The organism is Streptomyces sp. NPDC055400, from assembly GCF_053644375.1.
In genome coordinates, this window is sequence record NZ_JBSHLM010000022.1 from 124,018 (window position 1) to 176,512 (window position 52,495).

The 52,495-nt window shown below is 68.8% G+C and carries 48 protein-coding genes and 8 pseudogenes (1 of these 56 cut by a window edge); 29 read left to right on the forward strand and 27 right to left on the reverse strand.

Going from position 1 to position 52,495, the window contains the following annotated elements:
• Positions 1-150 carry the 3' end of a DUF6042 family protein gene (locus tag ACWIGU_RS41910; protein WP_454407107.1) on the forward strand. Its footprint begins 555 nt before the window's first position, so 150 of the gene's 705 nt are visible here — the last part of the coding sequence; its start codon lies beyond the left edge, outside the window; it ends in the stop codon at positions 148-150.
• A 51-nt stretch (positions 151-201) separates the two neighbouring features.
• Here ACWIGU_RS41910 and ACWIGU_RS41915 read toward each other — a convergent pair whose 3' ends face one another.
• The 4 genes from ACWIGU_RS41915 to ACWIGU_RS41930 all read right to left on the reverse strand — a co-directional run bounded on the left by ACWIGU_RS41915 (position 202) and on the right by ACWIGU_RS41930 (position 3,343).
• Entirely contained in the window at positions 202-333 is a 132-nt protein-coding gene (locus ACWIGU_RS41915; protein WP_454407108.1) for a hypothetical protein, read from the reverse strand.
• 492 nt (positions 334-825) lie between these two features.
• On the reverse strand, positions 826-2,319 hold the full coding sequence (locus tag ACWIGU_RS41920) for a SulP family inorganic anion transporter (RefSeq protein WP_454407109.1): 1,494 nt from the start codon (positions 2,317-2,319) through the stop codon (positions 826-828).
• A gap of 8 nt (positions 2,320-2,327) precedes the next feature.
• Positions 2,328-2,909, reverse strand: coding sequence for a carbonic anhydrase (locus ACWIGU_RS41925; protein ID WP_398378166.1), 582 nt, complete (start codon positions 2,907-2,909; stop codon positions 2,328-2,330).
• Positions 2,910-2,995: 86 nt separating this feature from the next.
• Positions 2,996-3,343, reverse strand: coding sequence for a hypothetical protein (locus tag ACWIGU_RS41930; protein WP_454407110.1), 348 nt, complete (start codon positions 3,341-3,343; stop codon positions 2,996-2,998).
• Between the two features lie 320 nt (positions 3,344-3,663).
• Between ACWIGU_RS41930 and ACWIGU_RS41935 the strand changes: the two are divergent.
• Positions 3,664-4,432, forward strand: a pseudogene (locus ACWIGU_RS41935) (transposase family protein).
• On the opposite strand, the gene ACWIGU_RS41940 reads toward ACWIGU_RS41935, so the two are convergent.
• From ACWIGU_RS41940 to ACWIGU_RS41970, 7 genes and pseudogenes are all read right to left on the reverse strand, one after another.
• Entirely contained in the window at positions 4,404-5,237 is an 834-nt protein-coding gene (locus ACWIGU_RS41940) for a FadR/GntR family transcriptional regulator (RefSeq protein WP_454407112.1), read from the reverse strand. The pseudogene ACWIGU_RS41935 and the gene ACWIGU_RS41940 overlap by 29 nt on opposite strands.
• Positions 5,238-5,300: 63 nt before the next feature.
• Positions 5,301-5,852: an acyl-CoA dehydrogenase family protein gene (locus tag ACWIGU_RS41945; RefSeq protein WP_454407113.1), complete on the reverse strand. Its 552-nt coding sequence runs from the start codon at positions 5,850-5,852 to the stop codon at positions 5,301-5,303.
• A gap of 50 nt (positions 5,853-5,902) precedes the next feature.
• Positions 5,903-6,220 (reverse strand): annotated as a pseudogene (locus ACWIGU_RS41950) (acyl-CoA dehydrogenase family protein); the annotation flags it as partial.
• A gap of 418 nt (positions 6,221-6,638) precedes the next feature.
• Positions 6,639-7,445 (reverse strand): SDR family NAD(P)-dependent oxidoreductase, encoded by an 807-nt coding sequence (locus ACWIGU_RS41955; protein WP_454407114.1) that lies wholly within the window; start codon positions 7,443-7,445, stop codon positions 6,639-6,641.
• Positions 7,432-10,119, reverse strand: coding sequence for a family 78 glycoside hydrolase catalytic domain (locus tag ACWIGU_RS41960; RefSeq protein ID WP_454407115.1), 2,688 nt, complete (start codon positions 10,117-10,119; stop codon positions 7,432-7,434). Before ACWIGU_RS41960 ends, ACWIGU_RS41955 begins: the two co-directional genes overlap by 14 nt.
• Positions 10,120-10,167: 48 nt before the next feature.
• Entirely contained in the window at positions 10,168-11,478 is a 1,311-nt protein-coding gene (locus ACWIGU_RS41965) for an MFS transporter (RefSeq protein WP_454407116.1), read from the reverse strand.
• Positions 11,479-11,609: 131 nt separating this feature from the next.
• Positions 11,610-12,800, reverse strand: a complete 1,191-nt coding sequence (locus tag ACWIGU_RS41970) for a family 1 glycosylhydrolase (protein ID WP_454407117.1) — start codon at positions 12,798-12,800, stop codon at positions 11,610-11,612.
• Between the two features lie 189 nt (positions 12,801-12,989).
• Here ACWIGU_RS41970 and ACWIGU_RS41975 point away from each other — a divergent pair, with 189 nt between their 5' ends.
• Positions 12,990-13,607 carry a TetR/AcrR family transcriptional regulator gene (locus ACWIGU_RS41975; RefSeq protein WP_454407118.1) on the forward strand — a complete coding sequence of 206 codons (618 nt, stop codon included), beginning with the start codon at positions 12,990-12,992 and terminating at the stop codon, positions 13,605-13,607.
• Between the two features lie 2 nt (positions 13,608-13,609).
• Here ACWIGU_RS41975 and ACWIGU_RS41980 read toward each other — a convergent pair whose 3' ends face one another.
• The 6 genes and pseudogenes from ACWIGU_RS41980 to ACWIGU_RS42005 form a co-directional block, all read right to left on the reverse strand.
• Positions 13,610-14,236 carry a TetR/AcrR family transcriptional regulator gene (locus tag ACWIGU_RS41980; RefSeq protein WP_454407119.1) on the reverse strand — a complete coding sequence of 209 codons (627 nt, stop codon included), beginning with the start codon at positions 14,234-14,236 and terminating at the stop codon, positions 13,610-13,612.
• A gap of 151 nt (positions 14,237-14,387) precedes the next feature.
• Positions 14,388-14,708 (reverse strand): annotated as a pseudogene (locus ACWIGU_RS41985) (DUF5605 domain-containing protein); the annotation flags it as partial.
• Positions 14,698-14,808 (reverse strand): annotated as a pseudogene (locus tag ACWIGU_RS41990) (hypothetical protein); the annotation flags it as partial. The pseudogenes ACWIGU_RS41990 and ACWIGU_RS41985, both read right to left, overlap by 11 nt.
• A gap of 84 nt (positions 14,809-14,892) precedes the next feature.
• The gene (locus tag ACWIGU_RS41995) at positions 14,893-16,641 is read right to left on the reverse strand and encodes a family 43 glycosylhydrolase (protein ID WP_454407120.1); all 1,749 of its coding nucleotides are present in this window, start codon (positions 16,639-16,641) and stop codon (positions 14,893-14,895) included.
• 52 nt (positions 16,642-16,693) lie between these two features.
• On the reverse strand, positions 16,694-18,760 hold the full coding sequence (locus ACWIGU_RS42000; RefSeq protein ID WP_454407121.1) for a beta-galactosidase: 2,067 nt from the start codon (positions 18,758-18,760) through the stop codon (positions 16,694-16,696).
• 118 nt (positions 18,761-18,878) lie between these two features.
• Positions 18,879-19,907 carry a LacI family DNA-binding transcriptional regulator gene (locus ACWIGU_RS42005; RefSeq protein WP_454407122.1) on the reverse strand — a complete coding sequence of 343 codons (1,029 nt, stop codon included), beginning with the start codon at positions 19,905-19,907 and terminating at the stop codon, positions 18,879-18,881.
• A 278-nt stretch (positions 19,908-20,185) separates the two neighbouring features.
• Between ACWIGU_RS42005 and ACWIGU_RS42010 the strand changes: the two genes are divergently transcribed.
• From ACWIGU_RS42010 to ACWIGU_RS42030, 5 genes are all read left to right on the forward strand, one after another.
• The gene (locus tag ACWIGU_RS42010; protein ID WP_454407123.1) at positions 20,186-21,523 is read left to right on the forward strand and encodes an ABC transporter substrate-binding protein; all 1,338 of its coding nucleotides are present in this window, start codon (positions 20,186-20,188) and stop codon (positions 21,521-21,523) included.
• Complete coding sequence (locus tag ACWIGU_RS42015) at positions 21,523-22,428, forward strand: carbohydrate ABC transporter permease (protein ID WP_454407124.1); 906 nt, start codon at positions 21,523-21,525, stop codon at positions 22,426-22,428. The genes ACWIGU_RS42010 and ACWIGU_RS42015 overlap by 1 nt, the downstream gene beginning before the upstream one ends.
• Positions 22,429-22,430: 2 nt before the next feature.
• Complete coding sequence (locus ACWIGU_RS42020; RefSeq protein WP_454407125.1) at positions 22,431-23,330, forward strand: carbohydrate ABC transporter permease; 900 nt, start codon at positions 22,431-22,433, stop codon at positions 23,328-23,330.
• A gap of 64 nt (positions 23,331-23,394) precedes the next feature.
• The gene (locus tag ACWIGU_RS42025) at positions 23,395-25,254 is read left to right on the forward strand and encodes a hypothetical protein (protein ID WP_454407126.1); all 1,860 of its coding nucleotides are present in this window, start codon (positions 23,395-23,397) and stop codon (positions 25,252-25,254) included.
• Between the two features lie 53 nt (positions 25,255-25,307).
• Positions 25,308-27,965 carry a family 78 glycoside hydrolase catalytic domain gene (locus ACWIGU_RS42030; protein WP_454407127.1) on the forward strand — a complete coding sequence of 886 codons (2,658 nt, stop codon included), beginning with the start codon at positions 25,308-25,310 and terminating at the stop codon, positions 27,963-27,965.
• 56 nt (positions 27,966-28,021) lie between these two features.
• On the opposite strand, the gene ACWIGU_RS42035 is transcribed toward ACWIGU_RS42030, so the two are convergent.
• A complete protein-coding gene (locus tag ACWIGU_RS42035) occupies positions 28,022-28,321 on the reverse strand; it encodes a hypothetical protein (RefSeq protein WP_454407128.1) in 300 nt (99 codons plus the stop codon).
• Here ACWIGU_RS42035 and ACWIGU_RS42040 point away from each other — a divergent pair.
• From ACWIGU_RS42040 to ACWIGU_RS42050, 3 genes and pseudogenes are all read left to right on the forward strand, one after another.
• Positions 28,251-28,730, forward strand: a pseudogene (locus ACWIGU_RS42040) (glycoside hydrolase family 3 N-terminal domain-containing protein); the annotation flags it as partial. The gene ACWIGU_RS42035 and the pseudogene ACWIGU_RS42040 sit on opposite strands and share 71 nt — an antisense overlap.
• Positions 28,731-28,815: 85 nt before the next feature.
• Complete coding sequence (locus tag ACWIGU_RS42045) at positions 28,816-29,130, forward strand: glycoside hydrolase family 3 N-terminal domain-containing protein (RefSeq protein WP_454407129.1); 315 nt, start codon at positions 28,816-28,818, stop codon at positions 29,128-29,130.
• 61 nt (positions 29,131-29,191) lie between these two features.
• Positions 29,192-29,692, forward strand: a complete 501-nt coding sequence (locus tag ACWIGU_RS42050; protein WP_454407130.1) for a hypothetical protein — start codon at positions 29,192-29,194, stop codon at positions 29,690-29,692.
• A gap of 237 nt (positions 29,693-29,929) precedes the next feature.
• Here the strand turns inward: ACWIGU_RS42050 and ACWIGU_RS42055 are convergent.
• Positions 29,930-30,121: pseudogene (locus tag ACWIGU_RS42055) on the reverse strand (hypothetical protein); the annotation flags it as partial.
• A 54-nt stretch (positions 30,122-30,175) separates the two neighbouring features.
• Between ACWIGU_RS42055 and ACWIGU_RS42060 the strand changes: the two are divergent.
• The 5 genes from ACWIGU_RS42060 (at position 30,176) to ACWIGU_RS42080 (ending at position 35,664) form a co-directional block, all read left to right on the forward strand.
• Entirely contained in the window at positions 30,176-31,000 is an 825-nt protein-coding gene (locus ACWIGU_RS42060) for a TnsA-like heteromeric transposase endonuclease subunit (protein ID WP_454407131.1), read from the forward strand.
• A complete protein-coding gene (locus ACWIGU_RS42065) occupies positions 30,997-33,249 on the forward strand; it encodes a transposase (protein ID WP_454407132.1) in 2,253 nt (750 codons plus the stop codon). Before ACWIGU_RS42060 ends, ACWIGU_RS42065 begins: the two co-directional genes overlap by 4 nt.
• Positions 33,246-33,797: a hypothetical protein gene (locus ACWIGU_RS42070; RefSeq protein ID WP_454407133.1), complete on the forward strand. Its 552-nt coding sequence runs from the start codon at positions 33,246-33,248 to the stop codon at positions 33,795-33,797. Before ACWIGU_RS42065 ends, ACWIGU_RS42070 begins: the two co-directional genes overlap by 4 nt.
• Positions 33,798-33,871: 74 nt before the next feature.
• Positions 33,872-34,498, forward strand: coding sequence for a hypothetical protein (locus ACWIGU_RS42075; protein WP_454407134.1), 627 nt, complete (start codon positions 33,872-33,874; stop codon positions 34,496-34,498).
• Positions 34,495-35,664 carry a TniQ family protein gene (locus ACWIGU_RS42080; RefSeq protein ID WP_454407136.1) on the forward strand — a complete coding sequence of 390 codons (1,170 nt, stop codon included), beginning with the start codon at positions 34,495-34,497 and terminating at the stop codon, positions 35,662-35,664. Before ACWIGU_RS42075 ends, ACWIGU_RS42080 begins: the two co-directional genes overlap by 4 nt.
• A gap of 173 nt (positions 35,665-35,837) precedes the next feature.
• Here ACWIGU_RS42080 and trxB read toward each other — a convergent pair whose 3' ends face one another.
• From trxB to ACWIGU_RS42095, 3 genes are read right to left on the reverse strand one after another with little or no spacing between them, the layout of a single operon-like run.
• Entirely contained in the window at positions 35,838-36,827 is a 990-nt protein-coding gene (trxB, locus tag ACWIGU_RS42085) for a thioredoxin-disulfide reductase (RefSeq protein ID WP_454407138.1), read from the reverse strand.
• The gene (locus tag ACWIGU_RS42090; RefSeq protein WP_454407139.1) at positions 36,824-37,243 is read right to left on the reverse strand and encodes an arsenate reductase ArsC; all 420 of its coding nucleotides are present in this window, start codon (positions 37,241-37,243) and stop codon (positions 36,824-36,826) included. The genes trxB and ACWIGU_RS42090 overlap by 4 nt, the downstream gene beginning before the upstream one ends.
• A 57-nt stretch (positions 37,244-37,300) precedes the next feature.
• A complete protein-coding gene (locus tag ACWIGU_RS42095; RefSeq protein WP_454407140.1) occupies positions 37,301-37,936 on the reverse strand; it encodes an arsenate-mycothiol transferase ArsC in 636 nt (211 codons plus the stop codon).
• A 76-nt stretch (positions 37,937-38,012) separates the two neighbouring features.
• On the opposite strand from ACWIGU_RS42095, the gene ACWIGU_RS42100 reads away from it, so the two are divergent.
• From ACWIGU_RS42100 to ACWIGU_RS42115, 4 genes are all read left to right on the forward strand, one after another.
• Positions 38,013-38,321: an ArsR/SmtB family transcription factor gene (locus tag ACWIGU_RS42100; protein WP_454407141.1), complete on the forward strand. Its 309-nt coding sequence runs from the start codon at positions 38,013-38,015 to the stop codon at positions 38,319-38,321.
• Positions 38,318-39,433 (forward strand): ACR3 family arsenite efflux transporter, encoded by a 1,116-nt coding sequence (gene arsB / locus ACWIGU_RS42105; protein WP_454407142.1) that lies wholly within the window; start codon positions 38,318-38,320, stop codon positions 39,431-39,433. The genes ACWIGU_RS42100 and arsB overlap by 4 nt, the downstream gene beginning before the upstream one ends.
• Positions 39,430-40,494 carry an ArsO family NAD(P)H-dependent flavin-containing monooxygenase gene (locus tag ACWIGU_RS42110; RefSeq protein WP_454407144.1) on the forward strand — a complete coding sequence of 355 codons (1,065 nt, stop codon included), beginning with the start codon at positions 39,430-39,432 and terminating at the stop codon, positions 40,492-40,494. Before arsB ends, ACWIGU_RS42110 begins: the two co-directional genes overlap by 4 nt.
• 68 nt (positions 40,495-40,562) lie before the next feature.
• Positions 40,563-41,876, forward strand: coding sequence for a hypothetical protein (locus tag ACWIGU_RS42115; RefSeq protein ID WP_454407145.1), 1,314 nt, complete (start codon positions 40,563-40,565; stop codon positions 41,874-41,876).
• A gap of 3 nt (positions 41,877-41,879) precedes the next feature.
• Here ACWIGU_RS42115 and ACWIGU_RS42120 read toward each other — a convergent pair whose 3' ends face one another.
• Complete coding sequence (locus ACWIGU_RS42120; protein WP_454407146.1) at positions 41,880-42,926, reverse strand: flavin-containing monooxygenase; 1,047 nt, start codon at positions 42,924-42,926, stop codon at positions 41,880-41,882.
• A 101-nt stretch (positions 42,927-43,027) separates the two neighbouring features.
• On the opposite strand from ACWIGU_RS42120, the gene ACWIGU_RS42125 reads away from it, so the two are divergent.
• Positions 43,028-43,321, forward strand: a complete 294-nt coding sequence (locus ACWIGU_RS42125; RefSeq protein ID WP_454407147.1) for an ArsR/SmtB family transcription factor — start codon at positions 43,028-43,030, stop codon at positions 43,319-43,321.
• A 28-nt stretch (positions 43,322-43,349) separates the two neighbouring features.
• Here the strand turns inward: ACWIGU_RS42125 and ACWIGU_RS42130 are convergent, their stop codons facing one another.
• Entirely contained in the window at positions 43,350-43,715 is a 366-nt protein-coding gene (locus ACWIGU_RS42130; RefSeq protein WP_454407149.1) for a metalloregulator ArsR/SmtB family transcription factor, read from the reverse strand.
• Between the two features lie 73 nt (positions 43,716-43,788).
• Between ACWIGU_RS42130 and ACWIGU_RS42135 the strand changes: the two genes are divergently transcribed.
• The 6 genes from ACWIGU_RS42135 (at position 43,789) to ACWIGU_RS42160 (ending at position 48,916) form a co-directional block, all read left to right on the forward strand.
• On the forward strand, positions 43,789-43,959 hold the full coding sequence (locus ACWIGU_RS42135) for a hypothetical protein (RefSeq protein ID WP_454407150.1): 171 nt from the start codon (positions 43,789-43,791) through the stop codon (positions 43,957-43,959).
• A gap of 33 nt (positions 43,960-43,992) precedes the next feature.
• On the forward strand, positions 43,993-45,372 hold the full coding sequence (locus ACWIGU_RS42140; protein ID WP_454407151.1) for an NAD(P)-binding domain-containing protein: 1,380 nt from the start codon (positions 43,993-43,995) through the stop codon (positions 45,370-45,372).
• A 59-nt stretch (positions 45,373-45,431) separates the two neighbouring features.
• Positions 45,432-45,893, forward strand: a complete 462-nt coding sequence (locus tag ACWIGU_RS42145; RefSeq protein WP_454407152.1) for an ArsI/CadI family heavy metal resistance metalloenzyme — start codon at positions 45,432-45,434, stop codon at positions 45,891-45,893.
• On the forward strand, positions 45,890-47,122 hold the full coding sequence (locus ACWIGU_RS42150; protein ID WP_454407153.1) for an MFS transporter: 1,233 nt from the start codon (positions 45,890-45,892) through the stop codon (positions 47,120-47,122). The genes ACWIGU_RS42145 and ACWIGU_RS42150 overlap by 4 nt, the downstream gene beginning before the upstream one ends.
• Positions 47,123-47,242: 120 nt before the next feature.
• Positions 47,243-47,440 carry a hypothetical protein gene (locus tag ACWIGU_RS42155; RefSeq protein WP_454407154.1) on the forward strand — a complete coding sequence of 66 codons (198 nt, stop codon included), beginning with the start codon at positions 47,243-47,245 and terminating at the stop codon, positions 47,438-47,440.
• A 324-nt stretch (positions 47,441-47,764) separates the two neighbouring features.
• Entirely contained in the window at positions 47,765-48,916 is a 1,152-nt protein-coding gene (locus ACWIGU_RS42160) for an SMI1/KNR4 family protein (protein ID WP_454407155.1), read from the forward strand.
• Positions 48,917-49,592: 676 nt separating this feature from the next.
• Here the strand turns inward: ACWIGU_RS42160 and ACWIGU_RS42165 are convergent.
• Positions 49,593-50,201, reverse strand: coding sequence for a hypothetical protein (locus tag ACWIGU_RS42165; protein WP_454407156.1), 609 nt, complete (start codon positions 50,199-50,201; stop codon positions 49,593-49,595).
• Between the two features lie 257 nt (positions 50,202-50,458).
• Between ACWIGU_RS42165 and ACWIGU_RS42170 the strand changes: the two are divergent.
• Together ACWIGU_RS42170 and ACWIGU_RS42175 are read left to right on the forward strand one after the other, a co-directional pair.
• Positions 50,459-50,542: pseudogene (locus ACWIGU_RS42170) on the forward strand (helix-turn-helix domain-containing protein); the annotation flags it as partial.
• Between the two features lie 112 nt (positions 50,543-50,654).
• A complete protein-coding gene (locus ACWIGU_RS42175; RefSeq protein ID WP_454407174.1) occupies positions 50,655-51,356 on the forward strand; it encodes a hypothetical protein in 702 nt (233 codons plus the stop codon).
• 104 nt (positions 51,357-51,460) lie between these two features.
• On the opposite strand, the gene ACWIGU_RS42180 is transcribed toward ACWIGU_RS42175, so the two are convergent.
• Both ACWIGU_RS42180 and ACWIGU_RS42185 read right to left on the reverse strand, forming a co-directional pair.
• Positions 51,461-52,159, reverse strand: coding sequence for a hypothetical protein (locus ACWIGU_RS42180; RefSeq protein ID WP_454407157.1), 699 nt, complete (start codon positions 52,157-52,159; stop codon positions 51,461-51,463).
• A 231-nt stretch (positions 52,160-52,390) separates the two neighbouring features.
• Positions 52,391-52,495, reverse strand: a pseudogene (locus tag ACWIGU_RS42185) (IS5/IS1182 family transposase); the annotation flags it as partial.

Below are 52,495 nucleotides of genomic sequence, written 5' to 3' on the forward strand. Positions count from 1 at the left end.
GCTGGCGACGCCCAGGTGCAGCGAGGGCAGAAGCAGGCCGACGCGGAACGGCTGGAGGCGCATCAGCGCTTCCGCCTGGTCATGGACTGGGATCACTTCCACGAGACCCGGATGCGGCTGAGCGTAGGACCGACGACGGCGCGTAACTGAGATCGTGCCGGCTGGCACGGCGAGGGACGGTGATCTGCGCAGAGCGACCGCTCAAGCGGCATGATCCGCCGGGCGTACCCCTACCTTCACGTCCCACCTCACCTGCTCGATGGTGTCGGCCCGCACCATCCGCACACCCAGGGCCTCGCTGTGCAGTTCCACCCACACGTCCGTGACGGCCATCAGCCCTCCTGACCTCCCGGGGGGCCGGGGCTTCGTGGTGTGCGCTCTCAGTACAAGGGCGGAACCGTCACCCACCGCTTGATCAATACGGCGGGAGGGGCAACAAGCCCGTACGGAGCGATCGCCAGGGAAACGGCCTCCGCCAACTCGTCGATGGAACTCACGAGATGAGCGGGCGGAGTGATCCACACCCGAGGTGCGGCGTCCGGCCCGTCCTGGTTATGGATCAGCTGCGCGTACAGGTGGACCTGCCCGCTCGGGTAGCTTTCGTAGCCCCAGGTGCTGAACTTTTGCCACCTCCACCTGCGCCGAACTCCCCGCCCAGCGCTGACCGTATGGGCGGTTGCGGCGCCGTGCCGCGATGACACCCCACCGCACCTGCCCGAAGGCAAGCCCGCGGTCGCCTACAGGGCGGCATGTCGCCCTGTAGGCATGCGAAAGGCCCCGACTCCCGTGTTGCGCACGGGGTCGGGGCCCGGTGGAGAGCGGCCGTCAGGCCGCGGTGGTGACCTTCACCGGTTCGGTCTGCGCCGTACTATGCCGTTCGGCCCAGTTCTCCAGGGCCGTGCGGCACGCATGGTCCAGGTGGTGGACTCCCGTCAGGTTGAGCTCGACCGGGTGGGTCTGCGGCAGCGCCTCGAGGCTGTCGAGGATCTTCGGCAGCTTCAGGAACGTCGCGTTGCCCGTCAGGTGGGCCTGGATCGGGCCCGCCCCCTTGTCGGTGACCTCCAGCTTGACGTGCGAGGCGTCCCACGCGGTCTTCACGATCGCCAGGGCGAGGCCGATGAGTACGCCCTCGAACATGCTGATCGCCACGATCGACACCGCGGTGACGACGAGGATCAGCGCCTCACCGCGGTGCTCGCGCCACAGCCCCACCAGCGCCCGTGCGGGAACCAGCTTGGCCCCGGCGTGCACCAGGACGCCGGCGAGCGCCGGGATCGGGATGTAGGCGAGCAGCGCCGGCAGCAGCGCCGCGAACAGCAGCAGCCAGACGCCGTGCATGATCCGCGAGGCCTTCGTCTTCGCCCCGGCCTGCACGTTCGCCGAGCTGCGCACGATCACCGCGGTCATCGGCAGCGCGCCGAGCACACCGCAGACCGCGTTGCCCGCGCCCTGCGCGAGCAGTTCCTTGTCGTACTCGGTACGCGGACCGTCGTGCATCCGGTCCACGGCCGCCGCGCTGAACAGCGACTCGGCGGACGCGATCAGCGTGAACGCGATGATCGTGCCGAGCACACCGATGCCGAGCGAGCCGAACGCGTCGAGCGGCGGCGGCTGGATCGAGCCGAGCAGGCCGTTGACCTCGACCATGGCGACCGGTGCGTCGAACACGAACGCCGCGAGCATCGCGAGGCCCACCGCGGCCAGCGGTCCCGGCACGACCCGCACACGCCGCGGCATGTGCTTCCACAGCACCAGGACGGCTATCGTGCCGGCGCCCAGGGCGAGCGAGACCAGCGCACGCGTGCTGCCGAGCGCCTCGAACAGCGCTGCCGGCAGCCCGGCCAACTTGCCGAGCCCCGACTCGGGGGCCTTGGCGTCGACGACCGAGTACATCTGGCCCGCGATCAGGACCAGGCCGATGCCCGCGAGCATGCCCTCGACGACCGAGACCGAGATGGCCCGGAAGTAGCGGCCGACCTTGAGTGCGCCCATCGCGATCTGCAGCACGCCGGTGGCCAGCACGATCACACCGAGCGCCGGCAGGCCGAACTCGCGCACCGCCTCGAAGACGAGCACGGTGAGACCGGCGGCGGGGCCGGACACCTGGAGGCTGCTGCCCCGCATGAAGCCGGTGACGAGGCCGCCGACGATGCCGGTGATCAGGCCGAGTTCGGCCGGCACCCCGGAGGCGACGGCCACGCCGACGCACAGCGGCAGCGCGACGAGGAACACGACGAGCGAAGCGGTGAAGTCCGCCTTGAGGTGCGGGAACCGGGGTGTGGGGGTGGGTATTTCGGAGTGGGGGGTGGAGTCGGTCATGGCGGCGCTCACAGAATCTCGAAGGCGTCGGTGCCGGCACGGTGCTCGCGTACGCCGCCGGTGTGTACCTCGTAGTACCAGCCGCGCAGCGTGAGGCGGCCGTCGGCAAGCCGCTTCTCGACGCACGGGTACGAGCGCAGGCGCAGCAGCTGGGCGAGGACGTGTTGTTGGACCGCGGAGGCGACCGTCACATCGGACGGATCGCACTCGCCGGGCTCGTCGGCCGCGTGCGCGAGCCAGTCCCGCACGGCGGGCACGGCGGCCAGGTCGTCGCCGCGGACCAGGGCGCCGACCGCGCCGCAGTGCGAGTGACCGCACACGACGATGTCCTGGACACCGAGGACTTCCACGGCGTACTCGATGGTGGCCCGTTCCCCGCTGGGGCTGCCGCTGGTGTACGGGGGGACGATGTTGCCCGCGGTGCGGAGCTCGAACAGCTCGCCGGGGCGGGCGCCCGTGATCAGGGCCGGGACGACGCGGGAGTCGGAGCAGGTGATGAACAACACCTGAGGTGACTGACCGGCGGCGTGGCTGGCGAACTCCTCAGGGCGCGAGCCGAACGTTCGGGCGTTGTCGATGAGGGGCTGCATATGTGGTGATTCCTCCTGGCGCGCGGCAGGGCGCGTCGGACGTGCAGGATCGGACGTGCAGGACAGGTGGGAACTTCTGTCCGAACTCAGCAGCGGAAGACCTGAAGTCTCGCCGCCGTCAGCTCGTCGATGGATCTGTCCGGGTGGAGGTACGAGGCGTGACGCAGGGCGGTCGCCGGTGCGGCGGTGTCGGGCGCGGGTGACGCGGCACGGGGGTGGGGCAGCGGGGTCGATCCCGATGTCGTTGGCTGCCGGTTCCGACTGCGTATCGCCTCGAGCTGTCCCTCGGGCCCCGAGCCGTCGCCGTGGCAGGCCTTCGGCTCGACCGACGCCGACGCCACCGCCGCGGTGTGTGCGGGCGCGAACTGATGGGTGGACGCGAGCAGCGGCAGCGCCAGCAGCGCGGCGACCACAAGGGTCACTGCCGCTCGCATCCTGCCACCTCGGGACATGTCTCCACCTCGCGCGCCCTCACCAAGAGCTCGCCATCGTACGGTCAACTGAAGGTCAAGAGCCAGATTAACTATGCAAAGGTGTCCGGCGAGTTAACTCGGCGTTGCCGGGCACACGATGAGTGAAAGGTGCGGGTGATTTGGCCGGAACGCCCCCATGGGGTCGCGATCCGACCTGGCTGCCGCAGCAGTGAGCTCTTTCCAACCTGCCGTGCTGGTCCGGCAGTTGACGTGACAGATAAGTGAAGCCCCTGGTAGACGGGTTCACGACGAAGATCACCCGTTTCAACCAGAGGCTTCACGTGCTTGTCTACCCGTCTGGACTTGACCTGTCCACCTCGCACCTTCGCTTCCTCACCTCCCGCCTACGCGACCGCCGCCGCGCGATTGGGAGCCGATGGCGCCGGCTCAGCGCCGGCCGACAAGCCCTGCTCACCCTCGCTCACCTGCGTAACGGGCACCCCTACGCCCAGCTCGCCGCCGGGTTCGGCATCGGCACAGCCACGGCGTACCGGTACATCACCGAAGCCATCGGCCTACTCGCGGCCTTGGCACCCACCCTCGAACAAGCCGTGCGTGACGCATCGAGGAAGGCATTCGTCCTGCTCGACGGCACGCTCCTGACCATCGACCGCATTGCCGCCGACCGGCCCTTCTACTCAGGCAAACTCAAGAAGCACGGCATGAACGTCCAAGTCCTTGCCGACTCGGCTGGACGCCTGCTCTGGGCCTCACCCGCCTTGCCTGGGGCCGTTCATGACATCCGCGCCGCACGTGAACACGGCATTCTCGACGTACTCACCGCAGCGGACCTCAACTGCTGGGCGGACAAGGGCTACCAGGGCGCCGGTCCGGCTGCCCGCGTCCCCTGCCGAGGCCGCTGGGAGAACCTCTCCGGCGGCCAGCAGGCCGTGAACCGGTCACAGGCCAAGATCCATCCGAGCCCTGGTCGAACCGGCCAACGCCACCCTCAAGACCTGGTGCCTCCTGCGCAAGCTCCGATGCTCGACCACACGCATCACCAGGGTCGTTCAATCCGTCCTCACTCTTCACCTGACCTGCTCAAACTGAGGATGGAAAAGGCTGAGTGGAGCGGCTCGCGCGAATTGTTCCCGAGGTCGAGCAGCTCACGTCGGTCGATGTGCTCCGCGGCCCGTGCGAACGCGCACACATGCCGTTCCATGCGGCGCTTGGCCGCGGCGGAGTCCCGGTCGCGGATGGCACGAGCCACCCGCGCATGGGCGCGGGCCGTGGTCCGGCGGATGTCGTCGTCCAGGAAGCGGTCGATGTCCGTGGCCGTGTAGATCGAGCGTGCGAGAGCGTTCATGAAACCGATCAGCAACTCATTGCCGGAGGCTCGCGCCACCACCGAGTGCCACCGCACATTGGCCCGCAGAAATCGCGGCACGTCGCCCTCGGCTCCCGCCTCCACCAACTCATCTTGAGCAGAGTCCAGTTCGCTCAAGTGGGCATCGGTGCGCCGACTGGCAGCGAGCGAGGCGCAAGCCGGTTCCACGGCCTCCCGCGTCTCGTGCAGTGCGTCGAGCCGGATGTGCTGACCTCGAATCACCAACTGCACGGTGCTGGCGAGTGACTCGTGGTCGGGGCGATGGACAAACGCACCACCGCCCCGACCAGGCCGTATCCTCAGCAACTTCTCCACGGTCAGGATGCGCAACGCCTCGCGCACGGTGGCCCGGCTCAACCCGGTCTGCTCCACCAGTTGTCGCTCCGACGGCAACGCCGAACCCTCGGCCGGCTCTCCGGACAGGATGCGCTCGCGCACGTCCGCCGCCAGGACGTCGGCTGCCTTCGGCACGGACAGCGTGGTGAAACGCGGCCCGTCGGAGGCCATTGCGCTGTCCTTCGCGGCCACGTGGCACGCCTTTCCGTAGAGACGACGACGGATGGCAAAGGTCTGAGTGCCGGCGTCAGTTGGTCAGTAGCTCCTCGGCAGACCCAACGTATGCGAGCCAAGGTAGTTGAGGACCATCTCCTGGCTGATCGGGGCTATCTTGAGCAGCCGTGCTTCCCTGAAGTACCGCGCCACGGCGTATTCCTCGGCGTATCCCATACCGCCATGCGTCTGAAGTGCACGGTCGGCGGCGTCGAACCCGGCGTCCGCGCACAGGTACTTGGCCGTGTTGGCTTCGCGGCCGGCCGGTCGACCGTTGTCGTAGAGCCATGTTGCCTTGCGCAGCACCAGCTCGGCGGCGTCGAGCCGGGCGAGGGAGTCGGCGAGGGGGAACTGCAGGCCTTGGTTCATCCCGATCGGCCGTCCGAACCCCTCGCGCTCATTTCCGTACTTGACCGCGCGCTCCAGGGCGACACGGCCCAGGCCCAGGGCTTCGGCGGCGATCAGCATCCGCTCCGGATTGAGGCCGTCGAGCAGATACCGGAAGCCTTCCCCCTCCTCGCCGACCCGATCGGCGACGGGCACGCGCAGACCGTCGATGAACAACTCGTTGGAGGTGACGGCGTTGCGCCCCATCTTGGCGAGGGACGGACGTCGACGTGCGCGCGGTCCAGGTCGGTGAGGAACAGAGTCATCCCGTCCGTCTTCCTCACCACCTCATCGGCCCTGGTGGTGCGGGTCAGCAGCAGGATCTTCTCCGACTCGACCGCCTTGGAGATCCACACCTTGCGCCCGTCGACGACGTAGTGATCCCCTTCCCGGCGGGCGAACGTCGTGATCCGCGTCGTGTCGAGACCCGCACCCGGCTCGGTGACGCCGAAGCAGACGTGCAAGTCGCCTTTGGCGATGCGGGGCAGCGTGCGCCGCTTGAGTTCCTCGGAGCCGTGCACGACGACCGGGTGCATCCCGAAGATGTTGAGATGGATCGCGCTCGCAGCATTCATCCCGCCGCCTGACCGCGCGACGGCCCCGCCCTCCGACGACCTGCCCGGCTACGCGGAGCGGCTCTTTGACTACCACCGGGGCCCACCCCGAGGCGTTGCGCCTGGTGATGTGGGAGGCGCTGGAGATCGGGGACGGGCCGTCCCCGCCGAGACGGAGCGCACCGCGCCCTACGGCGACAAGGTGCGGGCCGCACAGGCGGGCGACGCCGAGGACGACGCCCGCGTGCGGGTGATCTTCACGCTGGCCCTGACGGGCTGGAGCGTTGCCATGCCGCAGCTTCGGCGCCTGGTCCTCGGCCCCGAGGTCGGCATGGACGAGCTACGTCGAGAAGTCGCTCGTACGGTGGCCTCGTTCCCCAAGCGAGCCTTGGCGGCGGCTTGTCAGGACCGCCGCGACGTGCGGCATCACCCGTCCAGGTCAGGCTGTCGTGCCGCCGTCGGCGAGCAGCGTGCTGCCAGTCATGAACATCGACAGGTCGCTGACGCAGAAGAAGACGACGCGGGCGATGTCGTCGGGTGTGCCGGTGCGGCCGATCGGGCTGGGCATCATCAGGGCCACGTCATCGGCCGTGAGGTCCGGGACGCCGGCTGCCGCGATGGCCAGTTGGTTGCCTTCGGTCGGTACGTAACTGGGCGCGACGGCGAGTACGCGGATGCCTTGCGGCGCGAGCTCCAGGGCGCTCTGCCGGGTGAGGCCGCGCACCGCGTGCTTGGAGCCGACGTAGGCGGCGAGACCGGGCGCGCTGCCGCGGAAACCCGCGGTGGAGCAGACGTTCACGATGACGCCGCCCTCGCTCAAGACCCGGGCGGCCTCGCGGGTACCGGCCAGGGTGCCGCGCGCGTTGACCGCGAACACCTGGTCCCACGTCGCGTCGTCCAGGTCCGCGATCGACACGCTCGGGAAGACGCCCGCGTTGTTGACCCACGCGTCGAGCCCGGACCAGCGCGTCGCGGCGAGATCCGCCGCTTCCCGTACGTCGTCGGAGTCGGTGACGTCCATCTCTACGCCGACGACGTCGGTGCCGTATCGGTCGGCGAGTTCGGCGGCCGTGGCCTTGGCGAGTTCGGCGTCGATGTCGCCGAGGAGCAGGCGGGCGCCGGCCTCGGCGAGCCGGATGGCGATCGCCTTGCCGAGACCACGGCCGCCTCCGGTGACGACGACGCGGCGCTCGCGCAGACTGATCAGCTCTGAGAGGGAAGCGGCGGAGACATCAGGCATGGGCATGAGACACGTCCTTCGAGTCGGTGATGGGGCTGGGGTGTGCGCATTCGGCGTGTACGGAGCCGGGCCCGGCGGTGACGTGTGTGCCGTCCGGCAGGGCCAGCGTCGCGGTCGACCCGGCGGGCACGTCCACGTCGAGATGGAAGATGCCCGCGGAGATGGACCACTTGACCGTGATCAGACCCTGCGGGCTGTCGAACGAACCGGACGCCCAGGTCAGTCCGGCTCCCGGCACGGGCGCCACGACGAACGTCTCCCAGACGACCGACCCCGGCGCCTGCCGCAGGCCGAGCGTGTGGGTGTGCAGGAAGCGGACGACGGCGCCCTTGCTGTAGTGGTTCAGGGAGGCGGTGGCGCTGCCGTCGGCGTCGACGCCGTCCCAGTCCTCCCAGATCGTGGTCGCGCCCCGGTCGAGCATGCCCAGCCAGGACGGCGAGGTGCGCTGTGTCAGGACGGTGTACGCGACATCGGCGTGCCCCGAGTCGGCGAGCACCGGCAGCAGGTCGGCGGTGGACAGGAACCCTGTGCTGAGGTGGTCGTCCGCCGCGTGCACCAGGTCCACCAGATGGGTGGCCGCGGCGTCACGCAACTGCTCCGGCACCAGGCCGAAGCCGAGCGCCCGTACATACGAGGCCTGAGTCCCGGCAACGGTGCGGCCCTCGGCGTCGAAGAACTCCGCACGCCAGGTCTCCCGGATGCGGCGCGCCAACTCGCCGTATTTGCTGGCCGCTTCATTCTTGCCGAGCACCGCGGCGATGGAGGCGATCGTGCGTACGGAGCGGTAGAGGTATGCGGTTCCGACCTCACCCTTGTCGGCCATGAACCACCCCCTGGGGTCGGAAGCGACCGGATCGATGAGCGTGCCGTCCGTCGCGCGTCGCTTCGGCTCGCACCACTCGCCCCAGTGGAACGTGCCGTCCCACACGAACTCCTCGTGCGGGCACGGTACTTGGGAGCGCTCGACACGGGACGGGTGCCGCTTGGTGCGGGCCGCGGCGAGCGCGAACTCCACCCAGCGCACCATTGCATCCCAGTTCTCCGCGAGGACCACGTCATCGCCGTACGTCTCGTGAAGTACCCAGGGCACGTGGACGATCGCGTCTCCCCAGCCGGCGGACCCGGTGATGTGGTCGACCATGGGGTCGGGGTGCATCTTGAGGTGGTTCGGGTCGGGGGAGGAGTTCACGATCCGCCCGTCGGGCAGCTGGTCGTCGCGCACGGAGCGCAGCCACTTGCGGGAGAACCCGTCCACGTCGAAGAGGCGCACGGCGGTCGAGACGAAGACCTGGTAGTCGCCGGTCCAGCCGAGCCGCTCGCGGGTGGGGCAGTCGGTGGGCACGTCGACGGCGTTGGAGCGGAAGCTCCAGTGCGCCGCGTCGTGCAGGCGCGTCAGGTCGGCGTCGCTGCAGGCGAAGGCGCCGGTGGGGCGCAGGTCGGTGTGGACGACCTGCATCGAGATCGCCTGCGCGAGAGTGGCGGCGTCGAGTCCGTCGCGCCAGACTCTGGCGTAGCGGAACCCATGGACGGTGTGCCGTGGTTCGAATGCGGCGCCGATGGAACCGTCGGAGACGACCTCGTCGCGTTGCACGAACGGAACCGGTGGTTCGCCTGGACGGGAGCTGTCGAGGTGGCTGGTCGTCAAGTCAGCCTTTGCGTCTATGTGTTCGCCGTGTTCGATGACGGTGCATGTGCCGGTCGGGCCGAGATTTGTCAGGCGTATGCGGCCCGACGCGTTCTGTCCGAAGTCGACGACGCAGGAGCCGTCCGGCGTCCGGGTCACGCCGACCGGCGCGATGCTCTCGATCCGGCGTACGGGTGGGGCAGGGGACCAGTCGACATGAGGCGCCTCAACGGTCCATAGACTGACCGGAGTTGGAGCACGGGTGGATGGGCGGAAGTCGGTGGTCTGCCCGTCCATCAGATCGGCCCGGACGATCGCGCTCGGCCGTGACACCCATGCGGGCCCGGTGCCGGAAGCCGACCACGCTTCGTCGTCGTACTCGATGTGCACCTCCAGACGGGCGGCTGTCCGCGTGCCCCATCGCGCCGGCCGTCGCCAGGCACCCGACTTGCCCCGGTACCAGCCGTCCGACAGCACGATCTCAAGGGAGTTGGGGCCCGGACGCAGGTCAGCGGCGATGTCCTCGGCCTGGGCGTGGAGCGTCTCGGCGTACGACGTGGTGCCGGGTGCGAGTTCGGTGTCACCGACCCGGCGGCCGTTGAGGAACACCTCGTACACCCCGAGGGCGGTCGCGTACAGCCGGGCCCTGGTCCACGACCGATCCTCGTCGAGGACGACGGAGCCGCTCAGTGTGTGCACGGAACCGGGTTCCGCCTCGGGCGGGGAGATCCAGCGGGACGACGTCCAGTCGGGGGCGAGCAGCCCCACTTCGAAGCAATGGGGCGCCGACCAGGGCGTGACGGTGTCGCCCGCACGCGTACGCACCTGCCAGCTGACCCGGTCCCTGCTGGTGAGCGGGTGCCACGGCCACGGCACGAACAGGTGGCGTGGCGACGTGACGCCGACGAGGAGCAGGGCGATGCCGTTCACGTGCGCCCGGAGTTCGTAGCCGTCCTGCGCCGGCCGGCCCGCGGGCAGTTGCCAGGACAGGCGGGGTTGGGCGTCGCGGACGGCGGGCCCGTCCGTGCTCAGGTTCACCGGAGCATCTGCGTACATGGATTTCGTTCTCTCCGAACCGTTCACAAGGGTGGTGGGGCGTGCGGCTCAGCGGACCGACCGCACGCACGTCACGATCAACAAGCCGCCCACCAGGGCGAAGACGGCGCCCGTCAGATAGAGCGCGGTGTAGTTCTTGGTGTCGCCCGTCGTGCTCAGGGCGATGATGACCGGTGCCACCAGGGGGGCGAGGGCGCTGGGGATCTTCTGCGAGAAGGCGACCATCGCCATGTAGCGGCCCGCCTCGGCGCGGTCCGGCAGGACCGCCATGGCGATCGCCTGGTCGACCGAGGAGAAGACGGCGATGGCCAGCTGCATCAGCACCGAGCCGATGAACAGCATCGGGAAGGAGTACGCGAACGCCTCCACGACCGCGCCGCAGATGAACACCAGCGCGCCGATCATCGTGAACAGTCGTCTGCGGCCCAGCTTGTCGGAGAGGAATCCGCCGCCGACTGCCCCGGCGATGGCGGCGACGATGCCCACTATGCCGACTGTGGCGACCGCCCCGGCGACCTCCTTCACCGGAAGGCCGAGGCGCTGCGAGTAGAAGAAGGTGCTGAAGGTGGTGTTGAAGTACAGCCCCATGAAGAAGACGAACCGGCCGAGCCAGTTCCAGCCGAAGTCGGGGTGCTTGCGCGGATTGAAGACGTAGCTCGCCAGGATCCTCCTGAGCGATACCGGCTCCGCCGCCCTGGCCGTCGTACGGGAGCCGGGCTCAGCGCCGCGCACCGCGAACGTCATCGCGAGGGCCAGACCCAGTGCACCGGGCACGACGAAGACGAGGAGTGTGCCCGGCAGGACCGCGGCGATGCCGATGCCGACGACCGGGCCGATCTGCCCGGTGACCGCGGTCAGCCCGGAGACCTTGCCGCGCTGCTCATCGGGGACGCGGTCGGCCTGGAGGGTGAGGATCGCCTGGGACGCTGTCGCCCAGCCGAGCATCGCGACGATCCAACCGGCCCCGATGAGCAGCAGGTTGGGGGCGAGGGAGATGGCGGTGAGGGCCAGCAGGCCGAGGACGCTGCCGCCGATCAGGAACGGCTGCCGGCGGCCGAAGGGGCTGCGCGTCCGGTCGCTCCAGATGCCGAGCAGCGGGCTCGCGACGAGGTAGACGGCCTGGGCGATGCCGGTGATGTATCCGAGCACCTCCTCCCAGCCCGGCGCGAGCTGATCGATGCGCAGGGCCAGGGTGTACGTCAGGGGCAGGACGTAGGCCATGGAGACGCCGAAGTTGGCGGCGACCATCCAGATCAGGTAGCCACGCCCGACCCGGTGCGGGCCGGTGGCGGGGGTGGGCGGCTCGAGGGCCGTGGCGGGGCCGGTGCGGCTGCCGGACAGGGGTGTCTCGTCCTGCACGGTGACTCCGTTGTCAAAGGGGTACGAGGGTGTGCGATGTGGGAGGTGCGGGAAGTGTGGTGCGTCAAGTGCATGAACTGTGGGGTGCTCACGGGGTGTGGTTCGGGCAGGGGATCGGACAGGGGGAGGTGTCAGGGGCGGCCGCGGCGCGCGACCTCGCCGAGCCATGCCAGGCTCGGCTTCGGGGTGCGCGTGAACGACTCCCGGTCGACGGCGATCAGACCGAACGTCGGCTCCCAGTGCCCCCACTCGTAGTTGTCGAGGGCGCTCCAGTGCAGATAGCCGCGTACCTCGATGCTGTCGTCGGCCGCCGCGAAGAGCTGGCGCAGCGCCTCGCCGGTATAGGCGATGCGGCGCCGGTCATCAGCGGTCGCGATGCCGTTCTCGGTGACGAGGACCGGGACGCCGCCCGTCACGTCCCAGGTGTGGCGCACCGCCATGCCGAGCGCGTCGGGCCGGTAGGCGGTGCCGACCAGGGTGTTGTCGGGGTGCGGCGGGTGCGGCTCGATGCCGTCCTTGCCGACCCACTGACTGGAGTACGACTGGACACCGACGAAGTCGTCACCGCGCGCGGCCTCCAGGTACAGGTCCTCCCAGATGTGCTCCAGCTCCCGCAGTTTCTCCTCGGCGCCGGGGCGCGCGGCGAACGCGCGGTTGGCCACGCTCCAGCCGACCGCCGCGCCGGTGCGGGCCCGCACGATGTCGCGGACGGCGTGGTGGGCCTTGACGAGCGCGGCACCGATCTCCGGGTCCGGCGCGGGCAGGGTGGGGCGTGAGTCGTTGTCCACGGTCGGGCTCTGCCAGCTGTCGGTGGGGTGCTCCCGCATCCGTCGCTCGATGGTGAGCATCATCGCCAGCATGTTGGGCTCGTTCATGGTGACGACGTACGGCACGTCGTCGAGGATGCCGGTGACCTGCTCGACGTACGAGACGAAGTGGTCGACGGCCCGCTCTCCGAGCCACCCGCCCTCCTCGGCGAACCAGCGCGGATTCGTGAAGTGGTGCAGGGTGATCACGGGCGTGAGGCCGAGGCCGAGTGCGGTGTCGATCATGCGGCGGTAGTGGGTGAGCTCGGCGCGGGAGAAGTGTCCCGGAACCGGCTCCACACGCGCCCACTCGATACCGAAGCGGTAGGCGTTGAGTCCGGCGTCCGCGAGCAGGCGCATGTCCTCCTCGTAGCGGTGGTAGCTGTCGACGGCGTCGCCGCTGCGTTCCATGCCGGGCATCTGGCCCTCGCGGGCCCACCAGTCGCTGTTGACGTTGTTGCCCTCGATCTGGTGCGGGGCGGTGGCGGCGCCCCAGAGGAAGGTCGACATGTCCATGAAGTGGTCCTTGAGAAAGGAGGAAGGAGGAGGGCGGGACTGAAGTGCCGAAGTCCCGTGCTGTGCGGGCGCCGATTGGAATGTAACCACCTTGGCTACTTTTCGAGTGAGATTAAACTCCCGGGCAGCGGCAGAGAGCAAGACCCTGGTACGAATCAGTGGTCACGGGGCAACGGCGCAGGAGGCACCATGAGTTCGTCGAGCACCGGCACCCACCGCCGGGGGCAGTACGCCACCACGCCGGCCCGGCGGCTGCAGATCGTCCGGGCGGCCCTGGCGAGCTTCGCCGAGCACGGCTTCGAGCGGGCCTCGCTGCGCGACATCGCCGCCCGCGCCGGGGTCACGCACGCCGCGCTGCTGCGCCATTTCGCGGGCAAGGAGGAACTGCTCCTCGCCGCCCTCACGCAGCGTGAGGCGGACGAGGAGGAGCAGGCCGCCCGGATCATTGCCTTGGGGACAGCCGGTCCCGCGGTGCTCAGCGCGGTCCTCGCCGACGAGTTCGCCGACCCGGACTACCAGCGCAACTGGATGGCGCTGACCGTCGCCGCGACCAGCCCCGACCACCCGGCACACGACTTCTTCTCCAAGCGGCGCGAGCGGATGCGCACCCGGTTCCGCACCAGCAGTCTGCGCACGGCGTACGACAGCCCCGAGGTGACCGCGGACGAGAAGGTGGTGATGGTCCTTGCGATGATGGACGGGTTGCGGATCCAGACCCTGCTCGACCCGTCACAGGACGCGCTGCGCCTGCTGGAGATCTTCATGCGGGCGGTGATCGGGCCCGAGCCCGATGAGAGCGACGCCTGACGTCAGGGAGCGGTGGGTGCCCCGGCCTCCTGCCTGTCCTCCGGAAACACCAGCTGCATGAAGGCCAGCATCGCCCCGACGATGTCGAGGTCCTGGTCGAGCAGCCACTGCAACTGCAGGCCGTTCAGCACGGCTTGGAGCAGGGTGGCCGCGTGATCGGGGTCGAGGCCTTCGTGCAGTGCGCCGTGGTCGGCCTGGCCCCGCATGCCCTGGGTGTAGCTCTCGCGGCTCTTGTCGTAGCGCTGGACGAAGTAGGCGTGTGCCGGATGCTCCGGGCGTGAGGCGGCCGCGGCCAGCTCGATCCACAGGCGCATCAGCTCGGGGGTCTTTTGGTGATGGCGCAACAACGTGCCGAGATAGGACGCGAGTTCATCCATGCCCGAGACGTTCGCCATGCCGAGCTGCCACTCCGCCTCGTCGCGCTCGGCTAGCACGGCCGCGAGCAGCTCGTCCTTGCTGCGGAAGTGGTGCAGCAGCCCGGCATGGGTGATGCCGGCCCGCACGGCGATGTCCCGGAGCGACGCCTTCGTGAACCCGTTCTCGGCGAAGCTGCCGCGCGCCGCCCGGACGATCTCCGCCCGCCGCGCCGCCGACTTCGCGTACGGGCCGCGGGCCTTGGGCTCCGTCACTGTGTGCTACCTCTCCCTGCTCGCCCACCCCGAAAACCTTCCAAGGGTCGGCATTTGGCCGCCTGCGGGGAGTCTGAACGATGGTCATCAAGAGCGCAAGGTACCCGCCTCGGTGTCGTCGGGCAGCCGGGACAGACGGCACCGCCATGTAGGGACGCCCCGGGAGCTTTACGCGGACGCTGGTGCTCTCCGTCACGCCGACGCGGTCGATCGTCATGGCCCAGGTGTCGATCACGTCGATTGCGAAGCGCCCGCCTTCGGGCACGTCGATGTTCCGCAAGCGCGGACGGCCGAAGCCGCAGTAGAGGAGCTCGTACGTGCCCGCGGCTCCACCACGCGGGAGGTCCCAGTCGGAGGGGAGCGGGTCGAGAACGCCGGTGGGGGACTCGCGGATGACGCGGGGGCAGTGCGTGATCCACGGCTTCGTGTGGTCGTAGGCATGAATCGGACCGGTACGCTCCGTCACCGTCATAGAAGCCACCCGCGCGCACCTCGCGCCGCCCGTCGCTGAACACGGCGGCGAGTTCGACATAGGTGAACGCATGGCCACGCGAGGGGCCGTCGAGCTCGATCTCGAACTCGTCTCACTGAGCGCAGTGTTCGTCGTGACGCATAGGAGCCTTTCGGTCGGAGAGCGGTGCGGCGGGCGAGCGCGATCACTTCACGTGCACGGTCTCCCCGGGCGTGATGCCCCCTTCGCCGAAGGCGTCCACCGCCACCCAGTACGTCGCGTCGGCGTTGAGTGAGCGCAGGTCGAGCGACGTCCGCTCGTGCACCTGCCAGCTGTGGTACAGCTTTTGCGGATCGCGGCCGTACCGGACGTTGTACCCGGTGGCCCCGGCGACGGCGTCCCATTCGACCGCGGCGGTGCGGCCGTCGACCCGCCGGGCCCGAACGCTCACCGCGTGCGGAGCCGCGTCGTCGCCCGTGCTGAAGACCCGTACACCGCTCAGCGCGAAGACGCCGCCGAACGGCATGCGACCGCCGGTGACCCGGACGAACCGGGCCCGCAACGGTGTGTCGAGGACGAGGAAGGCGTGCGGGGCATCGGTGTCCATGCCCCGGGAATCGCGCACGACGGTCCACTGTCGACCGTCCTCGGAGACCTCCACCGCAGTCTCGGCCGACTCATGGGTGGGGAAGATGCCGCGCCAGATGTGACGGTTCCAGTCCGCTCCCTCGGGGACCTCGGGGGCGCTGTCGCCCAGCTGGTGATCGGCCAGGTTGACCTGGACCGCGTGCACCGTCTTGCTCTCGCCGAGGTCGAGGGTCAGCGACTCGCCCGGTGCACGCGTCCCGGCCGCCCACCAGGTGCGGATGTCCTCGTTCACGGAATGCTCCGGACCGTGGCCGGGCGCCGAGGACGAGGCGACGGCATCCGCCTTGTACGACAGCAGCATCCAGGGCGGCGGCGTCCACGGGTCGAACGGCGCGTCCGGAACAGCCATCGGGTAGTCGGCGAAGTTCTGGTTGCAGAACAGCACGCCGTCGTCGTCGAAGCCGGCGGGGAAGATCCCGACGCGCCGCTCGAAGTCGTCGTTCACCGAGATCCGCATGGTCGACGTGTGCCACCAGTTGCCGTGCCGGTCCTGGAACGTGCTGCCGTGACCTGCCCCGGTGATGAAGCCGCCCGGCTTCGAGGAGAAGGGGCTGTCGAGGGAGTACGTGAACGGGCCCAGCGGGAACGGCGAGGTGTAGTAGCCGTCGGCGTAGGTGTTGAACTGCGTGGCGGGCGCCGCGTACTGCAGGTAGTAGGTGCCGTCGTGCTTGGTCATCCACGCGCCCTCGATATACGGCTTGCCCTGGAGCCGGACGAGGGCGGCTTCCTGGTCGGGGTGGGCCGGAGTGGAGAGGTAGTCCTCACCGACCTGCTCCCAGCCGTGAGTCGAGACATCGGACAGGAACAGGGGCGTCGGCTCGCCGATCTGCTCGAAGGCCGCCGACAGCCGCACCCCGTAGAGGGGGGTCTTGTTGTCGCACCCCCAGTAGAGGTAGACGTCGCCGTCGTCGTCCTGGAAGAGGTTCGGGTCCCAGAAGGGGAAGGTGCCGGGCGTGACTTCGGTGAAGTCGTCGGCGAGCGGGTCGAGGCTGCGGAAGAAGGGGCAGTTGTCCGTCTTCCTCGACGCGCTGATGTACAGCGCCCCGTCGACCTCCCGGACGTCCGGCGCGTAGTCGAGGGCGGGCAGTTTCGAGGTGGGGCGGTACTCCCACTCCACGAGGTCGGCCGAGTGCCAGAAGCCCGCCGACATCGAGACGAACATGTAGAAGCGGCCCTGGAACAGCACGATGGAGGGGTCCGCTGCTTCCCGGTGTACGGATCGACGCGTGCCGTCGCCCGTGCGAATGTCCTGGTAGCGGTAGGGGAGATCGAGGGGATTGCAGAGCACGCGCTGGGCAGAGCGCATCGAGAGGTCTCCTGCAGTGAGTGACAGTGGACAGTGAGTGCGGCGGGTCGGGTCAGTCGCGGTCGGTGAACACCTTCACGTCCCATTGGCCGAGCTCGACCGACTGGCCGGCCTCGTAGGTGACGTGGGTGAGGGCGTCGTGCGCGCCGTTGGGCAGCGGAACGGACACCGGGTCCCATGACCAGTTGTGCAGGAAGCGGACGCGGCGGCCGTCACGTGCGGTGGCCGAGGACGCCGTGACGCTCGGGTGGGGGCGGCCCTCAATGTCGTCTGGCGCTGCCCAGTTGAACAGGGCCTCGCCGAAGGCGGGGTCGGGCACCGTGCCGACGTACGAGATGCGCCCGGCGCCGTGCTGTCGGGTGGTGGCGGCGGGCCAGCGCCCGAGGTGCGGGTCGTCGTAGGAGGCCAGCACGTCTGCCCCGTCCGGGACGAGGGCATCCGCCCAGTGCAGGGCCCGAGCTCCGGGCGGCAGCGGGAGTTCGGCGCTGCCGTGCACTTCAACTGGCGTGTCCAGATTGGTGAATTCGTCGTACGAGACTCCCGCGGCCCCGGACAGACGGGCCGGCTGGACGTCGGTGCGGGCCCGAGCCTCGGGGTCCGCATAGCCGGTGCGCGGCCCGATCACCAGGTGGCCGCCGGATTCCGCGTAGGCGAGCAGCCGGTCAAGGGTCGCGTCGTCCGCGGCGTAGAAGGCCGGAACGACGAGCAGCGGAGGCAGGTCGACAGTGCCGAGCTGGTCGGGATGGACCAGGCGGGCCTGCAGACCCGCGTCGAACGCGCCGCGGTAGAAGGCGTCGAAGACGGTCTCGTACGAGCGCTGGTCCGGCGAGCCACCCGGCTTGGCCAGTGCGGGCTTGGCCTGCAGCGCCCACTTGCTGGGCAGCGAAAACAGGAACGCGACGTCCGCGTCCGGGGTGAGGGAGGCGACCAGATCGCCAGCCGTCTCCAACTCGGCGCCCAGGGCAGCTAGTTCGCGGTAGATGCGGCCCGGCCGGCCGCTGTGCGGGAGGATGCCGCCCACGTAGGTCTCGGTGCCGAAATGCAGGGTGTGCCAGTGCCAGTACTCGATCATCGAGGCGCCCCGCGCGATCAGGGCCCAGGCGGCTTGGCGCCACTGGCCGTCGTAGGCGGACTGGTTGCGCCAGGAGGGGCCGACGCTCTGGGCGTTGGTCTCGGTGACCAGGAACGGTTCCTGTCGGGAGGCGTAGATGCGGTCGGCGATGCGGTAGAGGGCCCACGTTCCGTCGTTGGACATCGTGGCCTCGTGCGAGGGGCGCGTGTCTGGTAGCGCGAGGGAGTCCTGCATCGCGTAGTACGGGTTGCCTGCGGCGACGTCGAGGCGGCGGGTGAGTGCGTCGTCCTCGATTCCGGGGCGGTCGTAGGCGATGCACGTGGTGACGAACTGCTCGGGGCTCGCGTACTCGCGTACGATCCCGGCCTGCCAGTCGATGAACTCGGTGGTGAGCTGGGCCTGGAAGCGGCGCCAGGCCAGGTCGTACTGCGGCTGGGTGTTGCCGTCGGGCCTCCACAGGTCGGCCCAGGTCGACAGGCGGTGCGACCAATAGGTAAGGCCCCACTCGCGGTTGAGGGTGTCCACGTCGCCGTAGGTGTGGCGCAGATGGTCGACGAAGCGCTGGAAGACGCCGTGGTTGTGGAACAGCTCCAGGCCGGGCTCGTTGTCGACCTGGAAACCGATGACGGCGGGGTGGTCGGTGTACCGGGCGACAACCTTGCGGATGACGCGTTCGGCGTGGAAGCGGAACGCCGGGTGGGTGTAGTCCACTTCCTGCCGCGAGCCCCAGCCGATGCGCTGCCCTGTGCCGCGTTCGCCCGCGATCTCGGGGTACTGGCGGGCGAGCCACGGGGGTATCGCGTAGGTCGGGGTGCCGACGACGACGGCCATGCCGCGTTCGTGCGCGCCGTCCAACACCGGCTCGAGCCAATCGAGTTCGAAGTGTCCGTTGTCGGGCTCCCAGGTCGACCACACCGACTCGCCGACGCGGATGAGGTTGAAGCGGGCCTCGGCCATGAGGTCGAGGTCGTCCTTGAGGCGTTCGTAGGGCTGGTACTCGTGGTAGTAAGCGGCGCCGAACAGGACCCTGTCGGGTGGTTGAAACATGGCTTTCCTTCGCATCGGATGGTGCCCTGGCGTGTAACGGCATGCCACCGAAGCCGCCGGCAGCGGCAGCGGCAGGGGCTTCGACGGGCGGTGGTTGGGGGTCTCGCGGCTGCCTGGATCAGTCGCGCGGGGGGCGGCTGGAGTCTCGTACGACCAACTGCGTGGCCAGTTCCACGTGGTGGGAGTCGATCTTCTCCTCGGCGGCCAGCTGGAGGGCGGTGCGCAGAGCCACGGCGCCCATCTCGCGGACGGGGCCGTGGATCGTGGTCAGCGGCGGGGAGGTCACCTCGGCGAGGGGCGTGTTGTCGAAACCGACGATGCTCAGGTCCTCCGGCACGCGCAGCCCGCGCCGCCGGGCGGCCTCGATGACCCCGGCGGCCAGTTCGTCGGATGCGGCGAACACTGCGGTGGGCGCGGGGTCTTCCGCCAGCAGCCGCCCACCGTGCTCGATGCCCTCGGCGGCGTGGAACGTTCCGGCGTGACGGACCAATTGGGGCGCAACCTGTGCACCTGCCGCCTCCATCGCGCTACGGAAGCCGTGCAGCCGGGCCTGGTTGGAGCCAGCGCGTTCGGTGCCGCCGAGGTAGGCGATACGGCGGTGGCCCAGGGAAAGCAGATGCGCGGCCGCGGTGTGGCCGCCGGAGAAGTTGGTGACGCCGACGCTGACGATCGAGTGGTCGGGCAGCACTTCCGGGTCGAGAAGCACCAGCGGCATCCGGTACCGGGCGAGGGCTTCACGGGCTGGCGTCGGCAAGGAGTTCGCAGTGACGGCGATGACTGCGCGCCGTCCTGCGGCGGCGAGGCCGCGGGCCCAGGCGACGGGATCGGTCGTCGGATCTTGGTCGCCGCGCCGGCCCACCACCACGGCGATGCCCTCACGGGCACCGGCGTCCACCACGCTCTGAATGATCTCGGTGTGGTAGATGCTCAGCCGCTCGAAACCGAAGAACAGCTCCACGGTGGGATGTGAGCGCAGATCGTCCCGGTAGCCGCCGTAGTTGTGGTCCCGCAGGAGGTCCAGGACCTTGTCGCGCGTCTCCTTGGCCACGTCGGGACGGCCGTTGATGACCTTGGAGACGGTGGCGACCGACACGCCGGCGGACTCGGCGACCTGCGCAAGGGTGACGCGTTGGGGCTCGGATGCCATAGCTCTCCCAGGGGCAAGTGGCGGGCCAGCGGCCCGCGTTGCGCAGCACCGTAGCACCGAAAATATTTTCGTTAACCCTCCAGGTCAAGACTGTTGCTGGAGTGGAAAATTAACCATGCGGAAGGGATTGACGGACGGGTGGCACGGCTCTAGCGTTCACCGCCAGCGCGACCGGCAGAAATTTATTTCGAGCACCAAGGTCACTTCTTTTCGGACCTCTGTGGCCGGCGGTTCTTCGCGCGACGTCTTCGCCACTCACTCAAAGGGACAGACCCAAGATGACGCGATTCCACACGGCGGGCCCGACGCGGCCGACCATTTCCACCGGACCTTCCCGGCGCGGCCTCCTGCTGGGGGCGCTCGGTGCCGGTCTCGCCACCACCTCGCTGGCGGCCTGCGGTTCAGGCGACTCGGACGGCTCCGGCGGCGGCAAGGAGATCGTGTTCATGAACCAGTCGCGTGGTCAGGCCGCGACGTTGAAGAAGCTGGCCAAGCAGTACACGAAGCAGACCGGTGTGAAGATCAGGATCGACGATGTCGGTCCCGCCGACTTCCTGACCAAGCTCCAGTCGAGCTCGCAGTCCCGGAACATGCCGGACATGTTCTCGGTGGTCGACGGGCACTCCATGGCGCCCTACTACAAGGCCGGCTGGGCCATGGATCTGACCGACCAGCTGAAGGGCGGTTGGGGCGACAGCTTCCGCCCCGCCACGCTCAAGACGACGACGTTCGGGGCGGACAACCCGCAGGGTGTGAAGCCGGGCGTCTACAGCGCGCACTGGGAGACCCCGGCTCTGGGAGTCTTCGTCAACGCCGCGATGTACAAGGCTGTCGACCTTGACCCGGACCAGGCGCCCGCCTCCATGAGCGAGTTCATCGAGCAGATGCGCAAGATCAAGAAGTCGGGCAAGGGCCCCTTCTGGTTCGCGACGAGCCTGTCCAACCAGGTGATCCAGTCGTACGCGTCCAACTACATGTCCGACGAGGAGTTGAACGCCACCTTCGTCGGCAAGAACAGCTGGAAGAGCGAGGGCTGGCGCAAGACCCTGCAGCTCGTGGCCGACCTGCGGGACGCCGGCGTGATCTACAACGGGTCGATTCCGAGCGGCAACACCGACAACCCCACCGTGGAGAAGGCGTTCTTCAACACCCAGGGCGTCTCCGCGATCTTCGACGGCACCTCGGCCGTCGGCGTGGCCCGTGCCACCGCCCCGGACTTCACCGACTTCCGCTCCTTCCCGCTGCCCAAGGCCGACGACGCCACCCAGACCCCGCGCTTGGTCGGCGGCGCCGCCAAGGGCGCCGCGGTCAACCCGCGCAGCAAGAAGGCCGCCGAGGCACTGAAGTTCCTCAAGTGGCTGACTGCCGCTCAGCAGCAGCAGACCTGGGCCGAGGGGGTGCCGCTGATCCCCTCCGCGCGCGCCGTGTCCAACAAGACCATCCCCGAACAGCTAGCGGGCATCACTGCGAAGATCTCCGACTTCCAGCTCGTCCAGAACCAGATTATGGAGCAGGTGAACACCGCCCTGCAGAAGGGCACTCAGGCACTCGTGCTCAAGGAGCGCTCGGTCGACCAGGTCCTCGGCGACCTCGAAGCCGCGCAGAAGAGCGCGTAATGCGCAGCCGCAATCGGATGCTGGCGGCCTGGCTCTTCCTGGCGCCGGCACTGGCCGTGATCGGCCTGTTCACCGTGGTCCCGTTCGTGCAGGGCATCCTGCTGAGCTTCCAGTCCTGGGACGGGGTGAGCCTGGACTCGCCGTTCGTCGGGCTCGACAACTACCGCTACGTGCTGGACGACACCCAGTTCTGGGGCTCGATGAAGAACGCCGTCCTGTACGGCGTGGTCGGCCTGATCGTCGCCAACGCGGTGTCGATGGTGATGGCCCTTGCCGTGCACCGGGCCCGCCGCGGGTCGGCGTTCTTCCGCACCGTCTTCTACCTGCCTGGCGTGTTCTCCACGGTGGTGGTGGGCGTGATGTTCTCGTGGTTCCTCGACCCGAACATCGGGATCGTCAACCAGATGCTCAAGACGGTCGGCCTCGAAGGTCTGCAGCACAACTGGCTGGGCGATCCGAAGACGGCTGTGATCGCGGTCGCCGCCGTGTTCGTCTGGTACCACTGGGGCTTCGGCTTCATCCTCTTCTTGGCCGGCCGACAGGACGTGCCCAAGGAACTGTACGAGGCCTCGTCACTGGACGGCGCCCGAGGCTGGTCCCAGTTCCGCTACGTCACCTGGCCCGGGATGTCCCACGTCACCGGCATCGTCAGCGTGCTGACCCTGCTCAGCGGCCTGCAGATCTTCGGCACCGTCCAGGTGCTGACCAACGGCGGCCCCGCGGGCCACACCGAGGTCCCCACCCTGCACATCTACCAACAGGCCTTCCAGTACAGCGAGTACGGCCGTGCGGCAGCGATGTCCGTCATCTTCGGGCTGTGCCTGGTCGCCCTGGCCTGTGTCCAGCTGTGGGTCTCCCGCCGGCTCGGCGGAAGCGCCGACTCCCGGACGGAGAAGGGACGTTGACGATGAACACGCTTCTCGACCCCGCACGGGAGTCCGATACGCCGTCGATGCCGGAACCGCCATCGTCGAAGGCGAAACGCCGCGTCGGCCGTCTGCCGCGCATAGCCCTGTACGCACTGCTGATCGCGGGAGCGCTCGAGGCTCTTGTGCCGGTGCTCTGGGTGCTCAGCGGCTCCTTGCAGAGCGGCAAGCAGCTGTACAAGGGCACCGACTTCATTCCCCGCCCCTTCGAATGGGGCAACTTCGCCACTGCCTGGAACGAAGGAGGCTTCAGCCAGTACCTGCCCAACAGCCTCCTCTACACCACGGCCGCGGTCCTCGGGATCCTGGTCATCGCGAGCCTCGCCGGATACGCCCTCGCCCGCATCGAGTTCCCCGGCCGGGGCGCCATCGTGGGCGCGATCCTCGTCATCATGATCATCCCGCTGCCGGCGTCGTTCATCGCCCAGTACAAGCTGCTGATCACGCTCGGGCTCGCCAACACCCGTATGGGCTACATCCTCGTTCTCATCGCGGGCGGGCTGCCGATCTCCATCCTGATCATGCGCGGGTTCTTCGCCAGCCAGCCCAAGGAACTGGAAGAGGCTGCCGCCATCGACGGCGCCAACCTGTTCACCACCTTCTGGCGGATCATCCTGCCGCTGGCCAGGCCCGGGCTGATCGCGGTGGCCGTCATCCAGGCCATGGGCGTCTGGAACGAGTACCTCATGGGCCTGGTGCTGTTCAACGACAGCTCGCTCATGCCCGTACAACGCGGACTCACCAACTTCATGTCCGCGGACACCCCGCAACAACAGATCCTGCTCGCCGCGTCGCTCATCGCGGTACTGCCGATCGTCGTCTTCTATGCGATCGCGCAGCGCCACATCATCAGCGGCCTCTCGGCGGGAGCGCTCAAGTGACCACGTCTCAAGTGACCACGCAACGACCAGTGAGGAAGCTGCCGAGATCATGAGAGTTCGGAGTGTGCGTTCCACCCTCCTCAGAGGAAGCGCGGCCGCCGTACTGGCGCTCGCAGCGGCCCTGCCCAGCGCCCAGGTGTCCACGGCCGTGGACACGTCGGGCACCACTCAACCGCGAGTCAATATAAGTGAGTTGCCGGTGCCGCCGACCGTCCCGCAAGACGGCGTCTGCACCCACCCCACCGGCTGCGTCTCGGCCGACTGGAGCGGCATCGGGACCCCGGGCCCCGCCAGGAGCTCGAAGTACGTGTTCCTCGGCCTCACCTATGCCGGAGCACCGGAGTTCGGCCCGGCGAGCGTCTACAGCGGCAACCAGGTCCTGGCGGTCCGCACCGACGGCAGCACCTTCCCGAACGGTGAGGCGTGGAAGTGCGTCACCTGCGGGGTGGCCTACGGGTCTGAGATCGAGACGAGCCAGTTCGTCTACCCGCCCGCGAACGAGCTGCCCGACCGCAAGCGCGTCCTGGTGGGCAACGGCATCCTGTCGTGCGGCGCGAACGGTACCGAGTACGCGGTCACCGACCCGCGCTGCACCCCCGCCAACACCAAGATCACCCCCATCTACTGGAACGACAGGCCGCTCTTCAAGGCCGACAGCTCCGGCATCAACAACGGCCGGGAATGGCGACTGAGCAACGACGGCGTGCATTTGGTGTGGGACGTCCTCGACTATCGGGCACTCACGGAGACCGGGTACGTCGGCCGGATCAGCTACGACAAGGAGAAGGGCCGCTACGAACTGGTGGGCGTCTCGGCCCTCGCCAACCCCTCGGCCGCGTACCAGCCCCTGGTCGTCGAGAAGGGCAACCAACTGCGCTTCAACCAGGCCGGAATGATCGGCGAACCGCGCGGCTTCACCGCCGACGGGCAGGGCATCCTCGGCATCCAGAGCGCGAACTCCGACAGCATGGACGCCTGGGCCACCGACCTGGCCACCGGCGCCTCCCAGCCCATCACCCGGAACGCCCAGTACACCGACCCGATGGCGGCATCGCCCAACGGCAAGTGGCTGCTCGCCGAAGAGGTCAAGGGCTCAGGCCGCCTCGACTTCATCTCCGGCATGCCGGGCATCCCGGCACTCACTGCGCACGGAGGCACCGCCCCGTACATCGCGGGGATCCGCAACGAGGGCAACCGCCGCTACTTCTCGCCCTGGCTCGTTGACCCGAAGACCGGCGACGGATTCGAGATCAATGCCGGGTCCGACCGGAACTGGAATATGGCTGCCGACCCGGCCTGGCTTGCCGACAGCACCGCAGTCGTCTACACCGAGAACCTGGCCTGCGGCGCCAACCCGACCCCGCACCGCTGTGCCGACTCGACCGAACCCGGCGGCCGCAACAGCCGCCTGATGATCGCCCGCTTCCCTGACTTCAAGCCCACCGCGCCCGTGACGCCCGCACCGGTGTCCGACAAGACCTGGGGCACACCCTACGACCCGGACAATCCTCCGGCAGCGGCGAAGGCGATCCCGGCCGGCACGTACACGATGCAGGGCAAGGCCCAGGGCACGGCCACCGTACAGATCACCAACAACAGCACCGTCACCCAGCCGCTGAGCGTCGCTGTCGCCTACAGCAACTACAGCGACGACGGCACGAACATCATCAACGGCACGGAGAAGGTCGAGCGGAAGGCCAACACGGCGCTCGGCTGCACACCGGGCACGGCCTCGGAGTTCGCCTGCCTCACCTGGACCGAGGACCTGAAGCTGTCCGGCAAGCACACCGGAACCAAGCAGACCGGCTCCGACGGGTTCACCCTCGGCCCGTCCGTGATGCTCGGCAACGACTTCCAAGCGGTCGGCACGCTCACCACGACCATCGACGGCACCACGTACGCACAGCCGGCCAACGGCCACTGAACCAGGCGGATCCCCAGCGGATCCAGATCCGGACACCGGAGGAAACGAACCGGATGACGCACAACACCCCTGAAATCTCTTACGAGTTGGCGATCGACAGCGGCGGCGACCGGTTTCCGGTGTCCGGCAGCCGCCCTCGCCTCTCCTGGAAGCCGCCGTGGAACACCGCGGCGGCGGGCGAAGAGTACGAACTGCAGATCCACGTCGACGGGCAGCCGCAGCAACACGCCCTCGTCGTCGGCCACTTGCTCGTCGACTGGCCGGTGCGTGCGCTGCGCAGCGGCGAGCGGGTGCGCTGGCGCGTGCGACCCCGCGCCGCGACGCAGCCCTCGGCGTGGAGTTCCTGGCATGCCTTCGAGGTGGGACTGCTCGACGGCGACTGGACGGCCTCCTGGATCACCCCGGCCGACGATCAGCGGGCCTCCCGACTCCCGCCCGGAACGCGGCCCGCGCACACCCTGAGCGCCGCGTTCGACACCTCCGAGGTGGTGCGAGCGCGCCTGTACTCCACGGCTCTCGGGGTGTACGAGGCGTTCGTGAACGGCGAGCGCGTGGGCACCGTCGAACTCGCGCCCGGCTCGACCTCGTACGACCGCACCCTGTACGCGCAGGCGGCCGACGTCACCTCGTCCGTCTGCCCCGGCGTCAACACCATCGAGATCGTGCTCTCCGACGGCTGGTACCGCGGCCAGGTCGGCGCCTTCCGTAAACCGGCCGGATGGGGAGAACTGCTCGCTGCCCGCGCAGAGCTGCATCTTGAACTCGCCGACGGAACCCGCGAGGTGATCCGCACCGACGAGCGCTGGACCTCCGCTCCCTGCCCTGTCACCCGCGCCGACCTGATGGACGGCCAGATCACCGATTTCCTCGCCCCGGTCGCCGAGCGACGGCCCGTCCTTGTCGGCGCCGTGACCGCACCCCCGATCGACTGGTCGCCGGCGCCGCCTGTACGCCGCATCGAGGACCGCCCCGCCGTCTCGCTCACCCGGCTGCAGAGCGGGGCCTGGGTCGCCGACTTCGGCCAGAACGCCTCCGGTTGGCTCACCCTCACCGACCTCGGCCCGGCCGGTGCCCGCACCGTGATCGACTACGGCGAGCACGTCGACCCCACGACCGGCGACCTGACCACCACCCACCTCGACTGTCAGCGTCCCGGCGACCCGGTGACCGTCTTCGTCCAGCACGACGAGGTCGTCTCCTCCGGCGCCGAAGGCGAGGTCTTCGAGCCCCGGCACACCGTGCACGGATTCCGCTACGCCCGCCTGGAGCGCGGCGACGCACCCCTGAAGACGTCGAGCCTCACCATGCGGGTCGTCCACACGGACCTGCGCTCCACCGGCACCTTCGCCTGCGGCAACGAGGACCTCAACCGCCTGTACGACGTGGCCCGTTGGAGCTTCCGGGGCAACGCCGTCGACGTTCCCACCGACTGCCCGACCCGCGAACGCATCGGCTGGACCGGCGACTACCAGGTCTTCGCGCCCACCGCCGCACGCCTCTACGACATCCACGGCTTCAGCCGCAAGTGGCTGCGCTCGGTCCGCGACGACCAGCTCGACGACGGACGCATCGCCAACTTCTCGCCCGACGGGCGGCGCAGCAAGCTCCGCACCGACCAGCGTCTCGACAGCATGACGGGATCCGCCGGCTGGGGCGACGCCATCGTCCTCGTACCGTGGCTCCTGTACGAGACGTACGGCGACCGCCGGGGCCTCGACGAGAACTGGGACGCGATGGTCCGCTGGGTCGAATGGGCCCTGGCCACCGCCCGCACGGCACGGCATCCCTCCCGCGTGGCCAGGTCCGCGGAACCCCTGCCGCACGAGGAGTTCATCTGGGACGGCTCCTTCCACTGGGGGGAGTGGTGCGAGCCGAAGCGCCGCGCCGCCGACGGTTCGATCGTCGAACCGGAACAGGACTGGACGGCGACCGACAAGGGCGAGGTGGGCACCGCCTTCCTGTACCGCTCCACCGCCACCCTGGCCGAGGTCGCCGGGGTTCTGGGCCGTGAGGACGCGGCCGCCCGGTACGCACGCCTCGCGGAACGGATCAAGGAGGCCTGGCGTACGGAGTTCCTCGACGACACCGGCCGCACCACGGTCGACACCCAGGCGAGCTACGTCCGTACACTGTCGCTCGACCTCGCCGCCGAGAAGCTGCGCGACGCGGTCGTCGGGCGCCTGGTCGACCTGATCCGCGAGGCCGGAACCCACCTGGGCACCGGCTTCCTCTCCACCGCCGACCTGCTGCCCGCCCTCGCCGACAACGGTCACGCCGACCTGGCGTACGAAGTGCTGCTCCAGCGCACCTCGCCGTCCTGGCTCGGCATGCTCGACCGCGGCGCCACCACCATCTGGGAGGAGTGGGACGGCGTCGACGAGCACGGCGACGCGCACGAATCGCTCAACCACTACAGCAAGGGCGCCGTCATCCACTTCCTGCACACCCACACCCTTGGGCTGCGTCAGGCCGAAGGGTCCGTGGCCTGGGAGCGGTTCGTCGTCGCGCCCGTACCGCACGGGTCGGTCGGCTGGGCGCGCGGCACCTTCGACAGCCCGCGCGGCACCATCGCCGTCGAATGGCACATCCAGGACGGGGAGTTGGACCTCACCGTCGAGGTCCCGCCCACGTCCACCGCCACCGTCGTCCTGCCCGACGGTGAGGAACTGACGGTCGGCCCGGGCCGCAGCGCCTGGCGCACCATCCTCTGAACCATGGAGCACACATGTCTGTCCTGCACAGCGATGACTCGGTCGGGAAGCTGGTGTTACGGCTGACGCTGGAGCAGAAGATCGCCCAGCTGACGGGCCTGAGCGTCATGCACCTGACCGACCGTAAGAAGCTCATACCGGAAGAGAAGGGGCCCGAGACCGATCCGGCCAAGCTGGCCGAGCTGCGGCCGCACGGCGTGGGCCACCTCGCGATGGCGTGGTTCCTCGGCCACGACGCGGACAGTCTGAGATCGGCTGTCGCTGCAGTGCGAGGCGGTACGGGAGGTGTCGCCGTTCGGGATCGGTGCGTTGATCCACAACGAGGCCGTCAACGGATTCATGCCCGCCTGCGTCACGCAGTTTCCGACAGGCTGGGCCCAGGCCGCGACCTGGCATCCGGACCTCGTGCGACGCGCGGCCGCCGTGAGCGCGGCCCATCTGCGCGACGCGGGAATGCAGTTGGCCCTCTCGCCCCTGATGGATCTCGCACGCGATCCCGGCTGGGGCCGCGTGCACGAGTTCTACAGGGAGGACCCGGAGCTGGTCGCGCGCTTCGCGGTCGCCTTCGTCACCGGCATGCAGGGAGCCGACGACGAGACCGGTGTCCTGGCCACGGGCAAGCACTTCCTCGGGTACGGCACCTCAGAAGGCGGGCTGAACAAGGCCGTCACTCAGCTGGGCCGACGCGCGCTCGTCGACGAGTACGCCCTCCCGTTCCGGCGCGCCATCAGCGAGGCTGGCCTCGACGTGGTCATGAACTCCTACAACGAGATCGACGGCATCCCGGCCATCGCGGACCGCTGGCTCTTCAGCGACCTGCTGCGCGGCGCTCGGCTTCGGCGGGCTCGTGGTGAGCGACTACGACGCCCTGCCCATGCTGGTCCAGGACTTCCACACCGCCACCACGCCCGGGCAGGCCGCCGTCCAGTCGCTGACGGCGGGCATCGACGTGGTCCTTCCGCACGGAAAGATCTACGAGCAACTCGGCACCGAGGTGGAGTCCGGGCGCCTCGACGAGAAGGTCGTCGACCAGGCCGTGCACCGCGTCCTGCGGGCCAAGGCGCGCGTCGGACTCATCCCGAGCTTCGGCCCGCGCCGTCCCCGACGGCAGCCGCGGATTCGAAGCCGGCGACATCACCGTCCAGGGCGCCTTCGCAGCCGATGACGTCAGGTGCCACGAGACGGTCCCAGCGCCCGCCGCGATCCACCCTTGAGAAGACCACTCCATGCTGAAACCCCGCTCCACCGCCACCCGCGAACTGGTGAACCTCGACGGCCTGTGGAAGTTCGCCACCGCGGCGGGCGCAGGCGACCAGCCGTGGACCGGCCCCCTCGGCACCCCGCTCGAAGCCCCTGTGCCGGCCAGCTACAACGACCTGTTCACCGACAGCGCCATCCGCGACCACGTCGGCTGGGTCTGGTACCAGCGCACCGTGCGCGTGCCGCGCGGCTGGGCCGATGAGCGGGTCATCCTGCGCGTCGAGGCCGCCACACACCAGGGTTTTGGCGGTCGCGGGCCCGATACCGGGGAGCGCGGCAAGCGGTCGCGGCCGCAGGAACGCGGCCACCGACGCGTCGTCGTCCGCGCTGACGGTGATGTGACCGAACGGGGTGGCGGCTGCGGCCATGGCGGCGATGAGCGAACTGGGGCCGCCGGCCACGGTGGCGCGCACGCCGAACAGGGCGATCGTTCTCAGCCGCAGGAGCTGGGCCAGTTCGTGGGGTGAGCGGTCGAACAGTCTCAGCGCGCCGGTGATGTCCAGGTCGACGCTGTGATCTTGAGGGTAGGGCTGATGCGCCGGCGTGATGTCTTCGACGAGTAGGAGGAGTTGCTCGAACATCAGGTCCGGGTCCTGGAAGTGGTGGAGATGGAAATGGACTCGCAGGACCTGGCGGGGGCGGCGGCCGCGACGTGCTGGTGCCCGCTCCCCCCTCGCGCAGGGCCTTGGGCGCCGGCACGGTGCTCATCCTGCGGATCCGGGGGAGCGGTGGCCCAGGCGGCGCAGGTCTGCGGAGCGGGTCCCTGCGGGCTGGAGATCGGCCCAGGGGTGCAGTTCCGAGCCCGCGGTTCCGTCGCTGAGAGTTCGAGTGGCCGCGGGAGTGGGGGAGGTGTCCGGTTGGGCCGGCGTCGCGGCTGGCGTGGTGCGGCCGAACATGCGGACCTACCGCGCCTTCTGTGCTGCTGTGCTGGTGTGGTGACACACGGAAGGATGGGCATTCGTTCGCACGTCTGCACGCTGGACCATCTGGCCCTCGCGTACGAGATCCGCCATGCCGTACGTCGGCGGTTAGCGGTGGGCGGCACCTGGCTCCGCCGGTGGTCGGGGGATGAGGTGACCTGGCCGCTCCGCGATTTGGCGGCGGTGCCGTTGCTGTCGTCTCAACCGGTTCGGCGGTTCACCTGGAGGGCGCGCCAGCGGCATCGGCCGGGGCTCCTGTACATGGTGTCCACCGACCGTCATCACGGGTTCGAGTCTCTGGAGGAGGCCCGGCTGCTGCTCGCGTTGGACTTCGTGACGGTGGCCGAGGTTCTTCCGCAGCCGTTCCGGCTCGGCTTTGAACATGCGAATGGGCGGGCGGAACACACGCCGGACTTCCTGGCTGTCATGCCGGACGGTGGCCGGTGGCTGCTCGACGTTCGTCCGTGGCGCCTGGTCAAGGAGAGCGATGAGCTGAAGTTCGCCGCTGCCCAGGAGCTGGCTGCGGCGACTGGGTGGCGCTACGCCGTGGTGTCGGGATGGGCGCCTCACGTCCATAGCGTGCTGGACCAGCTGTCGGCTCAGCGTCGTCCGCTCCAGGATCCGCTCGAGCTGCAGCACGAATTGGAATCGGCAGCGGGTGCCGGGCCGATCGAGTTCGGGCGACTGGTGGAAGCGACGTCGCTGCCGGCGGTGGCCCGGGCTCACGCTCTGCACATGCTCTGGCATCGCCGTCTGAGTGTGGAGCTCGGCCTCCCGTTGAGGGACGCGTCCGTGGTCTGGCCTGCTTGGGAGAGCGGAGGCAGCCCGGTGAGGGAGACGGGAGTGGACGGATGACGCCTCTGCTGGATCTTGCTCCGGGTGTGAGACTGCGGCTTCACGGGGTTCATTGGACTGTCGAGGAGATCACGCCTCAGCGTGGCGAGGTCGTTCTCCACTGCGCAGAGGGACGCAGTGAGGTCCGGTCGATTCGCTGGCTCATGCACCACCCGGACTGTCGGCCCGTGACGCCGACACAACCTGGTGCCCCGGGAGAGACTCTTCGTCAGCCGACCACGGCCATGGACCTGACCGAGGACCAGTTGAAGCGGGCCCGTTTACGGGCCGCCCACGTGCTGGAGGCTGAGACCGGCTTCCGGTCCGGTCATGCGACCCGGGCCTTGCCAGGTGAACCGCGGCCGACCTACGATCCGGAGCGGACCACGGTGAGCGAGCGCCGCCGGACCAAGGCGGCAGAGCTGGCCGAGCTCGGAGCGGAGGAGGCCGCAATGCTCGGCCTCGCGAACATGAGCCTGCGCACGCTGGAGCGACTGGCAGCACGCAGCACCGACGACTTGGTCGTGGCCTGCGCGGACGGGCGCTGGACGCGGAAGAGCGGAGGGCGTCCGAGCATCACCGAGGAGATCCGGGAGGCCATCTTCGCGGTGCGGCAGGAGTGTCTGGAGCGTTCGCGGATCAGCATGCGAGCCCGACACCGGCTCGTGCACCAGTACGTCCGTGAGACCTTCCCCGACTTTCCCCCCGAGAAGATCCCCAGCTACTTCACCCTGCGCAACGTCTGGCCGGAGTGGTTCGGGCCCGGCGGGGCCCGCCAGCGCTACGTCCGCTCGGCGGAGGCCGCAAAGGTCGCTTCGCAACGGGTGGTCGTACACAGGCCGGGGCAGGTGGTCGCGCTGGACACCACGCCGCTGCCCGTCAAGGTCCGTGAGTTGGTGTTCGGAGAGCCAGTGACCGTGATGCTCACTCTGGCCCTGGACCTCTACACGCACTCGATCGTCGCGTTCCGGCTGACGATGGTGTCGGACACGTCGGTCGACGTCGCGATGCTGCTGCGGGACGTGATGATGCCGCTCCCGATGCGCGAGGGCTGGGGCGAGGAAATGGAGTGGCCCTACCCGGGCGTCCCGGCCGCCGTTGTCGCCCAGTTTGCGGGGCATAAGGTCGCTGCGCTGCCGTTCTTCCCGCCGGAGACGGTGACCACTGACCACGGCGGGCCCTACAAGAACCACGAGGTGGTGGAAGCCGAGCGGACTCTGGGCTGCACGATCCTGCCGGCGCGGGCTCTGCGGCCGACCGACAAGTCCGCCGTCGAGTGGGCCTTCGGCGCGATCAACACCCTGCTCCTGGAGCACCTGCTCGGCTATACGGGTACCGACGTCGCCGACCGCGGCGCGGACCCGGAAGCAGACGCGGCGCTGACCATCGCGCAGATGGAACACCTACTCGCGACCTGGATGGTGAAGGTGTGGCAGAACCGCGTGCTGGGGGAGTATGCGCCCGCATGGGGCCCAGGTGAGGAACACAGCCCGAACTCGCTGTTCGCCGCGTCGATGCACCAGGGCGGGATCGCCCTGCAGATCCCCAAACCGGAGCTCTACTACAAGCTGCTCCGTAAGCACTACGTGAAAATCCACCCAGCTCGCGGCGTGAAGATTCTCGGCCTCTGGTACCACGCCGAGGTCCTCGACGAGCCGCGTCACCAGCAGCCCTCCGCCCGCGGTGGACGGCACAAGGGCAAGTGGGTGGTCCACAGTGACCGCCGTGACCGCCGCACCGTGTTCTTCCAGGACGCAGCCGATCACGACCAATGGCACGTCCTGCGCTGGACCGGTCTCCCGCCAGAGGGTGAGGTCCCTGCGTTCTCCGACCGCACCGTCGAAGAACTCTTTGCAGAAGTCAGGCGGCAACGCCTCGCGCCCAAGGCAGAGGCCGAACTCCTCCCAGTCCTCCTGGACTTGCTGGGGTCCGTGACTCCAGTGAAGGAATGGCGGACTCAGCAAGACAAGAAGCGCGAGCGCACCCGGCGCGCTCGGCAGGCCCACCAGGCTCGATCCGCCAGCAGTGACCGGCCTGCCGCATCCGCGCATGACGGAGACGGGACAGTTCTGAGCTGGCCGGAGCAGGCCCGCAATGTCAGCGACGCCGTGGACAGCGACCGGCGGCGCCGGCGCGAGGAAGCCGTACGGGACCGGCCCGGCCCCGTACCCCCGCCGCGGCTGGGTGACTCCTTGCGACGCCGGGCCCTGTTCCTGCTTCCCGCTGACGAGGACGCAGACCTTGCTGGCCAGCCGAAGGAGAACACGTGAGTCATGACCTGGATCCCGGCAGCCTTGCCCAGTTGATCAAGCCGTCCCCACGGCGGGACACCTACGCCGGTTGGCAGCAATGGCGCACGAGCCGAGGCCGGTTCACTCCCGCTCCCCAGCTCACGTTCCAGCAATGGCGAGCGCTGAGCCCGCGGGACCGATCGCTCTATGACCTGCACCGCACCGCGACGCACGTGAACCTGCCGCTGCAGGAGACGCCGATGTCGCTGAAGGTCTCCCGCCTGGTCAACCGGCGCATCCGCAACAACGCGCTCAAGGCCCGCCCTTCGGCCCGGGCTGGTGTGATGGTCACCGGCTGGGGTTACCAAGGAAAGACGGAAACGGTCTGTGAAGTGGCCGCAGCATTTGAGGACGCCTGGCTCGCCGTGCACAGCCACGCCCACCCACGGGCTGTGGACGGCACGCGTGACCTGCACGCACCTGTCGCCTACGCACAGACTCCCGTCACCGCGAAGCCAAAAAGCACCTGCCAGGCGGTGCTGGTTTCTTCGGAGCAGAAACTAAACGCCTCACGCTGCCACAGCTGATCCGGCAGGTCGCTGACTCCCTCGACGACCACGGCACCAAGGCCCTCATCCTCGACGACATCACCCGGCTGCGCATGCACCGGGCCGACGACCAGGACACACTCGACCTGATCCGCGCCTTCATGAGCATGAACGTCACCCTGGTCCTGGTGGGCGTCGACATTCTGGGCTCAGGCCTTCTGCGCCAAGGCCACTGGGACGAGAAGACCCGTCAGTGGGTACTGCCCTCCTCGCAGCACGCGCGCGTCCATGGCTTGGAGGCAACCCAGACTGAACGCCGCTTCGACCTGGTCGAACTCGACCGGTTCCGCTACTCCAGCCCAGCCCAGATCACTGCCTTCCGTGATCACCTGGCAGGATTGCAGGCCAACCTGCGCCTCTTGAAAGCCCCGCCGGGCATGCTCACCGGCGGCGCGATGCCCGAATACCTCATGCGCCGGACCGACGGAGTCCTCGGCCTGCTCGAACGACTCATCGAGGACGGCTGTCAGGAAGCCATGGACAGCGGTAAGGAACTGCTGGACGAAGCGCTTCTCGACGACATCGTCCTCAGCCTCGACGACCCCGATCGCGACCCCCAAGCCGGCGAAGTCCCTGACATCCCCGGCTCGTCCCGTCCGGCTCCGGCCAAAGGCCGAGCCTCCGGCCGCCGCCGGAACACGGTCTTCGACGACCACGGACCCGCCCACGCGGGCGGTTGATCGCCATCCACCACATCCCGGACCCACTTCCCCGCACGCTGTCGCCCCTGTCCGGCGAGGGGTTGCCCGGCCCGCTGCTGCGGCTCTCCCACCGCCTGGACCTGTCGCCCTCCCACCTCATCGAGCGAACGGGCATCCAGAAGAGCGACGCCACCTACATTCCCGGCAGGCTGCTGGTGACCCTCGACGACCGGCTCGAAGCCTTCGCGCACGCCACACGCCTCTCCACCGCCGAAGCATCCCGGCTCGTGTTGGCAACCCACGCCGACCGCTACCCACCCATCAGCGAGTCCCTGAAAGTCGCACCCGGCAAGAAGTCCAGCCGTACCCCGATCGACGCCTGGGTTTTCTCGACCTTCACCCGCTACTGCCCTGCGTGCCTGGCCGGGGACGGCTCCGTCATCCAGCGGCGTCACGGCGGGCCCTGGAAAGCCGAATGGCGACTGGCCGTCATCTTCACCTGCCCCACCCACTCCACCTTCCTGCGCCATACCTGCCCCTCCTGCTCCAGGTCGGCGCACGTATTCGACAACGTCGGCTGCAAACTGCTGCCGCTGATGAGGCTCAGCGGCCTCCACCCGGCCCAATGCCGAAACCCCAAGAAGGAACCAACCCCCAATCGGCTCACCCTGTGCGGGGCCCGGCTCGATACCGCATTACTCCCCAACCAGCCCCTTCCGCCCGCCTTGTTGAGGCTTCAAGACCGGATCCGCGAGCAACTCGAAGAGACCTCCGATGCCAGCGCTGCACGCCGCTACTTCACAGAGCTACGAGCCCTGTCCGTACTTCTTGCAGCCAGCTGGCCGCAGGGCCGAGAGTTCACGACGAGCGCGACCACCGAGAGCATGGCTCACTACATCGAAGATCGACGAAGACAGACCGCAGCACGGCTCGATCACCGCGGCCAGCGGGCATCATCCCTGAACTGGGACCACCCGCCTCCCTCGGCAGCCGCTACCGCCGCGCTGCTGCACGCCGCGGATCAAGTGCTCGCACTCGGACGGACCGACTTCCGCAACACGCTACGAGGGTTGGCCGCGGCCGTGCCAGAGAAGGATTCCGGGCAATGGGGTCACGTGTGGCGCCACGTTGAGCGACACGGCTCGGCGGAGATTCGCCGCGAGATCAGTGGGGCGTTCGAACAACGTCGACGGTTGCGGAGCTGAGGCTCGCGTCCGCGGAACCCCGCCCCATCTGTGCCCTGCCCTGGCGGTTCCTGGTGATCAGAGCCTGTGCCAAAGGACTGGAGGAGTGCTCGCTGGCGAGCTGAACCGCTCAGTCACAACAGCACAGACCCCCGCTCGGATTCACGAAGCGGGGGCTGTGCCTGTCGGCGTGGTCAGACCGTGACGCTGGGCTTACTGTCCTGGGTCTGATCGGCTGTGCGGGCAGCGATGTAGCGCTCCGCGTCGAGGGCGGCGGCTGCGCCGGTGCCGGCGGCGGTGATGGCCTGGCGGTAGGTGTGGTCGACGACGTCCCCGGCGGCGAAGACACCGGCGAGGCTGGTGCGGGTTGAGGGTGTCGCGACTTGGATGTAGCCCTCGTCGTCGAGGTCGAGTTGGCCGGTGAACAGCGCGGTACGCGGGTCGTGGCCGATCGCGATGAACAGGCCCGTCGCGTCCAGTTCACGAGTCTTGCCGGTGAAGGTGTCGCGCAAGGTCAGGCCGGCGAGCATGCCGTTCTCCTCGCGGAGTTCGGCGATCTCGCTGTCGAAGGCGAAGGAGATCTTGTCGTCGGCGAAAGCGCGGTTCTGCATGACCTGGGAGGCACGCAGCGTGCTGCGTCGGTGGACGATGGTCACGGACCTGGCGAAGCGGGTGAGGAAGGTGGCCTCTTCCATTGCCGTGTCGCCGCCGCCGACAACCACGATGTCGCGGTCACGGAAGAAGAACCCGTCGCAGGTCGCGCACCAGGAGACGCCGCGCCCGGAGAGCGCGTCCTCCTTGTCCAGGCCGAGCTTGCGGTAGCCGGACCCGGTCGCGACGATCACGGTCTTTGCCCGGTGCACGGTGCCGGACGAATCGGTGAGCAGCTTGATGTCGCCGGTGAGGTCGACCTCGACGATGTCGTCGTCGACCATCTCCGCACCGAAGCGTTCGGCCTGGGCCCGCATGTTCTCCATGAGGGCCGGGCCATCGACGCCCTCGGGGAAGCCGGGGAAGTTCTCGACCTCGGTGGTCGTGGTGAGTGAGCCGCCCACGAAGATGGAGCTGCCGAACAGCAGGGGTTTGAGCTGGGCGCGGGCGGTGTAGAGGGCGGCGGTGTATCCGGCGGGGCCGGAGCCGATGATGACGACCTCGCGTATGCCGGAGTCGGTCACGCCGCTCATGCCTCCTGCTTCGCGTCGATCTCGGCGATCAGGGCCTCGATGCGGGTCTTGATCTCATCGCGGATCGGGCGCACGGAGTCGACGCCCTTGCCCGCCGGGTCTTCGAGGGCCCAGTCGAGGTACTGCTTGCCGGGGAAGATCGGGCAGGCGTCGCCGCAACCCATCGTGATCACGTAGTCGGACGCCTGGACGGCCTCGGTCGTGAGGATCTTCGGCTTCTGGTCGGAGATGTCGACGCCGACCTCCTTCATGGCCTCGACCGCGGCGGGGTTGACCTGGTCGCCGGGGATCGAGCCGGCGGAGCGAACCTCGATCCGGTCGCCCGCGAGGTGGGTGAGGAATCCGGCGGCCATCTGCGAGCGCCCGGCGTTGTGGACGCAGACGAACAGCACAGAGGCGAGCGGGGAGGAGGACATCGGTTCTTCCTTCGTAGTGTGGAGTGTGTAGTTCAACAGGCGGGGTGAAAGGGGATTTCAGGCGGTGCTCGGCAGCGAGTCGAGCAGCTCGGTGATGTGCGCGTCGATCGCGTCGCGAATGGTGCGCACGACGGCGATCGGGGCGCCTTCGGGGTCGGCGACAGGCCAGTCCAGGTAGCGACGGCCGGCCACGACGGGGCAGGCGTCGCCGCAGCCCATCGTGATCACGATGTCGGCGGCCCGGACCACCTCGTCGGTCAGCGGCTTGGGGAAGGCGCTCTCCGCGGACGGGACGCCTGCCTGGGTGAGGACCTGGGCCACCACCGGCTCGACGGCCGCGGCGGGATGGGTGCCGGCGGACGACACCGTCACATGTCCCTGGGCGCGGTGGGCGAGCAGGGCCGCGGCGAGCTGTGAGCGTCCGGCGTTGTGGCTGCAGACGAACAGCACCCGGGGCAGTCCGCTGCCCGGCGCCCCCTCGATGTGTGCCAGGGCATCCAGGCGTTCGGCCGCCAGGCGCTCGGCCAGGACGACCAAGTGCGTGGAGACGCGAGCAGTCGCGGCCAGGCGCTCGTAGGAGTCGGTGATGACCCGCTGCACGGTCTCCGCGCAGAAGCGGCCGCGGTGCGCGGTGGCCAGGCGGGCGGCGCCTGCGGCGAGACGTTCGTCGGGCAGGACGGGGGACGGGGACACGAGAACCCCCTTCGGCGGGTTCCAGAAGATCAGCACCGACTGGTATCAGCACCGAGTGATGTGAGAGTATCAGTCCATGCTGACTTCAGTCGACACTGATGTGATCCGGGTTCTGGGCGACCCACTCCGCCTGAAAATCGTCACTCTCCTCGCCCAGGAGACGCTCTGTACGACGCACCTGGTGGAGGAGACCGGAGCCAAGCAGACCAACCTCTCCAACCACCTGAAGGTGCTGCGCGAGGCCGGCCTGGTGGAGACGGAGCCGTGCGGCCGGTTCACCTACTACAAGCTGCGCCCCGAGGTCCTGGCCGGACTGTCCGAGCAGTTCGCCGCACTCGCCGAGTCCGCCCGTACCGCCTCCGAGAACAAGAGGGCCTGCCCGTGACCTCCACCGAGCCCACCACCCAGGCGTCAGCACCCGGCGCCAGCAGTGACGACTCGATCGTCAAGAAGCTCTCCACCCTGGACCGCTACCTGGCGGTGTGGATCCTCATCGCGATGGGTGTCGGGCTGGGTCTGGGGCGTCTGATCCCCGGGCTGAACGACGCCCTGGCGAAGGTCGAGATCGGCGGCGTCTCGCTGCCGATCGCGCTCGGCCTGCTCGTGATGATGTACCCAGTCCTGGCAAAGGTCCGCTACGACAAGCTCGACACGGTCACCGGCGACAAGAAGCTGATGGTGTCGTCGCTGGTCATCAACTGGATCGTCGGCCCCGCAGTGATGTTCGCCCTGGCGTGGATCTTCCTGCCGGACCTGCCCGAGTACCGCACCGGCCTGATCATCGTCGGCCTGGCCCGCTGCATCGCCATGGTCATCATCTGGAACGACCTCGCGTGCGGGGACCGAGAGGCGGCGGCCGTCCTGGTCGCCCTCAACTCCGTTTTCCAGGTCATCGCGTTCGGCCTGCTGGGCTGGTTCTACCTCGACCTGCTGCCGAAGTGGCTGGGCCTGGGCGACGGTCAGAGCCTGGACATCTCCATGTGGAAGATCGCGCTGAACGTGGTCATCTTCCTCGGCATCCCGCTGGTCGCCGGATTCCTGACCCGCCGCATCGGTGAGAAGAAGCTCGGCCGTGACGACTACGAAGCCAAGTTCCTGCCGAAGATCGGCCCCTGGGCGCTGTACGGCCTGCTCTTCACGATCGTCATCCTCTTCGCGCTGCAGGGGAAGACGATCACGTCGCAGCCGGTGGACGTGGTGCGGATCGCGCTGCCGCTGCTGGTCTACTTCGCCGTGATGTTCTTCGGCACGTTCCTTCTGGGCAAGGGTCTCGGCCTGGCCTACGACCGCACCGCGACCCTCGCCTTCACGGCGGCCGGCAACAACTTCGAGCTGGCCATCGCGGTCGCCATCGCCACGTTCGGCGTCACCTCCGGCCAGGCGCTGTCCGGCGTCGTCGGGCCGCTGATCGAGGTGCCGGTGCTGATCGGCCTGGTCTACGTCGCGCTCGCCTGGCGCAAGAAGTTCGACGCCCGCGCGCTGACGACGTCCGCGTGACGCACGCCGTGGACGTGGTGGTGATCGGCGGCGGCCAGGCAGGGCTCGCCGCCGGTTACCACCTGCGCCGCCAAGGCGTGGACTTCGTCATCCTCGACGCACAGTCCACGCCCGGCGGTGCCTGGCAGCACACCTGGGACTCGCTGCATTTGTTCTCCCCGGCAGCGTTTTCCTCGCTGCCCGGATGGCTCATGCCCGCCCAGAGCGGCGAGGAGTACCCGGACGCCGGCCACGTCGTGGAGTACCTCAGCCAGTACGAACAGCGCTACCAGCTGCCTGTGCAACGACCGGTCCGCGTGCAGGCGGTGCGCAGGGACGGCGGGCGGCTGCGGGTCGAGACGGACTCGGGCACCTGGTCGGCACGGGCAGTTGTCTCGGCGACGGGCACCTGGTGGCGCCCGTTCCTGCCCGCCGTGCCGGGGCAGGAACTGTTCTCGGGACGGCAGCTGCACACCGTGAACTACCGGCGGCCCGCCGACTTCACCGGCCAGCGGGTCGTCGTGGTCGGCGGGGGAAATTCCGGCGCGCAGATCGCCGCAGACCTCGCCACCCAGCCCGGCATCGACCTGACCTGGGTCACCCAGCGCCCGCCGCGCTTCCTGGCCGACGACATCGACGGCCGTGCCCTGTTCGACGCCGCCACGGCCCGCCGCAAGGCCCTGGACGAGGGCACTGCGGACACCGGTGGCGTCGCCTCGCTCGGCGACATCGTGGCCGTTGCGCCGGTGCGCGCGGCACGGGATGCCGGCCTGCTGAAGGCGGAGCCGATGTTCGAGGAGCTCACCGCCAACGGCATCCGCTGGAGCGATGGCACAAGGGTGCGTGCGGACACGGTCATCTGGTGTACGGGCTTTCGCCCCGCCCTTTCCCACCTCGCCCCGCTGGGCTTGCGCGGGCCGCGCGGTCACATCGCCACCGAGGGCACCCGCGCTGCAGGGGAGCCCCGGTTGCACCTGCTCGGCTACGGCGACTGGACTGGCCCGGCGTCCGCCACCCTGATCGGCGTCGGCCGCACCGCCCGGGAGATGGCCCGTGACGTGGCACGACTTGTGTCGCACTGAACGTCCGGGCGACGCCAGGCTGGAGAATTCCGCGTGCACGCAGGGGGCCGGCGCGTCTAATGGCTGGTGTGACCGAACAATCCACAACTCCGTCCCTGTGGCGCTTCGTTGACGAAGATGACCCGACGGGCCTCACGCTCATCGTGGACACGCCTCAGGGCCCGTACGTGCGCCAGATACCGCCGGCCATGCCCCGGCCCGCCGGTGTCGAGCCCGGCATAGGCGCAGAGGAAGCAGCCCATGTCGCCGCGGCCACCTGGGGTCTGCCCGACTTCGTCTTCCGCTCCGCTCTGGCCAGCAAAGGATCTGGCCAACGCGAGCTGGGCGACCGGCTTCTGCTCAGCGGCGGCCGGGGCGCGGTGGTTCAGGTTAAGAGCCGGACGATCAAGCCCAAGGCCGACCCTGAGGAACGGGTCTGGATCCAGAAGGTGACGGCCAAGGCCATGCGGCAGGCCAAAGGAACGGTCCGCACGCTGCGACTTCAGCCGGCCGACGTGATCAACGGGCGCGACCGCACTCTGCCGCTGAAGGGCGAGGCCTACGAGTGGATGGCCGTGTTCCTGCTGGACCACGACCAGGTGCCGGAAGACACGGTGGCCACCTGGGAGCCCATCGGGATGCCTGCGCTCGCGCTCACCCGACGCGACTGGGACTTCCTCTTCGACCAGCTGCGCTCCACCACGGCCGTGCTGGACTACCTCTTCCGCGTCGCCGACGAGCCACAGATCGCACTGGGCCACGAGCCGGTGCGCTACTACGAATGCGCCGCGGCCGACGCCGCAGCCCCACCGGCCGACATCGACACCGAGCTAGTCGGACCCGGCGGCACGCTTTTCTCCACACCTCTTTTGCCGCAGGTCCCGGCTGAATCAGGTGAGACCCGCGCCCACCTGGTGCTCCGGTTCATCCTGGAGGACGTGGCCACCAGCATGCTGCGGAACTGGGTGTCGGAGAACGACCGGCTCATCGTGCTCTCCGACCTCGACCGCCTTCCGGTGGGGATCCGGGAGGAGTGGGGACAGCTGCTGCTGAGCATGCTGGACGACGTGGCCCAGGTCCCTGAAGGCGACGTCAAGTGGCGGTTCAGGCGTCAGCTCGACGCGGACGCGACCCGTCAGACGCTCTTCTCCTGCGCCACACGCTTTGGTGAAGACGTCCAGGCGAGCTTCGCCAGTTACGTGATGCTGCGCCATCACGAGGTTGCCGAACGCACTGGCCGTCCCGACGATCTGGCGACCCTTGGGGTGCTGCTGACGCCGAACTATGACGGCAGCCGCCCTTGGGACACCACGATGATCCGCACCCACGGGCCCAGCGGTCTCACTGCGGAAGAAGTGCGGGACTTCGGCCAGTTGTGGAACCACCGGCCTGCTGGTGGCTGACGCTCAGCGGCGAGGCGACAGGCGGTCCAGCACGTACCCGGCATCACGGCCCACGCCGCGCAGGGTCTTGGAGGAGAAGCTGCGCTGGAACTCCATGCCGACGAAGCCGAGGCCGGGCACGGCGGTGGCGATGCCGCCGCGGTGCAGCGGCCGACCGTCGGGGTCCAAGGCGCCGCTGCTGGTCAGGTAGGGGAAGGCGAGATGGTAACCGGTCGCCAGAACAAGGGCGTCGACCGCTTCCGGCGTGCCGTCGGCCCAGATGGCGCCCTCGGCCGTGAGGCGGCTGAACATCTCCCGCCGCTCCACGCCATGCTGCTTGAGGGCGGTGGCGTAGTGGCCGTCGTCGAGGACCGAGACCGGGACCTTCTCCAGCAGCTGCCGGATGGGGGCGATGTCGAGTCGCGTGTGCTTCAGCCACCAGTGCAGATCGCGGCCCAGCGGGCGCTGCGGGATCCATCCGATCGGCCGCCGGGTGGCCAGCGTGGTGTCGGCGACCGCGCCGAGCTCGGCGGCGATCTGGATCGCGGAGTTGCCCGCGCCCACAACTACGGTCCGTTGCCCGGCGAACCCGTCCGGAGTGCGGTAGTCGGCGGCATGCAGCACCCGGCCGGTGAACTCCGCCAGCCCGGGCAGGTCGGGGAGGTGCGGGGTGCCGTAGTCGCCGGTCGCGGCGATCACTGCCCGTGCAGTGAACTCGCGGCCGTCTCCGGCGCGCACCGACCAGGCATCGCCCCGGCGGGTGACGGAGGTGACGGTCGTACTGAGGTGGATGTCCGCGGTGAGCTGGCGGGCGTAGGAGCGCAGGTAGTCCACCACCTCGTCCCGTGTCGGGTAGCGGCCCGGATCTCCGGGAAAGCGCAGGCCGGGCAGGGACGAGTACCGGGCGGGGGAGAACAGGGTGAGGCTGTCGTAGTAACGCGGCCAGGCCCCGCCCGGCGCATCGGCCGAATCAAGGACCGCGATGCGGTCAAAGCCGTGCCTGGGTGCGAGGGCAGCGGTGGCCAGGCCGGACTGTCCGGCGCCGATGACGATGAGATCGGCGTGTGCCATGAGATCGTGAACCCTTCACAAGTCGTTGTTTCGGGAAGTGACGAAATGTTGATCGGAGAGGGGGGAGTGGTGTGAACGAGAGCAGTGGAGGAGAGTCCGCAGTGGATGCGGCCACGGCCGACTTCCTCAAGGCACTGGCGAGCGAGACCCGGCAGAAGGTGATGCAGCAGTTCACGGGCGGCGCCGAGCTGACCGTCGGCGAGATTGCCGAACGGTGCGCCCTCAAGCCGTCGACCGCCTCGGAACACCTCAGCCTGCTACGCCGCGGCGGCCTGGTCCTCTCCCGCAAGGAGGGCAAGCAGGTCTTCTACCGCGCCGACGGCGCGAGCATGGCCGAACGGCTCGGCGCCCTGCAGGAGTACCTGGCGCGCTGCTGCCCGCCCGGCTGTGGCTGACCGGCGTCGCCCGCAGGCCGCGCGGCGCTCAGGTGCGCAGGTCGAGCATGGCGGACATCGCCGCCACAACGGACGGGGCAACCTGGTAGTACACCCAGGTGCCGCGTCGCTCCGAGGTGAGCAGACCGGCCTCACGCAGCTTCTTCAGATGGTGAGAGACGGTCGGCTGGGAGACACCGACATCGGAGATGTCGCACACGCACGCCTCGCCGCCCGCGTGCGAGGCGACCTTGGAAAACAGCCGCAGCCGCACCGGATCGGCCAGGGCCTTGAACATCACGGCCATCTTCTCCGCGTCCGCCTGCGACAGCTCCCCGGCGGTGATCGGCGGGCAGCACGGCACCACAGCTTCGGCGTCCAGCACCGTCAGCTCGACAACCTCTGAATTCGACATGCGTCTATGTTGACACTCGTCGATGCGAGTGGCAAGCTCCAGGCATAGACAGGCATCGAAACAAGGGGTTGTCGTGACCGCACTGATCCGCACCGCTCTCACCGCCGCCCGGGCCCGCCGCACGGCTCGTCACCTGGCCGGCGTCAGCTTCTGCGACGGCCGTGCTCAGGTCTGCGACAGCTCCTGCCGGGCCACGGCCCATCAGCGGCGCAACCAGATGTCCGCGCTCTCCCTCGCCCGCTGATTCGCCCCACCAACCTTGAGGAGACCGACCGTCATGAGCGAGCAGCAGCTCCCCGTCGTCGTCATCGGAGCCGGACCCGCCGGGCTCGCCGCCGCAGCCCATCTCAACGAGCGCGGGATCGGGCACCTGGTGCTGGAATCCGGTCCGGCCGCCGCGTCCGCCGTGCGCGAGTGGTCGCACGTGCGGCTGTTCTCCACCTGGGGCGAACTCGTCGATCCGGCGGCCGAGAAGCTCCTCGCGCCGACCGGCTGGACCAAGCCCGACGCTGCCGCCTATCCCACGGGAGGCGACTGGGCCGACAAGTACCTCCAGCCGCTGGCCGACGCCCTGGGCGAGCAGGTCCGCTACCAGGCCACGGTCACCGGGGTCTCCCGCGCGGGCCGTGACCGTATCGTCGACGCCGACCGTGAGAGCCAGCCGTTCGTCGTCCACTTCACCACCCCCGCAGGCGAGGAACGTGTCTTCGCCCGCGCCGTCATCGACGCCTCCGGCACCTGGACCACGCCCAGCCCCGCCGGCGCGAGCGGCCTGCCTGCCCTCGGCGAGAAGGCTGTCGCCGACCGCATCACCTACCGCGTTCCCGATCTCAAGGACCCGGCCGTCCATGCCCGCTACGCGGGCAAGCGCACCGCCGTGATCGGCTCCGGCGCGTCCGCGTTCACCGCCCTGGCGTCCCTCGCCGACCTCGCCAAGGACGAGACCGGCACGCACGCGGTGTGGATCCTCCGGCGCGGGATCAGCGGCTCCACCTTCGGCGGCGGTAGCGCCGACCAGCTCCCCGCCCGCGGCGCACTCGGCCTGGCGGCGAAGGCCGCCGTGGACAACGGCTACGCCGACGCGGTCACCGGCTTCCGCACCGACGCGGTCGAGCGCGATGCGGACGGCCGGCTGATCCTCATCGGTGAGGACGGCCGGCGCCTGGACCCGGTCGACGAGGTCATCGTCCTGACCGGCCTGCGCCCGGACCTCTCGTTCCTGTCCGAACTGCGCCTGGGCCTGGACGAGCGCCTTGAGGCCCCGGTCGAGCTGGCCCCGCTGATCGACCCCAACCAGCACTCCTGCGGCACCGTCTACCCTCACGGGCACCGTGAGCTCTCCCACCCCGAGCAGGACCTCTACCTGGTCGGCATGAAGTCCTACGGCCGCGCCCCCACCTTCCTGGCCATGACCGGCTACGAGCAGGTCCGCTCCGTCGTCGCCGCCCTTGCCGGGGACACCGAGTCCGCCGACCGCGTCGAACTCGCTCTGCCCGAGACCGGGGTGTGCGGTGGCGCAGGCCTGTTCGACGATCCCGCCGGTGAGCAGGGCGAGGGTGGCGGCTGCTGTGCTCCGGTGCCTGCCGTTGTGCAGATCGGCGTCGGAGCCGCCGCTGCCCTCACCGTTGAGGAGTCGTCCCCGGGCGGCTGCTGCTGATCCGCACCAGAGCCCCGGCCACCCGGCCGGGGCACCATCCCCGCGTCAGGAGGATTCTCATGTCCCGAGTACAGCTCGCCCTGCGCGTCCCCGACCTGAACGCCTCAATCGCCTTCTACAGCAAACTCTTCGGCACCGAGCCGGCCAAACTCCGCGACGGGTACGCCAACTTCGCCATCGCCGAGCCCCCGCTCAAGCTCGTGCTGGTCCAAGGCGTCCCGGGTGAGGAGACCCGCATGGACCACCTCGGCGTCGAGGTCGAGACCACCGAAGCCGTCCACGCCGCCACCACTCGCCTCGCCGGCGCGGGTCTGGCCACCGACGTCGAGAACGACACCACCTGCTGTTACGCCCTGCAGGACAAGGTGTGGGTCCACGGCCCTGGCCAGGAGCCCTGGGAGGTCTACGTCGTCAAGGCCGACGCCGAAGCAATGACCAAGCAGAAGGCTGCCCAGTGCTGCGCGGACCCGGCCGCTGAGAGCGAGAGCGTCCCGGCGCCGGCCGGGGGCTGCTGCCCGTGACCGACTTGGATAGCTCAACCGCGGTCGCGACCGGAACCGGGGAACGGTCGCGACCGCGCGCTGTGCTGCCCGCGCTGTGCGCCACCCAGATCACCAGCTGGGGCATCGTCTACTACGCCTTCCCGGTCCTCAATCCGCAGATCACGGCGACGACCGGCTGGCCCGTCGGGGCGACCACAGCCGCGTTCTCCGCCGCCCTGCTGATCTCCGCCATCGCCGGGATACGCGTCGGCCGGATCATCGACCACCGCGGCCCCCGCACCGTCATGACCGCAGGATCCGCCCTCGGCGTCCTGGCCATCCTCATCATCGCCGCCGCCCCCAACCTGCTTGTCTTCTTCACCGGTTGGGCTGTGGCCGGGTTCGCGATGGCGGCCACCTTCTATCAGCCCGCATTCGCAGCCCTCACCAGGTGGTGGGCCCCCGACCATGTCCGCGCTCTCACCATCGTCACCCTGGCCGGCGGCCTGGCCTCAACCGTCTTCGCGCCCCTGACCGCCGTACTCGCCGACCGTCTTTCCTGGCGCGGTGCGTACCTGGTTCTGGCCCTGATTCTCGCCGCCGTCACCATTCCGGCTCACGCCCTCGCCCTCAAGGCGCCGTGGCCGAAGGCTGCCTCCGCGCCTGCCCACGCCACAGGCGGGGCAGGCGCTGTGGCCAGGAGCCGGCCGTTCTGGATGCTGGCCGCAGCCCTCACGCTGTCGGCGTTCGCCGTGTACGCCGTCGTCGTCGCCCTCGTCCCGCTCCTGCTGGAGCGCGGTCTCACCACCGCCCAAGCCGCCTGGGCCCTTGGCCTGGGCGGCGCCGGACAGACCCTCGGCCGCACCCTCTACGCCGCCCTCGCCCGCCGCACCGCAGTAACCGCCCGCACCACGGCACTCATCGCACTGGGCGGTGCCACCACCGCCGCACTCGCAGTAGTCCCCGGTCCGTACGCCCTTCTGGTCGTACTGTCCGTCGCCGCCGGGATGGTCCGCGGCAACCTCACCCTTCTGCAAGCCACCGCCATCGCCGACCGCTGGGGCACCACCCACTACGGCCGTCTCTCCGGACTCCTCGCCGCCCCCGCCACGGCAGCCTCCGCCCTTGCACCGTTCGTCGCCGCGGCACTCGCCTCCCCACTGGGCGGCTACCCAACCCTCTTCGCAGTGCTGGCCCTCCTCTCCGGCATCGCAGCCCTGATCGCCGCCAGGTCAGCACCGACGAACACGCACTCTGCTGATCGCTGATCGATACGGGTGGCAGGCCTGCCGAGGGCGAAATACCCGCAGCGCAAGTCACCTTGGGCCATCAGCCGACCCGCCGATCGGCGGACTGCCAACGCGGTGACGGCGCGACACACTAGCGGCGTGGATGAAGACCTGGATGAAGATACGAAGGCGTATCTCGTGATGGCGGAAGGCTTGTCCAGCGAAGAACTGGACGCGGAGCTCGCCCTGCTGGAGGCACGTGAGGCACTGCTTGCCGAAGAGGCTGCGGACTTGGCATGGCAGAATAGGATGTTTCAGGGATTCTCTGCGGCACCACCGCCACCCGGGCTGGACTGACACCCTGCCTCTTCCGGTGCTGCAATCCGAAGCAGTCCGCTAGGTGCTCGCCAACTGCCAGGCAACGGATCCGCCAACTACGAATCAATCACTCCGCCTGACCAGCGGTCCCGTGCGTACGACTCGCCACCTGCGGCTCAATGTCACATGTCCTGTGACTGACGTTGTTGTGACTGAGCGCTTCACTTGGCGAGTGAGCACTGGAGTTGGCGGGGCTGAGCGGCAGATGTGGCGGGCACGGCATGGACGGCGACGACGGTGGTCCCGCTACCGCGGCTGGCGAGCGGTGATCAAGCTGTCAGTGCCTGTCTCTAGAGTCAGCGCATGGCAAAAGACCTGGTCCAGGATTCATGGAACCGCATTGACGAGTGGCTGCGCGAGCATGCGCCTCGCACCTTCGCCACGCTCGGGCCGCCCGCGGGACGTGAGGAGATAGCGGCAGCGGAGAAGGAACTGGGCGTCGCCTTCCCTCCCGACCTGGTCGCGTCACTTCTCCGGCACAACGGGGCGCTGGACGGGGCGAAAGCCTTCCGGTTCAGCACGCACGACCGGCTGCTCGCAGTGAGCGAGATCCTCGGGGATACCAGGTTCATGCGCGGCATCGCCGAGGACCTGGACGAGGAGGAGGCCGAGTACTACTGGAGCCACGCCTTCCTGAAGTTCGGTTCCTACGGGGTGACGGCTGACGGTCTCGCGATCGACTGCCGCCGTGGGCGGGACTCCTACGGTGCGATTGGACGGTTCTTCGACGAGAGCGGCACCGAATTCGGGCGGGCCGACTCGCTGGGCGGGTATCTGGCAGAGCTGGCCGACCAGCTTGAGAGCGGCCCGGCCGCAGGCGCCGTCACCTTCAACGGCCGACTGTTCTGGGAACGGACCCGGCCTCCCCGCCCGGAGTGGGGCAGTGCCGACGATCCCCTTCCCGGGCCGAATGCGCCGTTGCCGGAGCTGAACCTGTCCTGCAGCCCCACCGACGTCCTCCCTGTGGGTCTCCTGGGCGGGCTTGAGGAACTCGGTGCGCTGCTCGCGGTCCTGCCGCGTGAGCAGGTGGCCGAGGGCGCGCGGAAGCAGCTGCGCAGAGTGGCCGTCGAAACGGGCCTGAACAAGTACCCGGAGATCAAGTCGGCGCTGGACGCGTTGGAACGGGGTGAAGCCCCACCACGGCCGGAACAGGCCGGCCCGCTGGCCCTGCGACTGCGCACGGTGCTCGTCCAGGCGAACTCTCACCGAGACGACCATCGCAGGTGGGCCGCGGAGAAGATGGCGCACGGGATCTGGGGATCGCCCTACAGGTCCGTGTGCGAGAGCGCGGGCATCCGCCGTCACCTCACTGTCGAATGGCGTGCAGATCTGCACGCGGACCTGGGCAACCCGCCCCTGCCACCGATACCGGACGATCGCTTCTGGGAGACCCTACGCAACCCCGCCATCGACTCCAGCTGGTACGCAGCTCGATACCCCCAAGATCAGGCCTGACCTCAGGGGGCTCCGGTTCGGCGTGAGCGCTTCATCTGGCGGACCCCGCCAGATGAAGCGCTCCTTACCGTGTTGGCGGGTTGATTCCGGTCCTTCGTACGGCCGACCATTCCCGCGGAAGAGGCGTAAGTCCGCTCGACCCGGCCGCTCACCGACGCCCAGAAGAAGCGCAACTGCGAGCTCCTGGACCTTGCACAGCGCAAGCCCCGCACCACCGCCGCGTAGGAGGGCCGGTCGTGTTCACCGACATGAAAGAGGCCCTCGAAGCCGAGACCCTCGAACTCACCCCACTCGGCAGCGGCCAGACCACCGCCGCGTGTCCGGATGTTTCATGAGCGACCACCCCTGAAACACCGGCGGGCGTCGCCGATTGTGCCCTCCGCCTGGACCGACAGAACCCCTCAGCAAGGTTCATCGTCCCAGGTCAGGAAGGCACTTTCGCGTTTCCGCCCCACAGCCGCCGTACCCAAGACGCCAGCAGCACCGGAGTCGCCTAGCGTGGCGGGGCAGGGGAGGGATGTCCCCGGTCCCACCCCTGCCCTCAGGAAAAGGGCCTGACACGCAATCCGCGTGCTGGGCCCTTTGCTGTTTCCGCATGGTGGGTGGTTTTACGGGGTCTGGTAGCGGCCGCCCTGGGGCAGACCGGGAGCGCGGCCCGCCTAACGGGACAGCGACGTCACGGGACAGCCGTGATGCCCAGGGCGTAGCAACTTCCCTCGCTGGAGCCGTACTTCTCGGGGTTCATGGAATAGGAAATCACCGTCGAGCCGTGGGGATCGAGGGTGTACTTGGCTGGACTTCTGTTGTTCTTCACGAGCGTCACGCCATCAACTTGTGGCGAAAAGGTCTCCTGCTCATCCCCGTCATTGACGAAGCGGATTTGCGCAACCCGTGCGGGCTGCATCGCCGCGCTTCCCTCGGCCTGGAACAGCCTGGTCTGGGAGCAGTCGACAACCGAGCCGCTCACGGGAATGCTTGCGCCCCCTCCGCTTGTGGACGTGTACACGACGCCGCCGACTACAAGAGCCAAGCCGGTTCCAACCGCGCCCATCAGCCAGGCCGGTCGCTTACCTGCTGAAGGCGGGTACGTGGGCATAGGGGACGTACCTGCGGGTGCGGGGTACTCGTCCTGCGAAGCGGCCCATCCCTCAATGTAGGTGTCGACGCATTCCTGGCAGGTCGCTTGCTCGGGTTCTTCCGCTCGAGGCGCTGAACGGTCAATCGGTGTGTCACACATGGCGACCATGTCGCCCTTGATGGCGATGTGTACCACTTCTTCCTGCATGCTCCCCTGCCCCCCTCATACCGACTGCCGTCACGTAAAACGTACGAACGGGGTGCGATCGCACGAGTATGCGAACCCTCTGCGATCGAACATTCACAACATCCGACCGTAGTAGATCAGATGGGAGGTTGATCGAAAAGTGCCCTATGCAGACCTCGACGAGCTGAAGGACCGCCTCGACTGGGAGCTAGAGATCTTTAAGAGTTTGGGTTACGTGGGGTCGTGACGGATGTCGTGGGCTGCGCTATGCCGGAGGGATGAGGTATCCCGATGGTGGCGGGCTGACGGCTGAGGAGCGGGTTCGGCGTGAGCAGGTCCGCTTGGCGGCCGCTGATCTGATGCGACCAGCAGATCCTGGAAGCGTATGTCTTCTACGAGCTTGCCGGCTCACCCGTGCGCTCGGACACCACGCGGCCTTTCGGGGTGTGCCGTGTTCGCCCGCTCCACGATTCCGTGAGGGTGGAAGTTGCCAACGCGAGCGAGGCGGGCCGTTTCCTGCGCACCCTGCTTCCCGTGCACGACCCCGCCGGTGACGTTCACGGGATCACCGGGCTGCGCATCCGGCAACGCACCGAGACCGGCATTGAGTTGTACCGCCTCGGCCAGACCACCTCACTGTGGCTCACCGGTGTGCCGCCCCGGGTGTGGCGTCACGCGGAACAGGATCAGCTCGCCTCCATCACGGAGCGGGGCTGGCAACCGTGCTGGCGCGACCGCACCACCTGGACCCGCGCAGAGATCCTCTTCCACCACGAATACTTCACCGACGCATGGGCCCAGCGCTTCGAGCGCGGCGCCTGGTGCACCAGCGGCCTGCTGCGACGCATGGCCCTGTTCAGCGAGCTTTCCACCGCCGAGTCCACCACGGCCTGGCTCACCCATCCCTCGGGCCGCCTGTCGGATGCGCTCATCTGGTGCATCGAGCTCGACCACGCCACCGATGCCGCGCGCGATACCAACCCCATCCTCGACGCTCTCACCGACCCGGACTTCGGACTGCCGCTGCACGCCGTGCCCTTCGGCGACGAGGTCCTGGACGCTTCTCCTCACCAGAAGCAAGTGGCTGATGAGGAGGCGAGCGCCGCGATTGAGCTTCGGTTCACGGACTTCACGACGTTCCGTCGCCGCGCTGCGGCCCTGAGAACGGACGATTGAGGCCCCGAATTCCGGGAGCGTGCCAGCCGGGCACGCTCCCGAGGATCGGGGCCCTCAGCATTCCAAGCGGACCGAAGCGAGCCGCCGCGTTCGGCTCTGAGGACTCAGACGGACGGCGGTTGGAACGAGCCGAGAACCGTCGCCACTTGCTTCGCGAGATGCGCGATGTGGGACGGGAGATAGTCGTCGAGCGCGTCTACGTCGTCGCAGAGCGCGGCGCGCAGACCGTGCAGACTGGCTGCGGTCCACACACGTTCCAGCTCGGTGTCGTCGGCGCGAGGCATTCCGGCGCTCCCGCTATGCACAGAGCGCAGATACCTGGCCAAGACGCCCTCGCCCTCAGCGGGGGCGGCTTCACCGAGGACAGCTGCCAGCTGCGCTTGGTGCTTGTCGGTCGGCCCCAGCGAGCGATCACGCTGATAGGGGGCTTGCAGGTAGGAGTCGAGAGCCTTGAGGGGCATCCCTGAGCGCTGGCTGAAGGCAGCCATCAGCAGGGCTACCGAGTTCATGGTGTCCGCGGCGTCCGTGGCCCGGTACAGGGTCATGCGCTGCGTGTCGTGTGCGAGTTCCGGCTCGGTGTAGCGCAGGACCTCCTCACAGTTCATGACAGCCTCGGAGGTGAGTGACTGCATCGCCCGGCGCAACGGCTCGGGCAGAGGTACATCGTCACGCCAGGAGGCCGAGGTGGCAGCTGGGACTGAGCCGTCGCGGGTGACGGCTTCGCGCAGGAGCTGCTGGTAGGTCTTTCCGGTTTCCTTCATGCGGCGGCGGTGGCCCTTCTTGGGTGCGTGGTGCTTCGTCATCACTGGCTCGCTCGTGCGTCGTCCCGCGACCTGACGCATCGGCAGATCAGACGCGTAGGAAGGAAGGGCGAGATGCGGAGCACCTTCGGGCTTTCTCGCTGCGCCACTCGCGGGGTGGTTCAGCGCTGCCGGGACCGTCGCCTCAGTCCGACCGCCTTAACGACGCAACGACAACTCAGGTCACGCACGCCCGACGGCACGCCGGACAACTCCTAGGAACTGTTTCTCGGATCATGTGCGTAGCCAGATCAGGAGTGCTGCGAGTGTGACGGTGCCGAGGTAGATGTAGGCCCGTTTCTCGTAGCGGGTGGCGACGGCTCGGAAGCCCTTCAACCG

What these genes read in the sequence shown, in the direction of transcription:
- ACWIGU_RS42015 (WP_454407124.1), top strand. Translation starts at nt 21,523, where the DNA reads ATGCGCAGCCGCAATCGGATGCTGGCGGCCTGGCTCTTCCTGGCGCCG.
- ACWIGU_RS41945 (WP_454407113.1), bottom strand. Translation starts at nt 5,852, where the DNA reads ATGGGGCGCAACGCCGTCACCTCCAACGAGTTGTTCATCGACGGTCTG.
- ACWIGU_RS42100 (WP_454407141.1), top strand. Translation starts at nt 38,013, where the DNA reads ATGCTGACTTCAGTCGACACTGATGTGATCCGGGTTCTGGGCGACCCA.
- ACWIGU_RS42060 (WP_454407131.1), top strand. Translation starts at nt 30,176, where the DNA reads ATGGGCATTCGTTCGCACGTCTGCACGCTGGACCATCTGGCCCTCGCG.
- ACWIGU_RS42065 (WP_454407132.1), top strand. Translation starts at nt 30,997, where the DNA reads ATGACGCCTCTGCTGGATCTTGCTCCGGGTGTGAGACTGCGGCTTCAC.
- ACWIGU_RS41960 (WP_454407115.1), bottom strand. Translation starts at nt 10,119, where the DNA reads ATGTACGCAGATGCTCCGGTGAACCTGAGCACGGACGGGCCCGCCGTC.
- ACWIGU_RS41955 (WP_454407114.1), bottom strand. Translation starts at nt 7,445, where the DNA reads ATGCCCATGCCTGATGTCTCCGCCGCTTCCCTCTCAGAGCTGATCAGT.
- ACWIGU_RS42145 (WP_454407152.1), top strand. Translation starts at nt 45,432, where the DNA reads ATGTCCCGAGTACAGCTCGCCCTGCGCGTCCCCGACCTGAACGCCTCA.
- ACWIGU_RS42020 (WP_454407125.1), top strand. Translation starts at nt 22,431, where the DNA reads ATGAACACGCTTCTCGACCCCGCACGGGAGTCCGATACGCCGTCGATG.
- ACWIGU_RS42165 (WP_454407156.1), bottom strand. Translation starts at nt 50,201, where the DNA reads ATGCAGGAAGAAGTGGTACACATCGCCATCAAGGGCGACATGGTCGCC.
- ACWIGU_RS42075 (WP_454407134.1), top strand. Translation starts at nt 33,872, where the DNA reads ATGCACCGGGCCGACGACCAGGACACACTCGACCTGATCCGCGCCTTC.
- ACWIGU_RS42180 (WP_454407157.1), bottom strand. Translation starts at nt 52,159, where the DNA reads ATGACGAAGCACCACGCACCCAAGAAGGGCCACCGCCGCCGCATGAAG.
- ACWIGU_RS42090 (WP_454407139.1), bottom strand. Translation starts at nt 37,243, where the DNA reads ATGTCCTCCTCCCCGCTCGCCTCTGTGCTGTTCGTCTGCGTCCACAAC.
- ACWIGU_RS42005 (WP_454407122.1), bottom strand. Translation starts at nt 19,907, where the DNA reads ATGGCATCCGAGCCCCAACGCGTCACCCTTGCGCAGGTCGCCGAGTCC.
- ACWIGU_RS41920 (WP_454407109.1), bottom strand. Translation starts at nt 2,319, where the DNA reads ATGACCGACTCCACCCCCCACTCCGAAATACCCACCCCCACACCCCGG.
- ACWIGU_RS42000 (WP_454407121.1), bottom strand. Translation starts at nt 18,760, where the DNA reads ATGTTTCAACCACCCGACAGGGTCCTGTTCGGCGCCGCTTACTACCAC.
- ACWIGU_RS41930 (WP_454407110.1), bottom strand. Translation starts at nt 3,343, where the DNA reads ATGCGAGCGGCAGTGACCCTTGTGGTCGCCGCGCTGCTGGCGCTGCCG.
- ACWIGU_RS41915 (WP_454407108.1), bottom strand. Translation starts at nt 333, where the DNA reads ATGGCCGTCACGGACGTGTGGGTGGAACTGCACAGCGAGGCCCTGGGT.
- ACWIGU_RS42120 (WP_454407146.1), bottom strand. Translation starts at nt 42,926, where the DNA reads ATGGCACACGCCGATCTCATCGTCATCGGCGCCGGACAGTCCGGCCTG.
- ACWIGU_RS42050 (WP_454407130.1), top strand. Translation starts at nt 29,192, where the DNA reads ATGCTGAAACCCCGCTCCACCGCCACCCGCGAACTGGTGAACCTCGAC.
- ACWIGU_RS41925 (WP_398378166.1), bottom strand. Translation starts at nt 2,909, where the DNA reads ATGCAGCCCCTCATCGACAACGCCCGAACGTTCGGCTCGCGCCCTGAG.
- ACWIGU_RS42030 (WP_454407127.1), top strand. Translation starts at nt 25,308, where the DNA reads ATGACGCACAACACCCCTGAAATCTCTTACGAGTTGGCGATCGACAGC.
- ACWIGU_RS42010 (WP_454407123.1), top strand. Translation starts at nt 20,186, where the DNA reads ATGACGCGATTCCACACGGCGGGCCCGACGCGGCCGACCATTTCCACC.
- ACWIGU_RS41975 (WP_454407118.1), top strand. Translation starts at nt 12,990, where the DNA reads ATGAGTTCGTCGAGCACCGGCACCCACCGCCGGGGGCAGTACGCCACC.
- ACWIGU_RS42140 (WP_454407151.1), top strand. Translation starts at nt 43,993, where the DNA reads ATGAGCGAGCAGCAGCTCCCCGTCGTCGTCATCGGAGCCGGACCCGCC.
- ACWIGU_RS41995 (WP_454407120.1), bottom strand. Translation starts at nt 16,641, where the DNA reads ATGCGCTCTGCCCAGCGCGTGCTCTGCAATCCCCTCGATCTCCCCTAC.
- ACWIGU_RS42160 (WP_454407155.1), top strand. Translation starts at nt 47,765, where the DNA reads ATGGCAAAAGACCTGGTCCAGGATTCATGGAACCGCATTGACGAGTGG.
- ACWIGU_RS41970 (WP_454407117.1), bottom strand. Translation starts at nt 12,800, where the DNA reads ATGGACATGTCGACCTTCCTCTGGGGCGCCGCCACCGCCCCGCACCAG.
- trxB (WP_454407138.1), bottom strand. Translation starts at nt 36,827, where the DNA reads ATGAGCGGCGTGACCGACTCCGGCATACGCGAGGTCGTCATCATCGGC.
- ACWIGU_RS42130 (WP_454407149.1), bottom strand. Translation starts at nt 43,715, where the DNA reads ATGTCGAATTCAGAGGTTGTCGAGCTGACGGTGCTGGACGCCGAAGCT.